Origin of the sequence: Neobacillus sp. NPDC093127 (genome assembly GCF_044754175.1) — a bacterium.
Lineage (GTDB): Bacteria > Bacillota > Bacilli > Bacillales > Cytobacillaceae > Neobacillus.
Genome location: NZ_JBIVOP010000008.1, coordinates 57,672 through 115,342, shown reverse-complemented (window position 1 = coordinate 115,342; position 57,671 = coordinate 57,672). Strand labels below are relative to the sequence as shown.

Annotated in this window: 63 protein-coding genes and 1 pseudogene (2 of these 64 cut by a window edge); 54 read left to right on the top strand and 10 right to left on the bottom strand. The window is 41.0% G+C overall.

Going from position 1 to position 57,671, the window contains the following annotated elements; genetic code table 11:
- From ACIQCO_RS13150 to ACIQCO_RS13065, 18 genes are all read left to right on the top strand, one after another.
- Positions 1-56: the final stretch of a tetratricopeptide repeat protein gene (locus tag ACIQCO_RS13150; protein WP_400429118.1), read on the top strand. Its footprint begins 598 nt before the window's first position; only the last 56 of its 654 coding nucleotides appear in the window; the start codon falls outside the window, past its left edge; it ends in the stop codon at positions 54-56.
- Between the two features lie 34 nt (positions 57-90).
- On the top strand, positions 91-2,535 hold the full coding sequence (gene recD2 / locus ACIQCO_RS13145) for an SF1B family DNA helicase RecD2 (RefSeq protein WP_400429117.1): 2,445 nt from the start codon (positions 91-93) through the stop codon (positions 2,533-2,535).
- A gap of 33 nt (positions 2,536-2,568) precedes the next feature.
- Positions 2,569-3,069: a PRC-barrel domain-containing protein gene (locus ACIQCO_RS13140; protein WP_400429115.1), complete on the top strand. Its 501-nt coding sequence runs from the start codon at positions 2,569-2,571 to the stop codon at positions 3,067-3,069.
- A gap of 88 nt (positions 3,070-3,157) precedes the next feature.
- A complete protein-coding gene (locus tag ACIQCO_RS13135) occupies positions 3,158-3,349 on the top strand; it encodes a hypothetical protein (RefSeq protein WP_024029972.1) in 192 nt (63 codons plus the stop codon).
- A 57-nt stretch (positions 3,350-3,406) separates the two neighbouring features.
- Positions 3,407-3,541, top strand: a complete 135-nt coding sequence (locus tag ACIQCO_RS13130; protein ID WP_400429114.1) for a YrzQ family protein — start codon at positions 3,407-3,409, stop codon at positions 3,539-3,541.
- A gap of 92 nt (positions 3,542-3,633) precedes the next feature.
- Complete coding sequence (locus tag ACIQCO_RS13125) at positions 3,634-4,707, top strand: AI-2E family transporter (RefSeq protein ID WP_400429113.1); 1,074 nt, start codon at positions 3,634-3,636, stop codon at positions 4,705-4,707.
- A gap of 475 nt (positions 4,708-5,182) precedes the next feature.
- Entirely contained in the window at positions 5,183-7,819 is a 2,637-nt protein-coding gene (gene alaS, locus ACIQCO_RS13120) for an alanine--tRNA ligase (RefSeq protein ID WP_400429111.1), read from the top strand.
- Between the two features lie 115 nt (positions 7,820-7,934).
- Complete coding sequence (locus ACIQCO_RS13115; RefSeq protein ID WP_024029968.1) at positions 7,935-8,198, top strand: IreB family regulatory phosphoprotein; 264 nt, start codon at positions 7,935-7,937, stop codon at positions 8,196-8,198.
- A gap of 3 nt (positions 8,199-8,201) precedes the next feature.
- Positions 8,202-8,618 (top strand): Holliday junction resolvase RuvX, encoded by a 417-nt coding sequence (ruvX, locus tag ACIQCO_RS13110; protein WP_400429110.1) that lies wholly within the window; start codon positions 8,202-8,204, stop codon positions 8,616-8,618.
- 12 nt (positions 8,619-8,630) lie between these two features.
- The gene (locus ACIQCO_RS13105; protein WP_400429108.1) at positions 8,631-8,933 is read left to right on the top strand and encodes a DUF1292 domain-containing protein; all 303 of its coding nucleotides are present in this window, start codon (positions 8,631-8,633) and stop codon (positions 8,931-8,933) included.
- Between the two features lie 192 nt (positions 8,934-9,125).
- Positions 9,126-10,262: an endolytic transglycosylase MltG gene (gene mltG / locus ACIQCO_RS13100; protein WP_400429106.1), complete on the top strand. Its 1,137-nt coding sequence runs from the start codon at positions 9,126-9,128 to the stop codon at positions 10,260-10,262.
- A 229-nt stretch (positions 10,263-10,491) separates the two neighbouring features.
- On the top strand, positions 10,492-11,142 hold the full coding sequence (locus ACIQCO_RS13095) for an O-methyltransferase (RefSeq protein WP_400429292.1): 651 nt from the start codon (positions 10,492-10,494) through the stop codon (positions 11,140-11,142).
- Positions 11,139-12,068: a peptidase U32 family protein gene (locus tag ACIQCO_RS13090; RefSeq protein WP_400429103.1), complete on the top strand. Its 930-nt coding sequence runs from the start codon at positions 11,139-11,141 to the stop codon at positions 12,066-12,068. The genes ACIQCO_RS13095 and ACIQCO_RS13090 overlap by 4 nt, the downstream gene beginning before the upstream one ends.
- Before the next feature lie 17 nt (positions 12,069-12,085).
- Complete coding sequence (locus ACIQCO_RS13085) at positions 12,086-13,354, top strand: peptidase U32 family protein (protein ID WP_400429101.1); 1,269 nt, start codon at positions 12,086-12,088, stop codon at positions 13,352-13,354.
- Position 13,355: 1 nt separating this feature from the next.
- Entirely contained in the window at positions 13,356-13,991 is a 636-nt protein-coding gene (udk, locus tag ACIQCO_RS13080) for a uridine kinase (protein WP_400429099.1), read from the top strand.
- 154 nt (positions 13,992-14,145) lie between these two features.
- Positions 14,146-14,622 (top strand): transcription elongation factor GreA, encoded by a 477-nt coding sequence (gene greA, locus ACIQCO_RS13075; protein WP_400429097.1) that lies wholly within the window; start codon positions 14,146-14,148, stop codon positions 14,620-14,622.
- 75 nt (positions 14,623-14,697) lie between these two features.
- The gene (locus tag ACIQCO_RS13070) at positions 14,698-16,461 is read left to right on the top strand and encodes a peptidoglycan D,D-transpeptidase FtsI family protein (protein WP_400429095.1); all 1,764 of its coding nucleotides are present in this window, start codon (positions 14,698-14,700) and stop codon (positions 16,459-16,461) included.
- Positions 16,462-16,534: 73 nt separating this feature from the next.
- A complete protein-coding gene (locus ACIQCO_RS13065; RefSeq protein WP_400429094.1) occupies positions 16,535-17,233 on the top strand; it encodes a YrrS family protein in 699 nt (232 codons plus the stop codon).
- A gap of 27 nt (positions 17,234-17,260) precedes the next feature.
- Here the strand turns inward: ACIQCO_RS13065 and ACIQCO_RS13060 are convergent, their stop codons facing one another.
- A complete protein-coding gene (locus ACIQCO_RS13060) occupies positions 17,261-17,464 on the bottom strand; it encodes a DUF2536 family protein (protein ID WP_400429092.1) in 204 nt (67 codons plus the stop codon).
- Between the two features lie 204 nt (positions 17,465-17,668).
- Here ACIQCO_RS13060 and ACIQCO_RS13055 point away from each other — a divergent pair, with 204 nt between their 5' ends.
- From ACIQCO_RS13055 to ACIQCO_RS13025, 7 genes are all read left to right on the top strand, one after another.
- Positions 17,669-18,307: a class I SAM-dependent DNA methyltransferase gene (locus ACIQCO_RS13055; RefSeq protein ID WP_400429091.1), complete on the top strand. Its 639-nt coding sequence runs from the start codon at positions 17,669-17,671 to the stop codon at positions 18,305-18,307.
- 14 nt (positions 18,308-18,321) lie between these two features.
- Complete coding sequence (mtnN, locus tag ACIQCO_RS13050) at positions 18,322-19,017, top strand: 5'-methylthioadenosine/S-adenosylhomocysteine nucleosidase (protein WP_400429089.1); 696 nt, start codon at positions 18,322-18,324, stop codon at positions 19,015-19,017.
- Between the two features lie 18 nt (positions 19,018-19,035).
- Entirely contained in the window at positions 19,036-19,959 is a 924-nt protein-coding gene (locus ACIQCO_RS13045; protein WP_400429087.1) for a PLP-dependent cysteine synthase family protein, read from the top strand.
- A 1-nt stretch (position 19,960) separates the two neighbouring features.
- Positions 19,961-21,094, top strand: coding sequence for a bifunctional cystathionine gamma-lyase/homocysteine desulfhydrase (locus ACIQCO_RS13040; protein WP_400429085.1), 1,134 nt, complete (start codon positions 19,961-19,963; stop codon positions 21,092-21,094).
- Between the two features lie 660 nt (positions 21,095-21,754).
- On the top strand, positions 21,755-21,895 hold the full coding sequence (locus ACIQCO_RS13035) for a YrzI family small protein (RefSeq protein WP_400429084.1): 141 nt from the start codon (positions 21,755-21,757) through the stop codon (positions 21,893-21,895).
- A 31-nt stretch (positions 21,896-21,926) separates the two neighbouring features.
- On the top strand, positions 21,927-22,070 hold the full coding sequence (locus tag ACIQCO_RS13030) for a YrzI family small protein (protein WP_400429082.1): 144 nt from the start codon (positions 21,927-21,929) through the stop codon (positions 22,068-22,070).
- A 27-nt stretch (positions 22,071-22,097) separates the two neighbouring features.
- Positions 22,098-22,238 carry a YrzI family small protein gene (locus tag ACIQCO_RS13025; protein WP_400429080.1) on the top strand — a complete coding sequence of 47 codons (141 nt, stop codon included), beginning with the start codon at positions 22,098-22,100 and terminating at the stop codon, positions 22,236-22,238.
- Positions 22,239-22,859: 621 nt separating this feature from the next.
- Here ACIQCO_RS13025 and ACIQCO_RS13020 read toward each other — a convergent pair.
- Positions 22,860-24,659: a M3 family oligoendopeptidase gene (locus tag ACIQCO_RS13020; RefSeq protein WP_400429078.1), complete on the bottom strand. Its 1,800-nt coding sequence runs from the start codon at positions 24,657-24,659 to the stop codon at positions 22,860-22,862.
- 117 nt (positions 24,660-24,776) lie between these two features.
- Positions 24,777-24,956, bottom strand: a complete 180-nt coding sequence (locus ACIQCO_RS13015; protein ID WP_400429077.1) for a hypothetical protein — start codon at positions 24,954-24,956, stop codon at positions 24,777-24,779.
- A 181-nt stretch (positions 24,957-25,137) separates the two neighbouring features.
- Here ACIQCO_RS13015 and ACIQCO_RS13010 point away from each other — a divergent pair, with 181 nt between their 5' ends.
- On the top strand, positions 25,138-26,112 hold the full coding sequence (locus ACIQCO_RS13010) for a F510_1955 family glycosylhydrolase (protein ID WP_400429075.1): 975 nt from the start codon (positions 25,138-25,140) through the stop codon (positions 26,110-26,112).
- A 31-nt stretch (positions 26,113-26,143) separates the two neighbouring features.
- Here the strand turns inward: ACIQCO_RS13010 and sigK are convergent, their stop codons facing one another.
- Both sigK and pssA read right to left on the bottom strand, forming a co-directional pair.
- Positions 26,144-26,860 carry an RNA polymerase sporulation sigma factor SigK gene (sigK, locus tag ACIQCO_RS13005; RefSeq protein WP_400429073.1) on the bottom strand — a complete coding sequence of 239 codons (717 nt, stop codon included), beginning with the start codon at positions 26,858-26,860 and terminating at the stop codon, positions 26,144-26,146.
- Between the two features lie 158 nt (positions 26,861-27,018).
- Positions 27,019-27,558 carry a CDP-diacylglycerol--serine O-phosphatidyltransferase gene (gene pssA / locus ACIQCO_RS13000; protein WP_400429071.1) on the bottom strand — a complete coding sequence of 180 codons (540 nt, stop codon included), beginning with the start codon at positions 27,556-27,558 and terminating at the stop codon, positions 27,019-27,021.
- Between the two features lie 230 nt (positions 27,559-27,788).
- Here pssA and ACIQCO_RS12995 point away from each other — a divergent pair, with 230 nt between their 5' ends.
- A complete protein-coding gene (locus tag ACIQCO_RS12995; protein ID WP_400429069.1) occupies positions 27,789-28,571 on the top strand; it encodes a phosphatidylserine decarboxylase in 783 nt (260 codons plus the stop codon).
- Between the two features lie 39 nt (positions 28,572-28,610).
- On the opposite strand, the gene sda is transcribed toward ACIQCO_RS12995, so the two are convergent.
- Positions 28,611-28,751, bottom strand: a complete 141-nt coding sequence (gene sda, locus ACIQCO_RS12990; protein WP_400429068.1) for a sporulation histidine kinase inhibitor Sda — start codon at positions 28,749-28,751, stop codon at positions 28,611-28,613.
- A gap of 391 nt (positions 28,752-29,142) precedes the next feature.
- Between sda and ACIQCO_RS12985 the strand changes: the two genes are divergently transcribed.
- Genes ACIQCO_RS12985 through ACIQCO_RS12950 form a run of 8 tightly spaced genes read left to right on the top strand, consistent with a single transcriptional unit; the run spans position 29,143 to position 34,175 of the window.
- Positions 29,143-29,658 carry a YqeG family HAD IIIA-type phosphatase gene (locus ACIQCO_RS12985; protein WP_400429066.1) on the top strand — a complete coding sequence of 172 codons (516 nt, stop codon included), beginning with the start codon at positions 29,143-29,145 and terminating at the stop codon, positions 29,656-29,658.
- A gap of 3 nt (positions 29,659-29,661) precedes the next feature.
- Positions 29,662-30,768: a ribosome biogenesis GTPase YqeH gene (gene yqeH, locus ACIQCO_RS12980; RefSeq protein ID WP_400429064.1), complete on the top strand. Its 1,107-nt coding sequence runs from the start codon at positions 29,662-29,664 to the stop codon at positions 30,766-30,768.
- 16 nt (positions 30,769-30,784) lie between these two features.
- Complete coding sequence (aroE, locus tag ACIQCO_RS12975; protein WP_400429062.1) at positions 30,785-31,630, top strand: shikimate dehydrogenase; 846 nt, start codon at positions 30,785-30,787, stop codon at positions 31,628-31,630.
- A complete protein-coding gene (gene yhbY / locus ACIQCO_RS12970) occupies positions 31,624-31,914 on the top strand; it encodes a ribosome assembly RNA-binding protein YhbY (RefSeq protein WP_387315718.1) in 291 nt (96 codons plus the stop codon). The genes aroE and yhbY overlap by 7 nt, the downstream gene beginning before the upstream one ends.
- 20 nt (positions 31,915-31,934) lie before the next feature.
- The gene (locus ACIQCO_RS12965; RefSeq protein ID WP_400429060.1) at positions 31,935-32,504 is read left to right on the top strand and encodes a nicotinate-nucleotide adenylyltransferase; all 570 of its coding nucleotides are present in this window, start codon (positions 31,935-31,937) and stop codon (positions 32,502-32,504) included.
- Positions 32,494-33,060 (top strand): bis(5'-nucleosyl)-tetraphosphatase (symmetrical) YqeK, encoded by a 567-nt coding sequence (yqeK, locus tag ACIQCO_RS12960; protein ID WP_400429058.1) that lies wholly within the window; start codon positions 32,494-32,496, stop codon positions 33,058-33,060. The genes ACIQCO_RS12965 and yqeK overlap by 11 nt, the downstream gene beginning before the upstream one ends.
- A gap of 3 nt (positions 33,061-33,063) precedes the next feature.
- Complete coding sequence (gene rsfS / locus ACIQCO_RS12955) at positions 33,064-33,420, top strand: ribosome silencing factor (protein ID WP_400429056.1); 357 nt, start codon at positions 33,064-33,066, stop codon at positions 33,418-33,420.
- Positions 33,417-34,175 (top strand): methyltransferase domain-containing protein, encoded by a 759-nt coding sequence (locus ACIQCO_RS12950; protein ID WP_400429055.1) that lies wholly within the window; start codon positions 33,417-33,419, stop codon positions 34,173-34,175. Before rsfS ends, ACIQCO_RS12950 begins: the two co-directional genes overlap by 4 nt.
- A gap of 66 nt (positions 34,176-34,241) precedes the next feature.
- Here ACIQCO_RS12950 and comER read toward each other — a convergent pair whose 3' ends face one another.
- Positions 34,242-35,066, bottom strand: coding sequence for a late competence protein ComER (comER, locus tag ACIQCO_RS12945; RefSeq protein WP_400429053.1), 825 nt, complete (start codon positions 35,064-35,066; stop codon positions 34,242-34,244).
- 86 nt (positions 35,067-35,152) lie between these two features.
- On the opposite strand from comER, the gene ACIQCO_RS12940 reads away from it, so the two are divergent.
- The 3 genes and pseudogenes from ACIQCO_RS12940 to ACIQCO_RS12930 all read left to right on the top strand — a co-directional run bounded on the left by ACIQCO_RS12940 (position 35,153) and on the right by ACIQCO_RS12930 (position 38,771).
- A complete protein-coding gene (locus tag ACIQCO_RS12940; protein ID WP_400429051.1) occupies positions 35,153-35,788 on the top strand; it encodes a helix-hairpin-helix domain-containing protein in 636 nt (211 codons plus the stop codon).
- Positions 35,789-35,911: 123 nt separating this feature from the next.
- A pseudogene (locus ACIQCO_RS12935) lies at positions 35,912-36,358 on the top strand (ComE operon protein 2); the annotation flags it as partial.
- Between the two features lie 85 nt (positions 36,359-36,443).
- Positions 36,444-38,771 carry a DNA internalization-related competence protein ComEC/Rec2 gene (locus ACIQCO_RS12930; protein ID WP_400429049.1) on the top strand — a complete coding sequence of 776 codons (2,328 nt, stop codon included), beginning with the start codon at positions 36,444-36,446 and terminating at the stop codon, positions 38,769-38,771.
- A gap of 66 nt (positions 38,772-38,837) precedes the next feature.
- Here the strand turns inward: ACIQCO_RS12930 and ACIQCO_RS12925 are convergent, their stop codons facing one another.
- Complete coding sequence (locus ACIQCO_RS12925) at positions 38,838-38,972, bottom strand: YqzM family protein (protein ID WP_400429048.1); 135 nt, start codon at positions 38,970-38,972, stop codon at positions 38,838-38,840.
- 339 nt (positions 38,973-39,311) lie between these two features.
- Between ACIQCO_RS12925 and holA the strand changes: the two genes are divergently transcribed.
- A complete protein-coding gene (gene holA / locus ACIQCO_RS12920; RefSeq protein WP_400429046.1) occupies positions 39,312-40,328 on the top strand; it encodes a DNA polymerase III subunit delta in 1,017 nt (338 codons plus the stop codon).
- Positions 40,329-40,379: 51 nt separating this feature from the next.
- Here holA and rpsT read toward each other — a convergent pair whose 3' ends face one another.
- Complete coding sequence (gene rpsT / locus ACIQCO_RS12915) at positions 40,380-40,640, bottom strand: 30S ribosomal protein S20 (protein WP_400429044.1); 261 nt, start codon at positions 40,638-40,640, stop codon at positions 40,380-40,382.
- A 220-nt stretch (positions 40,641-40,860) separates the two neighbouring features.
- Here rpsT and gpr point away from each other — a divergent pair, with 220 nt between their 5' ends.
- The 13 genes from gpr to deoC all read left to right on the top strand — a co-directional run bounded on the left by gpr (position 40,861) and on the right by deoC (position 56,199).
- Complete coding sequence (gene gpr, locus ACIQCO_RS12910) at positions 40,861-41,985, top strand: GPR endopeptidase (protein WP_400429042.1); 1,125 nt, start codon at positions 40,861-40,863, stop codon at positions 41,983-41,985.
- Between the two features lie 114 nt (positions 41,986-42,099).
- Entirely contained in the window at positions 42,100-43,305 is a 1,206-nt protein-coding gene (gene spoIIP, locus ACIQCO_RS12905; protein WP_400429040.1) for a stage II sporulation protein P, read from the top strand.
- A gap of 30 nt (positions 43,306-43,335) precedes the next feature.
- Positions 43,336-43,650, top strand: a complete 315-nt coding sequence (locus ACIQCO_RS12900) for a DUF3679 domain-containing protein (RefSeq protein ID WP_400429039.1) — start codon at positions 43,336-43,338, stop codon at positions 43,648-43,650.
- 124 nt (positions 43,651-43,774) lie between these two features.
- Positions 43,775-45,610 carry a translation elongation factor 4 gene (gene lepA, locus ACIQCO_RS12895; RefSeq protein WP_400429037.1) on the top strand — a complete coding sequence of 612 codons (1,836 nt, stop codon included), beginning with the start codon at positions 43,775-43,777 and terminating at the stop codon, positions 45,608-45,610.
- Positions 45,611-45,875: 265 nt separating this feature from the next.
- Entirely contained in the window at positions 45,876-47,012 is a 1,137-nt protein-coding gene (gene hemW / locus ACIQCO_RS12890) for a radical SAM family heme chaperone HemW (protein WP_400429035.1), read from the top strand.
- 87 nt (positions 47,013-47,099) lie between these two features.
- Positions 47,100-48,131 (top strand): heat-inducible transcriptional repressor HrcA, encoded by a 1,032-nt coding sequence (hrcA, locus tag ACIQCO_RS12885; protein WP_400429289.1) that lies wholly within the window; start codon positions 47,100-47,102, stop codon positions 48,129-48,131.
- 100 nt (positions 48,132-48,231) lie between these two features.
- On the top strand, positions 48,232-48,831 hold the full coding sequence (gene grpE / locus ACIQCO_RS12880) for a nucleotide exchange factor GrpE (RefSeq protein WP_400429033.1): 600 nt from the start codon (positions 48,232-48,234) through the stop codon (positions 48,829-48,831).
- A gap of 30 nt (positions 48,832-48,861) precedes the next feature.
- Positions 48,862-50,700, top strand: coding sequence for a molecular chaperone DnaK (gene dnaK, locus ACIQCO_RS12875; RefSeq protein WP_400429031.1), 1,839 nt, complete (start codon positions 48,862-48,864; stop codon positions 50,698-50,700).
- A gap of 165 nt (positions 50,701-50,865) precedes the next feature.
- The gene (gene dnaJ, locus ACIQCO_RS12870; RefSeq protein ID WP_400429030.1) at positions 50,866-51,999 is read left to right on the top strand and encodes a molecular chaperone DnaJ; all 1,134 of its coding nucleotides are present in this window, start codon (positions 50,866-50,868) and stop codon (positions 51,997-51,999) included.
- Between the two features lie 17 nt (positions 52,000-52,016).
- Positions 52,017-52,958 (top strand): 50S ribosomal protein L11 methyltransferase, encoded by a 942-nt coding sequence (gene prmA / locus ACIQCO_RS12865; RefSeq protein ID WP_400429028.1) that lies wholly within the window; start codon positions 52,017-52,019, stop codon positions 52,956-52,958.
- Positions 52,959-53,054: 96 nt separating this feature from the next.
- The gene (locus tag ACIQCO_RS12860) at positions 53,055-53,804 is read left to right on the top strand and encodes a 16S rRNA (uracil(1498)-N(3))-methyltransferase (RefSeq protein ID WP_400429027.1); all 750 of its coding nucleotides are present in this window, start codon (positions 53,055-53,057) and stop codon (positions 53,802-53,804) included.
- A gap of 7 nt (positions 53,805-53,811) precedes the next feature.
- Positions 53,812-55,185 carry a tRNA (N(6)-L-threonylcarbamoyladenosine(37)-C(2))-methylthiotransferase MtaB gene (mtaB, locus tag ACIQCO_RS12855; RefSeq protein ID WP_400429025.1) on the top strand — a complete coding sequence of 458 codons (1,374 nt, stop codon included), beginning with the start codon at positions 53,812-53,814 and terminating at the stop codon, positions 55,183-55,185.
- Positions 55,186-55,521: 336 nt separating this feature from the next.
- Positions 55,522-56,199: a deoxyribose-phosphate aldolase gene (deoC, locus tag ACIQCO_RS12850; protein WP_400429023.1), complete on the top strand. Its 678-nt coding sequence runs from the start codon at positions 55,522-55,524 to the stop codon at positions 56,197-56,199.
- Positions 56,200-56,313: 114 nt separating this feature from the next.
- On the opposite strand, the gene ACIQCO_RS12845 is transcribed toward deoC, so the two are convergent.
- A complete protein-coding gene (locus ACIQCO_RS12845; protein WP_400429021.1) occupies positions 56,314-57,255 on the bottom strand; it encodes a Na/Pi symporter in 942 nt (313 codons plus the stop codon).
- Positions 57,256-57,463: 208 nt separating this feature from the next.
- Between ACIQCO_RS12845 and rpsU the strand changes: the two genes are divergently transcribed.
- Both rpsU and ACIQCO_RS12835 read left to right on the top strand, forming a co-directional pair.
- Positions 57,464-57,637: a 30S ribosomal protein S21 gene (rpsU, locus tag ACIQCO_RS12840; protein WP_007087607.1), complete on the top strand. Its 174-nt coding sequence runs from the start codon at positions 57,464-57,466 to the stop codon at positions 57,635-57,637.
- Between the two features lie 15 nt (positions 57,638-57,652).
- Positions 57,653-57,671: the 5' portion of a GatB/YqeY domain-containing protein gene (locus tag ACIQCO_RS12835; RefSeq protein ID WP_066090218.1), read on the top strand. The gene runs 428 nt beyond the window's last position; the window shows 19 of its 447 coding nt (coding positions 1-19); it begins with the start codon at positions 57,653-57,655; the stop codon falls past the right edge of the window.

The following is a 57,671-nucleotide window of genomic DNA, read 5'->3' as shown; positions in this document are numbered from 1 at the left end:
AGCCAGACCATTTACTTGCAGGCCATGCAAAAAAACTGATTGAAAACAACCTTTAATTTTTCAAACGCCACCGAAAGGAGGGAGCACAAAATGGAAAAGCAAGACTCGCTTGATTTATTTCAAGAGCAGGCAAAGTTCGTCAAAGGGCGGCCGATTGTAACAATTTTTCACAATGAACAAAACCTTTATACAGTATTAAGAATTAGGGTCGATGAAACCAATCACCCCTATGAAGACAAAGAGGCAGTAGTTACCGGCTATTTTCCGAAAATCCATGAGCAAGAAACCTATATTTTTTTCGGGGAGTTTAAGGAACATCCAAAGTTTGGAATGCAATTTCATACCAATCATTTCCGAAAGGACATGCCGCAGACAAAACAAGGCGTTGCAGCCTATTTATCGGGGGAAATGTTTAAAGGGATTGGCAAGAAAACAGCCCAAAGTATTGTCGATACATTAGGTGAGGATGCCATCTCGAAAATTCTCAATCAGCCGTCACTGCTGGATTCCATTCCCAAGCTTCCTCCCGAAAAGGCAAAAATGCTTTACGATACACTGATGGAGCATCAAGGACTCGAGCAGGTAATGGTAGCCTTAAACCAATATGGTTTTGGCCCGCAAATTTCAATGCGGATTTATCAAGCCTATAAAGAAGAAACACTTGATATCATTCAAAAAAATCCTTACAAGCTTGTGGAGGATATCGAAGGCATCGGTTTCGGCCGGGCAGATGAGCTTGGCTACCAGCTAGGGATAACGGGTAACCATCCCGATCGAATTAAAGCAGCCTGCCTTTACATACTAGAAAAAGAAAGCATCCAAACAGGACACGTGTTCATGTACGCCGAGGATTTACTTGAACAAGTAAAAGTTCTCCTCGAGGATAACAAGCGTGATCAGATTGAATACGCCGACATATCAACTGAGGTCATTAAGCTTGAAGAAGAAGGGAAAATTAAAGGCGAAGAAAAGCGCGTTTATTTACCATCGTTATATTTCGCTGAAAAAGGACTTGTAACAAGCATCCAGCGCATACTGCAGCAAACGGAATACAAGGACCAATTTCCTGAATCGGAGTTCCTTATGGCACTAGGAAGCTTGGAGGAGCGGCTCAAGGTGCAATATGCGCCCACTCAAAAAGAAGCGATTCAAACAGCGCTCATGTCGCCTATGCTTATCTTAACCGGGGGTCCTGGAACTGGTAAAACAACGGTCATTAAAGGAATTGTTGAGCTATATGCGGAATTGCACGGAGTCTCATTAGAACTGAAGGACTATCAGAAAAAGGATGAGCCTTTCCCGTTTTTGCTTGCAGCACCAACAGGAAGAGCGGCCAAAAGGATGAGCGAATCGACCGGACTTCCTGCCGTAACCATCCACCGGCTGCTTGGGTTTAATGGAATGGAAGCATTTGACCGCGATGACGCAAGCCCGCTAGAGGGGAAAATATTAATTGTCGATGAGACCTCGATGCTTGATATTTGGCTTGCCAATCAATTGTTTAAGGCCTTGCCGGAAAATATTCAAGTCATCCTGGTCGGAGATGAAGATCAGCTTCCATCTGTTGGTCCTGGTCAGGTTTTAAAAGATTTACTTCAATCTGAGCGGATTCCGACTGTTCGATTAACAGATATTTACCGGCAGGCAGAGGGGTCTTCGATTATTGAACTGGCTCATGATATCAAAAAGGGGTATCTTCCTGCTGATGTTACTGCGAAGCAAGCCGACCGGTCCTTCATCAAATGTTCAACCACACAGGTGGCACAAGTGGTTGAGAAAGTGGCACAAAACGCCAAAAATAAAGGGTATTCGGCAAAGGATATTCAAGTATTGGCACCGATGTACAGAGGTCCTGCCGGGATTGACCGGCTAAATATTTTACTCCAGGAAATTTTCAATCCGAATCCTGACGGAAAACGTAAAGAAATTGCTTTTGGTGAGGTGAAATACCGCATTGGTGATAAGGTGCTCCAGCTCGTCAACCAGCCGGAAAGCAATGTGTTTAACGGAGATATAGGCGAAATCATCTCCATCATTTACGCAAAGGAAAACACCGAAAAGCAAGATATGATTTATATTTCTTTTGAAGGTAATGAGGTTGAATATACAAAACAGGATTTAAACCAGATTACTCATGCTTACTGCTGTTCGGTACATAAATCACAGGGAAGCGAGTTCCCGATTGTTATTCTCCCGATAACAAGAAGCTATTATCGGATGCTGCGGAGAAATTTAATTTATACGGCGATTACAAGAAGCAAACAATCATTGATTTTATGCGGCGAAGAGGATGCACTGCGGATGGGTGTCGAAAGAGCGGATGAGCTCTCGAGGCAAACGACCCTTTGCCAAAAGCTTCAAGAAGCCATTCACGTTAAAAATGAAAATACATTGGCTGAAGACAAAGAAAAACCAGCAGCCAATGGCGACCAAAAACCGGCAAAAGGAATGTCCTACGAAGAAGAATTAATGCAGGTGAATCCATTGGTAGGAATGGAAAACGTTTCACCTTATGATTTTATGGTAAATGACTGAAACTATAAATGTTCACAGGAGGTGGGATACTCTTTGCGGACATTTTCATTATTGAAAGGGCAGCCTGTATTTGAAACGAGAACCGGGACCAAAATTGGTGAGATAAGTGATCTCTGTATCTCAAGCGGCGGCACGGTGAAAGGTCTACTGATTAAAAAAGGCGTTTTCTTCAAACAATCCTTTTTTCTGGATATTCAAAAGGTGACTTCCTTCGGCTGGGATGGCGTTATGATTGAGGAGCCCGAGCATTTAGAAAAGCTAAAAGATAGACCTGATTATACCTTAAACCATCAACATTCTTTAGACGGGATGATGATGCTCTCTAAGGGCGGGAAAACGCTCGGATTGTTAAAAGATGTATATTTTCAAGAAGAAGTGGGCACAATCGTAGGGTACGAAATCACGGATGGCTTCTTTTCGGATATCACGGAAGGGAAACAAGTCATTCAATCCGGGAAGCCCTTAGCAATCGGAAAGGATGCCATTATCGTAGATGTAAATGAAAACTCGCCAACTAGCCATGAGACCCTATAGGGCAGGCACTAGGCGCAGTTGAATTTATGCGTATCAGAATTTATCAAGTAAATTCTGCCTAGCTAAATGATACGTGAGGTGTCCTTTCATGTTTAAGTGTCCCAATTGTCAAAGCAAGGATATCGGCAAAATTGGTATTAACCAATATTATTGCTGGAACTGTTTTATTGAGCTCTCGGTTTCTGAGGGTATAATCAACACCCATCAAGTCGAAGAAGACGGGTCACTTAGTTCCTTAGATGATTTGTTTGAAGAAGAAGAGCGTCGTTACACCCTTTAGAATAGAAAAGCGGATGCGCGAGCTTTCGCTGGACAATTAAAATAAGAGGTGAGACGGATGAACAAAATGATAACGTCGATGATTGTTTTTGGTGCAGGGATGGCAGCCTATAATCTTGCTCAGCGAACTAATATGATGTCGCCCCGCAATATGAAAAAAATGCAACGAAAAGTAAAACGTGCGATATTTTAAACGTATCTGAATCCCCCTAGAGTTCCTAGGGGGATTTTTTGTTGAATATTTACACAGGTTGTCTCGAAAACTAAGCACAAGGAGGCATATACGTGGATATTCGCATGAAATGGTATTACCGAATCGGTTTTTTGCTCCTTTTATTAATTGCCATTTATCTTTTTCTAAAAATTAGTTTTGTATGGATGCCGATCCTCCGAGTGGCCGTTATCATTATTCTTCCATTTATTATTGGCGGATTTATTACCTATTTGCTTCATCCGCTTGTTGAGAAATTACATGAAAAAGGGCTTCATCGCGGGCTCGCGATTATCCTCATTTATATTATTTTTTTTGGCGGAATTGGCTTTGCCGTTTATAAGGGGATACCGGCAATGATTGACCAATTAAAAGATCTAACTGAAAGTGCGCCTGTTTTTGCCGAGCAATACCGCGGATGGATTGCAATGCTTCAGTCCCACACCAGGGCGTGGCCGGATGGACTTCAAGCAAGATTAGATGAAGGCATTGACATTTTTGAAGAAAAGCTGGACTCACTATTAACGGTTCTCGTGAACATCTTAATGAAATTTTTAAATTCAGCGTTAATCCTGATGCTTATCCCGTTTATTGCCTTTTATATGTTAAAGGATTTTCAACTAATTAAACAGGCTTGCTGGTATATGACTCCTAAAAAATGGCGGAAAAAGGGGACGCTTTTTCTCAAAGATATTGATGAATCCCTCGGAAGCTATATCAGGGGGCAGCTGTTAATATGTATAATAATCGGCAGTATATCAGCCTTGTTATTTTGGATTTTTCATTTAAGATATCCATTAATATTGGGATTGATTGTTGGAGCCACAAATGTAATCCCCTATTTTGGGCCGATTATCGGGGCAGTGCCAGCCGTTATCATTGCGGCAACCTCATCTGTCAAACTGGTCATCATTACGGTAGTAATTGTTTTTGGCCTGCAATTCCTTGAGGGGAATATATTATCCCCTTATATTGTCGGAAAGAGTCTTCATATGCACCCATTAATCATTATGATTGCGTTAACAGCGGGCGGAGAAATTGGCGGAATTTTAGGGCTAATATTGGCAGTGCCGGTCCTTGTCGTTCTTAAAGTCGCGATTCTTCATGCAAAAAATCATTTCATAAACGGGAAATCGAATGAATCTTAAACATAAGAAATTGACAAACGTTTTCTTGGTCGCTATAATTCCTCATATAGAATATATGGATCATGTAGAAGGATCAAGTATGTTGTAGTCCATCTGTACCGCATAATGCGTTGAAGAGAGGAGCTTCCCTGGCTGAAAGAGGCTCTAGATGAAGGACGACAGAAAGCTAATCCGGAGTGCAGCTAATCACTGCCGTAAACTCGCGTTAAGAGTATTTTTGAGAGATGGATACCGTTTTTTTGTATCCATAATCAGGGTGGTACCGCGAGAAAAGCTCTCGTCCCTGTTTTAGGGATGAGGGCTTTTTTGTATGCTTTTTTTAAGGAAAAGGGGCGGAGCGCCGCAAAAATGAATCAAACTAGATAAATTTGGTTAGTATTATATATATTTTTGCAGCGAATAGGTTGGTTCAGCTTTGCTCACACCACCTTTGCTCTTTTAATAATGTTTTGATAAAAAAAGGAGGCCAATTTTTATGAAAAACTTAACTGGATCACAAATTCGCTCGATGTTTTTACAGTTTTTTAACGAAGAAAAAGGACACACGATTGAGCCAAGTGCATCACTTGTCCCGCATGATGACCCATCATTATTGTGGATTAACAGCGGTGTCGCCACGTTAAAAAAATATTTTGACGGCCGTGTTGTTCCTGAGAATCCAAGAATTACAAATGCACAAAAGTCAATCAGAACAAATGACATTGAAAATGTTGGAAAAACAGCACGTCACCATACGTTCTTTGAAATGCTTGGTAATTTTTCCATTGGTGAATATTTCAAGCAAGAAGCGATTGAATGGGCATGGGAGTTCTTAACGAATGAAAAATGGATTGGCTGGGATCCAGAACTTCTATCTGTTACAATCCACCCTGAGGACCATGAGGCATATGAAATTTGGCGCCAAACAATTGGAGTGCCTGAAGAACGGATTATTCGTCTTGAAGGAAACTTCTGGGATATCGGTGAAGGTCCAAGCGGCCCAAATACTGAGATTTTCTATGACCGCGGCCCTGAATACGGGAATGACCCAAGCGACCCCGAGTTATATCCAGGCGGTGAAAACGAGCGCTACCTTGAGGTTTGGAACCTTGTGTTTTCACAATTTAATCATAACCCTGATGGTACATATACACCGCTGCCAAAGAAAAATATTGATACCGGGATGGGATTAGAACGAATGGCATCTGTCGTGCAAAATGTCCCAACAAATTTTGATACCGATTTATTTATCCCGATTATTCGTGCCACAGAGGAAATATCGGGCGAAAAGTATGGTGTTGATAAAGACCGCGATGTGGCGTTTAAAGTCATCGCCGACCATATCCGTACCGTTGCCTTTGCTGTTGGCGACGGGGCATTGCCATCAAACGAAGGCCGCGGCTATGTATTGCGCCGTCTGCTCCGCCGTGCTGTCCGCTACGCAAAACAAATCAATATCAATCGTCCGTTTATGTCTGAACTCGTTCCAGTTGTCGGCGAAATCATGGCTGACTTTTATCCGGAAGTTAAAGACAAAACTGAATTCATTCAAAAGGTGATTAAGAATGAAGAAGAACGTTTCCATGAAACCCTTCATGAAGGCTTAGCTATTTTAGCAAGCGTCATTAAAAAGGAGAAAGAAAAGGGCAGCGATACGATTACTGGTGCTGATGTATTCCGTCTCTATGATACTTATGGTTTCCCTGTAGAATTAACCGAAGAATATGCCGAAGAAGAAGGCATGAAGGTAGATCATGCAGGTTTCGAAGTGGAAATGGAGCAGCAGCGCGAACGGGCCCGCGCCGCACGTCATGATGTCGATTCGATGAAGGTCCAAGGCGGAGTGCTTCGCGATGTAACCGTGGAAAGTAAGTTTGCCGGCTACGATCAGCTTGAGACAAGCTCCACTGTGGCAGCGATTATTAAAAACGGCGAGCTACTCGATGAAGCTCAGGCAGGTGAAGAGGTTCAATTAATTCTGGATGTGACCCCATTTTATGCAGAAAGCGGCGGTCAAATTGCTGACCGTGGTTTGATTGAGGGTGAAGGAGTAAGCATTGTTGTAAAGGATGTCCAAAAAGCACCGAATGGCCAGAATCTTCATCAGGTAGTTATCAACAGCGGCACGATAAAAACGAACCAACAGGTAGCGGCAAAGGTCGACGCTGAAAATCGAGTGAAGATTATCAAAAACCATACGGCTACCCATTTGCTTCATCAGGCACTAAAGGATACACTTGGTGAGCACGTTAACCAAGCAGGATCCCTTGTTGAACCGGATCGCCTTCGTTTTGATTTTTCGCATTTTGGTCAAATTAAACCGGAAGAACTTGACCAAATCGAAAGAATCGTAAACGAAAAAATCTGGAGAAACATCGAAGTGGATATCAGCTTAAAACCGATTGCTGAAGCCAAAGCATTGGGAGCAATGGCGCTATTTGGTGAAAAATATGGTGACATTGTCCGCGTCGTCAGGGTCGGGGATTACAGTCTTGAGCTTTGCGGCGGCTGCCATGTTCCGAATACATCGGTGATTGGTTTATTTAAAATAGTTTCTGAGAGCGGAATCGGTGCTGGAACGAGAAGAATTGAAGCCGTCACAGGTGAAGCAGCATATAAATCCTTACATGACCAAGTAGGCTTGTTAAAGGAAGCGGCTGAAAAGCTTAAAACGAATCCAAAAGATATCGTCAACCGCATTGATAGTCTGACTGTTGAAATCAAACAGCTGCAGCGGGAAAATGAGTCGCTTGCAGCGAAGCTTGGTAATATTGAAGCAGGAAGTCTCGTTTCAAAGGCAAAAGAAATTGATGGCGTCACCGTGTTAGCAGCCAAGGTTCAAGCCGCTGATATGAATAACTTACGAAATATGGCAGATGATTTGAAGCAAAAGCTTGGTTCTGTTGTACTTGTACTAGGCAGCTCACATGAAGGAAAAGTGAATTTAATTGCGGCTGTGACGAAGGATTTAATTGAACAAGGTTACCATGCCGGGAAACTGATTAAAGAGGTAGCAACAAGGTGCGGCGGTGGCGGCGGCGGTCGTCCTGATATGGCACAAGCTGGCGGTAAAGATCCGGAAAAATTGGATTCTGCCCTTCAATTCGTTGATGAATGGGTAAAATCGGTTTGATAATAGGACAAAGTAGTGTAAAATGTAGGTAACAATACTAGAAAGAGGAAGCGCCTTGGCGCTGGTGCTGGACAATTACAATTTTCTCCCCTATTAGAAAGGTGAGGTGCATGAAATGAACTTTGACAAAACGATGCGATTTAATTTTCCTGAAGAGCCGTTTGAACACGATGTAAATGATGTTCTTCTTCAAGTTTATGAAGCATTGCAAGAAAAAGGATACAATCCGATCAATCAAATAGTCGGCTACCTATTATCCGGGGATCCTGCCTATATTCCGCGTCATCGGGATGCCCGCAATATTATTCGTAAGCTTGAACGGGACGAAATTATTGAAGAATTGGTCAAATCCTATTTAAAACAGCAGCGAGAGGGTTAAGGAATGCGCGTATTGGGTTTAGATGTGGGCTCAAAGACTGTCGGTGTTGCCGTTAGTGATGAACTAGGGTGGACAGCTCAGGGCCTTAAAACCCTCAAAATCAACGAAGAAAAGCAGGAGTTTGGTTTTGAGGAAATTGGTCAATTAATAAAAGAGTATCAGGCAGACACGGTTGTCATCGGCCTTCCCAAAAACATGAACGGGACGATTGGCCCGCGAGGTGAAGCGAGTCAGCAATATGCTGCTGAAATTGAAAGTAAATTCGCTGTCCCTACTGTTCTATGGGACGAGCGCCTGACCACGATGGCAGCAGAACGTGTTTTACTTGAAGCAGATGTTAGCCGAAAGAAGCGTAAGAAGGTTATTGATAAAATGGCCGCAGTCATGATTCTTCAAGGCTATCTTGACAGTAAAAATTAATGAGGTGAAGAAATGGACCACAAACACGAACACGAACATGATGAGGATCGCTATATTACACTTATTGATGAAAATGGCGATGAACAGTTATTTGAAATTCTTTTTACATTTGACTCAGACGAATTTGAAAAGTCCTATGTATTCTTTTATCCAGTTGGAGCTAATGAAGAAGAGGAAATTGACATTCTTACTTATGCCTATATTCCAACAGATGATGGCGGCTTCGGAGAGTTAATGGAAATCGAAACCGACGAAGAATGGGACATGGTTGAAGAAGTTTTTAATACCTTCAATGAGGAACAAGAGGAAGAATAAATCATGATCGAACCGGCTATTTACTAGCCGGTTTTTTCATGGGGTAATTAGACAATTTCATTGTAAAATTGACATTTTTCTCACTATATGCTGAAATAATTACGATGTCTTATTTCGCTAAGGAATTAATATTTTGCAAAAACAAGTGCAAAATCTTTTGTTACATTGGTCAAAGGGGAAAGGGGGAAAACAATGACAACAGACGAAAAGAACGCAAAAAAAGCTTCAATCCGAGAAAAAATGCTCGAACATCAAAAAGAAGCAAGAGTTGTCAGAAAGATTGTTTTGATTATATCTATTTTATTGCTATTATTCATCGTCTTTATTGGCGGCGGAGGTTATCTGTACATACAATCAGCGCTTAAACCAGTCGATTCCAAAAGCAAGAGTCAGAAAACAGTTGAAATCCCAATTGGCTCATCGGTGACTGGAATTGCACAAACATTAGAAAAAAATGGTGTCATAAAAAACGCAAAAGTATTTAAGTACTATGTAAAATTGAAAAATGAAGGCGGATTTATGGCTGGGGATTACCAGCTTAGTCCATCAATGGATGTACCTGAAATCGTCAGCCGCTTGAAAACAGGAAAGGTCCTCGCGAAGGCCAGTTTTAAAATCACGATTCCAGAAGGGAAGCAGCTGAAGGAAATTGCTGCCATCATGGCCACTGCTACTAAGCAAAATGAGGATGATGTCTTTAATAAATTAAATGATAAAGAGTTTATTAAAGAGCTAATGGTCAAGTATCCTGATGTTTTATCCGACGAAATCATGAATGGATCGATAAAATATAAGCTTGAAGGCTACCTCTTTCCGGCAACTTATCCATTCTATAAGCCGAACCCTTCAGTCGAAGAAATGGTCACGGCCATGCTAGATAAAACACGGACTGTGTTAGCGGATTACGCTGAAGAAAGCAATGATAAAAAGCTGTCAGTTCATCAATTGTTAACAATGGCCTCTTTAGTGGAGGAGGAGGCAACTGGGAATGCCGATCGTAAAAAGATTGCCAGCGTATTCTATAATCGGATGAAGAAGGGAATGCCGTTGCAAACGGATCCAACCGTCCTATACGCACAAGGAAAGCATAAAGAAAAGGTTTTATATAAGGATTTAGAGGTGAGTTCACCTTATAATACTTATCAACATACCGGTCTGCCTCCAGGGCCAATTGCCAACGCCGGAAAGGTTTCCATTGAAGCCGCACTGGAGCCGGAGGAAACGGATTTTTATTACTTCTTGGCAACCGCTGAGGGTGAAGTTATTTTCACCAAAACATTAGAAGAACATAATAAGGAAAAAGCCAAGCATATTTCCAATAAAAAATAACTAATAATTTTTTGGGGGAAGTTCGCATCCCCCTTAAATTTATGATAAAATAGTACAAGTGTTTTAAAAGTAATCTATAGCGTAACTCACAGTAAGGTACATTTGCGGCATGACTGCCCGAAACGCACCCGAGTTTGAATTCGTTCAGCTCGTGATGTCCGCACCTGTGAACGCTATTTTTTCATGTCTAAAGAGCATTAGTTTGTATAGAGATCGAGGTGATGGCAGCTTGTTAAATGAGAAGCTGCATTTTTATATTGAAGGTCTAATAGCTGAGCGGAATCCATTGTTTACGGAAATGGAGAGCTATGCGAAAGAGCATCATGTCCCGATTATGGAGCTTGCTGGAATTGAAACAATGCTGCAATTATTGCGGATTCACCGTTCGAAAAAAATTCTTGAGGTTGGAACCGCGATTGGTTATTCGGCCTTAAGGATGGCGGGGGCCATGCAAGGTGCGCATATCGTTACTATTGAGCGCGACGAGGAGCGAATAAAGGTTGCTCATGAATTTATCCATCGATCAGGGATTGGTGAGCAAATTACCTTAATCGAAGGTGATGCGCTGGAGGTTGAAGACGAAGTTAGTAGATTTGCCCCATACGATGCGATATTTATTGATGCAGCAAAGGGCCAATATAAGAAGTTCTTTGAAATATATGCTAACTATCTTACCGAAGATGGAATGATTATTACTGACAATGTCTTGTTTAAAGGACTTGTTGCTGAATCAGAAATTGAATCTAAGAGAACGCGTAATCTCGTGAAGAAAATTGATGATTTTAACCGCTGGTTAATGAATCACCCGAATTATGATTCGGTGATTCTTCCTGTTGGGGACGGCGTCGCTATCAGCAAAAGAAGAGGTGAGAGGAAATGAAAAAAACAGAATTGCTTGTTACCCCATTAACCGTCGGCGATATCGTGCCATTAGCTGAGGCGGGAGCGGATGCGTTTGTTGTCGGTGAACAGCGATATGGATTACGGCTTGCCGGTGAGTTCAACCGTAAGGATGTCGAAAAGGCGATAGAACTTGCTCATTCCAAAGGGAAAAAAGTCTATATCGCGATGAATGCGATTTTTCACAATGAAAAAATTGAAGAACTCGGTGATTATATTCAATTTGCCGCAGCGGCTAAGGCGGATGCCATTATTTTCGGTGATCCTGCAGTGTTAATGACAGCGAAAGAAGTTGCTCCGGAAATGAAGCTTCACTGGAATACAGAGACAACCGGGACGAACTGGTTTACTTGCAACTATTGGGGCAAAAAAGGTGCGGGAAGAGCGGTCTTGGCACGTGAGATTAACATGGACGCGATTGTCGAAACGAAAGAAAACGCAGAAGTGGAAATCGAAGTATTAGTGCATGGTATGAGCTGCATGTTTCAATCAAAGCGCTCGCTCCTTGGCAACTATTATGAATACCAAGGAAAAGTTCTGGAGATTGAAAATCGCAAGATGGAAAAAAATATGTTCCTGCACGATAAAGAACGTGCTAATAAATATCCGATTTTTGAAGATGAAAATGGTACCCATATTATGAGTCCGAATGATATTTGTATCATTGACGAGCTTCAAGACATGTTAGAAGCTGGAGTAGACTCGTTTAAGATTGACGGGATATTAAAGAGCCCAGAGTATATCTTGGCTGTGACCAAACTATATCGTGATGCCATTGATTTATTTTTCGAGGACCCGGATGCTTATGATGATAAAAAGGACGAGCTTCTTGAGGCAATCGAAGAAATACAGCCTGCAAATCGTTCATTGGATACAGGATTCTATTTTAAAGAGACAGTTTATTAAAAGGGAGGGGTTCGTTCATGAATATTGTAAAAGATAAGATTTCTGAAATAATTGACGGGAAACGTGTCATTGTGAAGAAGCCGGAACTCCTTGCCCCAGCAGGCAATCTTGAAAAATTGAAAATTGCTGTTCAATACGGTGCAGATGCCGTATTTATTGGCGGCCAAGAATATGGGCTTCGTTCAAACGCCGATAACTTCACATTTGAAGAAATGAAAGAAGGCGTCGAGTTTGCCAAAAATTTTGGTGCAAAGATTTACGTAACGACAAATATTTTTGCTCATAACGAAAATATTGCCGGTTTAGAGGAATATATACTTGGCCTAAAGGAGACCGGAATTGCCGGGATTATTGTCGCCGATCCGCTCATTATTGAAACGTGCAAGCGGCTTGCCCCGGAGATTGAAATCCATATTAGTACACAGCAATCACTTTCCAACTGGAAAGCTGCCCAGTTTTGGAAAGAGGCAGGGGCAGAACGTGTTGTCTTAGCACGAGAAGTAAGTGCGGAAGAAATCAGAGAAATGAAGGAAAAGGTTGATGTTGAAATTGAAACCTTTATTCATGGAGCAATGTGCATTGCCTATTCAGGCCGCTGTACATTGAGCAATCATATGACAGCTCGGGATTCCAACCGTGGCGGCTGCTGCCAGTCATGCCGCTGGGATTATGATCTATATCAACTAGAAGGCGATAACGAAAATGCACTTTATGCAGAGGGTGACGCACCGTTTGCGATGAGCCCGAAGGATCTTAATCTCATTCAGGCGATTCCACAGATGATTGAATTGGGAATTGACAGTTTAAAAATCGAAGGCCGGATGAAATCGATTCATTATATTGCAACTGTTGTCAGCGTTTATCGCAAAGTGATTGACGCGTATTGTGCCGACCCTGAGAATTTTGTGATTCAGCGCGAATGGCTACAAGAGCTCGATAAATGTGCAAACCGTGAAACCGCTCCGGCGTTTTTTGAAGGCGTTCCAGGGTATAAAGAGCAAATGTTTGGTAATCATAGCAAGAAGACTAGTTTCGAATTTGTCGGTCTTGTCTTGGATTACAACGAGGAAACGCAAATGGTAACCTTGCAGCAGCGGAACCATTTTAAACCAGGGGAAGAAGTGGAATTCTTCGGACCAGAAATTCAAAACTTTACTCATGTAGTAGATAAAATATGGGATGAAAAAGGTAATGAGCTGGATGCAGCCAGACACCCGCTTCAGATTGTGCAATTTAAATTGGACAAACCGGTATACCCTAACAACATGATGCGAAAGGAGAACTAGCATGATGCCTAGACCAGTTGTTATCGGTGTCACCGGCGGCTCGGGCTCCGGAAAAACCAGTGTAACAAAAGCGATTTACGAAAGTTTGAAGGATCATTCTATTTTAGTATTGGAACAGGATTATTATTATAAGGATCAAAGCGATTTACCCTTTGAAGAACGTTTACAAACAAATTATGATCATCCGCTAGCGTTTGATAATGATTTACTAATCGAACATATTGAGAAGCTGTTGCGATATGAGGCAATTGAAAAACCGGTCTATGATTATTCGATTCATACCCGTTCTGAAAATGTTATTCCGGTTGAGCCCCAGGATGTTATTATTTTAGAGGGGATTTTAGTGCTTGAGGACGAGCGCCTCCGCGATTTAATGGACATTAAATTGTACGTTGATACCGATGCTGATTTACGAATTATTCGCCGCTTGACCCGTGATATTAAAGAACGCGGGCGGAGCTTTGATTCCGTTATCGATCAATATTTAAATGTGGTCCGGCCGATGCATAATCAATTTATCGAACCTACGAAGCGATATGCAGACGTAATTATTCCAGAAGGCGGGCAAAACCATGTTGCTATCGATATAATGGTCACAAAAATTCAAACAATTCTTGAACAAAAATCATTTTTGTGACACAATAGCAAAAGAAAAGGATTAAATATTTAGTTGCGCGCCCTTATATGAAAAGGACGCGCTGCTATATATTATGCGTAATCTGAATAATACCTACATACACTACATACACAATTCTAATGGGGATTTGTGAAGACTAGAAGGAGTGAGGATTTTGGCTGCTGAGAAAGTATTTCCAATGACACAAGCAGGAAAAGACAAGTTAAACCAGGAACTCGAGTATTTAAAATCAGTGAAGCGTAAAGAAGTGGTGGAAAGAATTAAAATCGCGCGAAGCTTTGGTGATTTATCAGAAAACTCCGAGTATGATTCCGCGAAAGAGGAGCAGGCTTTTGTTGAGGGCCGAATTACCACCCTGGAAAATATGATTCGCAATGCTAAGATTATTGCAGAAGGCGATATTACAGGCGATTCCGTTGCATTAGGCAGATCGGTAACCTTTGTTGAGCTTCCAGATGGTGATGAAGAAACGTATTCCATTGTCGGCAGTGCTGAGGCGGATCCTTTTGAAGGGAAAATCTCTAACGATTCACCAATTGCGAAAAGCTTGTTAGGCAAGAAGGTTGGCGATCAAGTTTCCGTTCAAACGCCAGGCGGCGAAATGAGCGTCCGCATCGTTAGCATTAAATAATTGAAATAATATTATTCATTTGAACATTGTTTGAAATGTACAAACCTCGTCAAAACTTTTGACGAGGTGTTTTTTATGTCGAGAAAACGGGCACTTGGATGGCTGTTCATTTGTATAGCTGGTTTGCTGTTGCTTTTAATTCGTTTAATGCAAATCCAATTAATTGAGACCGAAACTTTTTCAAAACATAATGTGAATTTACTTGAGGAAAGTGTCAAACAAAGAACCCAAGAACTGGTAATCGATAATGGCAGAGGGAACTTCCTAGATCGCAATGGGAATATGCTGACGCATAAAAAGGTATCCGTTCTTGTCCTATTTCCTTTTTTGAAAAAAACAGATTGGGACATTGAGAAGGTATCTGATATTTCCGGAATACCGGTTCATGTGCTGCGAACGGCAGTAGAAGCGGCAAAAAAGCCGTTTGCATTTGGCGATCCGGAACCGCGTGCGCTGACAGCATCACAAATGGAACGAATCAATGACTTGAAAATCCCTGGTGTGTTTGCCATCGAAAAAAAGTTTGAACGTTCCGATGTGCCTGCGGAGCAGTTACTTGGTTTGACAGGTGAAAATCCGCAAGAATTAAAGAAGCGTTACCCGAATAAAGAATTGTCGGAGAAAACGCTCTTGGGCGTCGCTGGGCTTGAAGAAAGCTTTGATGAATTCCTGCTTCCTGAAGGGAAATCAAAGCTTGTTTACCATGTAGATGGCGGCGGTGCGCCGCTGTTCGGCATCAATGTCAAGTATGTTGACCCGGCGAACCCATTTTATCCGGTAAACGTAAGGACAACAATTGATAAAAGCCTCCAGCAAAAAGCGGAGGATTTAGTGGATCAGTATCAGATTAAAAAAGGCGGTCTAGTTCTCCTTAATATTGAGGACAACAGTGTGCTAGCGATGGTGTCACGGCCAATGATGAATAAAAAGGACCCTTATAGCGGCGCAGGAATTACCAATCGGATGTTAAAACAGCAGATTATCGGTTCAGTGTTTAAAACCGTTGTTGCCGCAGCGGCCATCGATCATAATCTTGACGACCCTGCCCGGTTTTTTGACTGCAGTAAAAAAATCAATGGGAAGCCGGAACTAACATACAATTATGGAATGCTGGACTTTACCAATAGCTTTGCAAGGAGCTGTAATCGGACGTTTGGTGAGCTGGCAAGAGAGCTGCAAACAACAGACTCTCACATGTTAGAGGATTATGCGGCTAGATTGTCACTGACAGGCATTAACGGCTGGCAGGGGGATGTTTATCATACAAGCAATTTCAAGCAGCTTGCTGACGAAGATAAGGGCAGAGTGTTTTTGTCTGATGAAGACCGGAAAGATGCTAATTTTGTGGCGATGTCTGGAATTGGTCAGAATGAAGTACGCGCGACTCCTTTAGCCGTCGCCAATATGATGGCAACCATTTCCAGAGGCGGTAAAAAGGAAATGGTCAGGGCGGTATCGAAAATTGAATATAAGAACGGGACAACAATGGTTGATTTCCCCGAGCAAAACTTAAAAGGAGAAACGATTTCTCCTTATACGGCCATGAAGCTGCAGAAGCTATTGCGTGAAGTCGTGCTTAATCCCAATGGCACGGGGAGATGGTTTAAGGATTTGCCATACGAAGTGGCAGGGAAATCGGGTACTGCAGAAACGGGTAAATATGAAGCTGGCAAACAATTGCATAATAAATGGTTTGCCGGCTATTTTCCTTACCAGCATCCTAAATATGCGTTGGTGGCTGTTAATTTGGACGTGCTGGATTCGGAAGGTGGGGTTAATTTGTTGTTTGCCGATATGGTCAAGATGCTGTATGAAAATGATCATGGGAAGGGACAGTGAAAAAGGTTTTTCCTTCAAGTTCTCTGCAAATCATGTTAGAATATTGAGAGCCTTATTTTTAGGAGTGATTTAGTTGAGTAATGATTTTAATTCTAATTCGCGTTCTGGTTACCGTGCGAAAAGAAAAAAGACGAATATCGTATTAAATGGTTTAATTATCGTTGTGCTCCTGTTAATTATTTTTGTCGCATACAATATTTTTGCATCAGGGAATGACAAGGCAGTACCAAAGAAGGAAAGCCCAAAAACAGCGCAAAAGGATACGGAACATAAAGAGGTTAAGGATAAGAAAAAAGATGAAAACGTCAAAAAAGATGAGGACGTCAAAAAAGATGAGGACTCTAAAAAGGATGACAGCTCATCTGATGATACTGCGGCGGGCAACCAACCGGGTGAGGAAGCATCAACACCGGAAAAGCCGGATGATTCACAGGCTGTCGTATCTAATGGGGGCACAAGTTCCAATGTGCTTAAAACCATCGAAAATCCGAGCTGGAAGCCTGTTGGAACATCACAATCAGGCAATCATACCCCAGTTTATAGCGGAACAGATTGGGATGAGATGCTGAATGCTATTTCCTATGCAACCGGATTAGACCCAAGCAACATGACGGTTTTTTGGCTGGGCAGTGACAAATCAACAACCAACGCATCAATCGGAACCGTCCACTCCAAGGATAAAACACAAAAATATAAAGTTTATATAAAATGGGTCGACGGTCAAGGCTGGATGCCAACCAAAGTAGAAGAACTAGCAGAATTGCAAAAATAAAGGGACATGGGGACAGACCCCAGGTCCCTATTTCTTTTTAAAATGTACGACAGCCGTAAAGTAGGTTTGTCCGTTTTCGTTAACGTGCATTTGGTGGGAAACAGAATGTACCCCAAGCAAGATTGCTCTGTTCTCATCAATTTGTGCTTCAATCTTTTTCTGCAAGGTTTTAAGATTATTGGCTTCATAAAATTCCACTTTATCCTCAATTAAGTCAAATTGAAAATTCATCTAAAATCATCCTTTCCATAATTCCATTTTAGTTATTTCCTTCAATACTGGCAACGGGAATTGTTTAAAAGTTCTGGGCCAAGGTGCCTGTCCCCTAGTCCCGCGTTGGGAATTGAATAAATGTGTGAAGTGTGTTAACATGGTTTTTAATTAATTCATAGTATACTCATAGGATTTATGCGTTTATATTTGGAGGCTGATTTTATGGGCAGAGAATTTTTAGACATTTTTGAGCAATGGGCTGATTCGTACGATGATACGGTTATTGGTCATGATATAGAATATAAAGAAGTATTTTCAAAGTATGAGCAAATATTAGCTGCCGTGGCAGACCGTTCGGTTGGTCATGTTGTGGAATTTGGCGTAGGAACAGGCAATTTGACCCAAAAGCTGTTGGCAAAAGGGCTTAGAGTGACAGGAATTGAACCTTCTCCTCCAATGAGGAAGATTGCTGAAGCAAAGCTTGGCAATAAAGCAGTCCTTCTCGATGGCGATTTTCTTCAGTTTCCAAAGGTAAACAATATTGATACCTTTGTCTGCACGTATGCCTTCCACCATCTCACCGATGCCGAAAAAGCAAGCGCTATTACTTACTATGGCAGCCTGCTTTCAAAAGGTGGTAAAATAGTGTTTGCGGATACGATGTTTGAATCCGCGGAAGATTATCATCATACGATCGTAAAAGCAAAGCATCAAGGCTATCTTAACCTGGCAAAAGATTTGGAAACTGAATATTATACAACGATTCCGTTTTTAAATGATATCTTAGAAGAAAACAATTTTAGCGTTACCTTTAAACAATTCAACGATTTTGTCTGGTTATTGGAAGCTGTAAAACAGTAGAAAGAGGTCAAATTATGAAAATCGCCATCATCGGAGCAATGGAAGAAGAAGTGAAATTACTAAGAGACAATATTGACAATCAAACACAAGAAACAGTAGCAGGCTGCGAATTTACATTTGGAACCATGCATGGAGCAGATGTAATTCTCCTTCGTTCAGGGATTGGCAAAGTCAATGCCGCTATGTCGACGACGATTCTGCTTGAAAAATTTAAGCCAGATTGCATTATCAATACCGGTTCAGCAGGGGGATTCAATCCAAACCTTAATGTCGGGGATGCTGTTATTTCAACGGAGGTTCGCCATCATGACGTCGATGTAACGGCATTTGGCTATGAATATGGTCAAGTTCCACAGCTTCCTGCTGCCTTTATTGCTGATGAAAAATTAATGGCAGTTGCAGAAGCTGCGGCAGATGAATTAGAAAATTTCCAAATCGCAAAGGGCTTGATTGTTACTGGGGATTCTTTCATGGAGGATCCAGTCCGTGTCGAATTTGTCCGCTCCAAATTTACGGAGTTACAAGCGGTTGAAATGGAGGCTGCTGCCATCGCGCAAGTAGCTCATCGCTTCGGTGTTCCTTTCGTGATTATTCGTTCGCTTTCTGATATTGCGGGAAAAGAATCGGAACTTTCGTTTGATCAGTTTATTGATAAAGCAGCAACTAATTCTGCTACATTGGTTATGAAAATGGTGGCAGCCTTACGTTAGGTTAACAGGGGTGGAGAAATGAAGGTCTTTAAAAATGTTCATGAATTAATTGGCCACACACCAATCGTTGAAATTACTCAGTTTTCATTACCTCAAGGTGTACGAATTTTTGCTAAATTGGAGTTCATGAATCCAGGGGGAAGTGTCAAAGACAGGCTCGGAATTGAACTGTTACGTGAGGCCTTTTCGAGCGGGAAACTTCGTACGGGCGGGACGGTAATTGAGCCGACTGCCGGAAATACCGGGATTGGCTTGGCGCTTGCCGCCATCAATAAAGGAATAAAGGTTATTTTTTGCATACCGGAAAAATTCAGCATGGAAAAGCAGGAAATCATGAAAGCGCTTGGGGCGAAAATCGTTCATACACCAACCGAAAAGGGAATCAAAGGGGCGATTGCTAAAGCAGAGGAGCTGCTTAACGAAATTCCGAAATCCTATTGTCCACAGCAATTCGCCAACCCAGCTAACCCTGCGACCTATTATAAAACATTAGGACCGGAACTCTGGGATCAGCTCGATGGTGAGCTAGATGTTTTTGTTTCAGGAGCAGGTTCAGGTGGTACATTCATGGGAACTGCCCGTTTTTTGAAAGAACAACAGAAACAAATAAAAACGGTCATTGTCGAGCCAGAAGGTTCGATCTTAAATGGCGGCCAACCTGGCCCGCATAAAACAGAGGGAATTGGCATGGAGTTTTTGCCTCCGTTTATGGAGCCTGCTTATTTTGATGCGATTCACACTGTTACCGACGAGAATGCCTTTCACCTCGTTAAAGAGTTAGCGGCTAAAGAGGGGCTGCTTGTCGGCAGTTCTTCTGGAGCAGCGTTTTATGCGGCGATCAAAGAGGCTGAAATAGCCAAGGCTGGCACTAACATCGTCGTTATTTTTCCAGACGGCAGTGAACGATATTTAAGCAAAAAAATCTTTGAGGGGGGAATTTAGGATGAGAAGAAAAACGAAATTGATTCATGGCGGCATTAGTGAGGATCCAGCAACAGGAGCGGTTTCTTTTCCGATTTATCAAGTAAGTACGTATAAGCAGGAGGGTGTCGGCGGCCATAAGGGTTTCGAATATTCTCGTACCGGCAATCCGACGAGAAACGCACTGGAAGAACTGATCAAAGATCTTGAGGGCGGTGAAGCCGGATTTGCCTTTGGCTCCGGGATGGCTGCGATGACGGCCGTTATGATGCTATTTAACAGCGGTGATCACGTTATTTTGACAGATGATGTTTACGGCGGTTCATTTCGTGTCATGACAAAGGTTTTGAATCGCTTAGGAATTGACTCTACCTTTGTTGATACGACCGACTTAGAGAATATTAAAAATGAAATTAGACCAAATACGAAGGCAATTCATTTAGAAACACCAACAAACCCGTTATTAAAGATTACTGATATTAAGGCAGTCGCCAAGCTTGCGAAAGAGCATAATCTGCTGACAATCGTAGATAACACTTTTTCTACTCCATATTGGCAAAATCCAATTGAGCTTGGTGCTGATGTTGTCCTTCATAGTGCAACAAAATACCTTGGGGGCCACAGCGATGTTGTTGCGGGGTTAGCGGTTGTAAATAGCAAGGAACTGGCTGAAGACCTTCATTTTATTCAAAATTCCACTGGGGGTATCCTGGGACCGCAAGATTCATGGTTATTAATTCGTGGAATGCGGACACTGGGGATTCGCTTGGAAGAAATGGAATCCAATACAGCGGCGATTGTGGCATTCTTACAAGGCCATTCGGCAGTGAAAAAGGTTTTCTATCCAGGTCTGGAAACACATCCAAATCATGCGTTAGCTAAGCAGCAGACAAGAGGCTTCGGGGGCATGGTTTCGTTCGATGTCGGCAGTGCAGAAAATGCAGACCGATTGTTAAGTAAAGTGAAATATTTTACGTTAGCTGAAAGCCTCGGTGCAGTCGAAAGCTTGATTTCAGTTCCGGCAAGAATGACCCATGCCTCGATACCGGCAGAGCGGCGTGCTGAATTAGGCATCACAGACGGCTTAGTGCGGATCTCCGTTGGCCTTGAAGATATTGAAGATTTACTGGAGGATTTAACCCAGGCATTAGAATAGCATAAAAAGGGTGTCAGGCACCATGTGAAAAATTCACAATGTGCCTGACACCTTTTATGTTTTGGCTGTGTTAAAGAATAATGTTGATTTTGAACACAATGTTGATTGGAGTGGAAGGCGCGAGACTCCTGCGGGAGCAGCGGGACAGGTGAGACCCCGCAGGCGCTTTAGCGCCGAGGAGGCTCACCGACCGCCCCGCGGAAAGCGAAGCGCCTGGAACGGAAATCAACATTCACTTTTAACAAGCTTATGTTTTAAGGGCTTTTGAATTATTTTTTTAAAAAATGGTGGAAAAAGGTTTACAAAGTATGGATGTGTGGATATAATTACCCTTGTAAGTAAAAAATTCCAAAAGGAGGTCGAAGAAAATGATTTTGTTATCAATTGCATCTGGCACTGGCATGAAAACTGTATATTTGAATATCACGCATTCGACCAGATTGGAATGGATTGCTTAACTTAACGTTACAATACATATCCATGCCGCAGGGAGAATGACGCCTTGCGGTATTTTTGTGCCCAAAAATTGGCCGGCCGCAAGGGGACTCTTTTCTTCTTGCGGCCTTTTTGTGCCCTTTTTACAAGCAAAATGGATATGGCTTGCATAAATTGTAAATGTTGCTGAATCGGATTACTAAATTTTTAAGGAGGTGGGCAGGTATGACCCTAAATATATTCTTTTTCTCAATTACCATTAAAAAACGTCAAGCAAGACTTGTAGATGCCGTTCAAAATGAACTTGCTGAAAATCTTTATGAGCAAAACAAAGACCGTCAAATTTCCGTACATCATTTCATGTAATCGGAGCTTAATCGAAAGGAAGTGAATCAAAATGACTTTAAATATATTCTTTTTCTCGATCACCTTTAAAAAACGAGAAGTAAGCCTTCAAGAGGCAGCACAACAGGAAATGGTTGAAAAATTGTATGAAGAAAACAAAGACCGCCAAATTTCCATGCAGCATTTCATGTATTAATGCTTTAAATAAAGGAAGTGAAACAAAATGACTCTCAATATATTCTTTTTAACGATAACGATTAATAAACGTAAAATGAATATTCAAGAAGCTGCACACCAAGAAATGGTTGAAAAGCTTTATGAAAAAAACAAAGATCGTCAAGTCTCCATGTACCGTTTCATGTAAGGATTAAAAAATTGGCTAAAAAGAAAGGTGGTTTTTAATATGTTGTTTTTTCTATTGCAAGGTCGGGGTGCTAGCCTCTGGGATTCGAAGGATACCACCTAGCAAAGGAAGATTTAAATAGGAGGTAAAAAAACATGCCGCTGCATATTTTATTTTTATCGCTTATCTTTAAAGCAAAAACTAAAAAATAGGCTGTGTTAAAGAACATTGTTGATTTTGAGCACAATGTTGATTGGAGTGGAAGGTGCGAGACTCCTGCGGGAGCAGCGGGACAGGTGAGACCCCGCAGGCGCTTTAGCGCCGAGGAGGCTCACCGCCCGCCCCGCGGAAAGCGAAGCGCCTGGAACGGAAATCAACATTCACTTTTAACACAGCCAAAAAATAAAAATATTTGTTAACAAAATGTTCAATTTTCCCTAAGGTTGTTACTGTGAAAATATGATAAATTCAAATTAGAAGTAGCAGGAACAATCTAAGGGGTGGAGAATATGTTCATGGTTGCGATGGCTTTGATTATCACTGGGGCGATTGGCTGCGTAATAATTTCTGAAATAACAGTAGAATAAACAAAAATAAGAAAAGCATCGGCCATTTAACGGAGCCGATGCTTTTATGTTTTTATTATTTGCTTTTCGTTAATTCTAAGAATTCATCAATATCATCAAGGCAGATGTGAACAGCTTTTTCCCAGAAGTCTTTTTGGGTTAGATCCACTTGTAAGTGTTTCTCTGCCAGATTCTCTACTGTCATTGATGCCGTATCCCGCAACAAGGCCATGTACTTTTCTTCATAGCCTTTACCTTCCTCTAATGCCTTGGCATAAATACCAAGGGAGAAGAGATAGCCGAAGGTATATGGGAAGTTATAGAATGGAACACCGGTAATAAAGAAATGCAGCTTCGATGCCCAGAATAATGGATGGTACTCCTCTAAAGCATCACAGTAAGCTTCCTTTTGTGCCTCAAGCATCAATTCATTCAATTTTTCTACAGTCACAGTACCATGCTTTCTTTCCTCATAAAAACGTGTTTCAAACAAGAACCGGGCGTGAATATTCATTAAAAGGGCGACTGTTCTTTGGATTTTGTCATCTAATAGAACGAGTTTTTCTTCTTCATCCTTAGCATTTTTTACAGCAGCATCAGCGACAATCATTTCCGCAAAGGTCGAAGCGGTTTCGGCGACGTTCATCGCATAATTACAGTTAAGGAACGGAACATCTCTCATGGCAAAAGAATGAAACGCATGCCCCAGCTCATGTGCCAGTGTAGATACATTAGATGGTGTCCCGGAGTAGGTCATAAAGATACGGGATTGTTTACTCTCAGGTAAACCGGTACAGAACCCTCCTGGTGCCTTTCCAGGGCGATCCTCAGCTTCAATCCACTGATCTTCAAAGGCATTCTTCGCAAAAGCAGCCATCTTATCGCCGAAGTGAGCAAAGTTCTGTTCGATAAATTCGGCGCCTTCTTGATAAGACACCTTTGATTCTGTATTACCATATGGTGCATCTAAATCAAACCAGCTCATCTTTTCAAGACCCAAGAGCTTTGCTTTCCGCTCTAAATATTGAACGAGCTTCTGCTTATTTTCAGAAATGACAGCCCACATTGTTTCAAGGGTTTCCTTTTCCATCCGGTTAATGCTGAGCGCCTCCTTCAAGACGTCCTCCCAGCCTCTTTTTTTATAGACATTCAACCGGAATCCAGACAGATGGTTTAACGTTTTCGCTAGGAAATCTGTCTGTTCGCCCCAGGCCTTTTCCCAATTTTTAAAAACAGCAGAACGGACGCCGCGGTCAGAGCTGGAGAATTTGTTGGAGGCTTGACCGACAGAAAGTTGCTTTTCCTCACCATTTTCATTAAAAGAAACTTTGATTTTACTAACAATTAAATCATATAACTGTCCCCAGCTGTGATAGCCGTCCACTTCAAGGGCGCTGATTAAGGCTTCTTCCTCTTTAGACAGCTTTTCCTTCGCTTTTTCACGGCTTTCCGTTAACACGAAGGCGAACTCGTTTAAGGTTTGCCCGGCCACTAGCTGCTGCCAGACGACATCATCAATCGATGTCAGCAGATTATCTAATGATCCTAGTGCGGTTTGGAAAGAAGCACCTAAACTGGTTATTTTCGCATCAAGCGAATAGGCCTTTTTATCCTCGGTATTTTGCGCCAATAAACAGCCAACAAAGGCCCCGGCCTGAAACAGTTTTTTTGCGGAAACTTCTAAATCAGCTAGTAACTCTTGCAAGTAATTGGCGTCCTCAAGTGAATTAATGGGTGTCCAGTTGTTCACTTTTGCTTCAAAATTTTGCATCAGTTCTTCCGTTTGAATAAGGTGTTCCTGTAACTCAGGAGAATCGCTTCCCCCTTTAAAAAAAACGTCAAGATCCCAAACTTCTGAGTATGTAGTGGCTGTCATTCTTTGTACCCCCTTTTTTATGTACTATTTTATTATAATGGAACCTTTCGAAAAATTCTATATTTTACGGTTTCCGAAATAGTAGGCTTATGCAGAAGTGCATAAGCCGTAAAGTTCTTAATAAAAACTGCAATACCACCACCAGGCTCCGAAGATAAACAATAGAATAAAGAGAACGATTATGACTGCAATCCATACACCGGCACCGCCGGCATAGGGAGCAGAATATGCAGGATAAGCAGGATATGCTGGATAGGGTGCTGGACAACCGAAAGAATTTGGATAACCGTAAGTCATCAGGATTCCCTCCTTTATCCGTTTATTACAGGGTATGTGCCTGTTAAATTACTTGTATAGGCGGATGTGTTTATTCAGTGCAATTATTTGACAACAGTATCTGGACTGCGGTATAAGTGGATGGATAAGGATTCATAAGCGAATACCTCATAGATTAAGATTTTTTTCAGGAGGCACACAAGTGAAGGTTCAAATGAAAGTGATCATGGCTATTCTCACCGGAATATTATTAATCGCCTCAGGGTGCGCAAATAAAAGCGAGAATACTAAAAAAACTAATCAAGAAAAAAAGGCAGAAACAAATGCGAATTTTGAACTTGTCGAGACAAAATCGTTTAAGGTAAAAAATTTACGTGGAATTGGCTATCCAGGCAATGATAATGCTCTTTATCTGGCGGCAAATGACGGATTGAAAATGTACAGCGATGGAAAGTGGACGAGAACAACAACGAATCAACATGATTATATCGGTTTCCAAGCAATTGAATCCGGTTTTCTATCGAGCGGACATCCGCAAAAAGGGACAGGTTTTTCAGACCCGTTAGGTTTGGTCCAAAGTGCTGATAAAGGGAAGACACTAAAAAAATTAGCCTTCTATGGCAAAACGAATTTTCATTTCATCGCGGACAGTTTTTCTGGTGATGGGCTGTATGTAATCAGTGAACAGCCGGATGATGCCTTAAGCTTAGGCGTGAATTACTCAACCGATAACGGCGGTACATGGAAAAAGAGTGCCTTCAAGGATTTCAATGCGGATTCACTGGGAATGATCGCCGTGCACCCGAACAATGGTGCGATAATGGCGATGTCTACAAGATCCGGGATTTATTATTCCAGCGATAACGGAAACACAATGAAGCTTATAACCGAGCCATTTATGGTTACCGCGCTCACGTTTATTGGAGATTCCATTCTATTTTCCAGTGTGGAAAACGATAAAATCTTATTGAGTACTGTAAATCCTGAATCGGGAGAAAAGAAGAGCATCACTTTTCCCTATTTGGATTATGATAATCCGATTACTTACTTAACAGTGAATCCAAAAAACACGAATCAAATGGCATTCACAACCTATAAAAATGATCTATATGAATCCATTGATGGCGGCAAAAATTGGCGCAATCTCATTAAAGACGGCAAAACAGAGCAGGAATAGTTTACTGCTCTGTTTTCTATCCATATTTAGATTAGCCTTTTTTCTTCCGTTCCTTCTCGGCACGATAAAATTCGTGGAACATTTTCATCAGGGCGCGTTTCTCAATTCTTGAAACATAGCTTCTTGATATCCCGAGTTCTTTGGCAATTTCCCGTTGTGTTTTTTCTTTTTGCAAATCAAGGCCGAAGCGGCCAATTATGACTTCCTTTTCCCGATTATCAAGTACTTCGATATATTTTTTAATTTTCTCCAGTTCCATGTTAAGCTGGATCGTATCAATGACATCTTCGGATTCTGATTTAAGGACATCAATAAGCGATATTTCATTCCCCTCTTTATCCTGGCCTATCGGGTCATGCAGGGAAACATCCTTTTTCGTTTTCTTAAGCGCACGTAAATGCATCAGGATTTCGTTCTCGATACATCGAGCGGCATAGGTAGCGAGCTTCGTTCCCTTTCCTTCTGAGTAGCTCTCAATCGCTTTGATTAAACCGATGGTTCCAATTGAGATTAAATCCTCGGAATCCTCGCCGGTATTTTCGAATTTTTTCACGATATGTGCGACGAGGCGCAGATTGTGTTCAATTAACATATTACGGGCATGCGAATCCCCTTCTGCCATTAACCGTAAATACTTTCTTTCTTCTGCAGCAGATAGGGGTTGCGGAAAGGCATTATTCTTTACGTAGGAAACAAGGAAAAGGAATTCTTTCACTAAATAACCGAGAGCTGTTAAAATTCCAGACATATAAACCCACCCCCGTCTTTTTTTCTTTAGGACTATTGCCTATTAATAATTCCTATGAAGAAAACGGTAAATTGTGTCTGTCCAGAAAATTTTATTTAAGGAATGCAAAAAAAATGACCGCCGTTATCTTACATAAGCAGGTCATTTTTTCTTATCGTTTATACTTTTTTTAGTTTAAAGGAACTAACCATTAGGAATGATAGAATGATGATAATGAATAAGAACGTTTGGGATGGAACGTAAGGAATGGCCAAGAAGCTTAGGGTTGCCAAACACCCGGCAGCGGTAATCGGTAACCCGGTGAAATATCCATTGCTTTCGGTAATATTGAACCTCGCTAATCTGAATGCACCGCATCCGATGTAGAAAACAGTGAAAAATGATCCAGGTCCGCCAAATTCATTTAAAATTCCTTGGTATAGTAATAGTGCGGGTGCCACTCCAAATGATATAATATCACTCATGGAATCTAATTGCTTTCCAAGTTCTGATTCGATATTAAACTTTCGGGCAATCATACCGTCAAACCGGTCTGCTAAGGCAGCAATAAAAATGAGCAGCAGGCTTAGTCTTAAATTTCCATTTAGTCCGAACACAATCGCAAATCCACCTAAAGATAAATTTACTAAGGTTATCACATTGGCTGTTTGCGATTTAAGTTTTTTAATGGTTTGATCGAGTACGTTTAATAAATACATTCTCCACACCACTCCTTTTTTGGCTAATAGGAAAGTATAAATTTTTTCAAAATTTACACTTTCCTATGTCGCATAAGTGCAACTACGCCTCTGTCTTTGCCCTAACGGGCTTGCCAATCGGCGAGTTTTCTTTATATCAGGGAATAATTTTCCTTATTGTATATTATTTAATTCTAAGGCTTTTATGTCATTTCGTAAAGAGTATTTTTACACTATTTGGGGGTCTTTCAATGTTACAAACTGTTTATCGTCTTTTGATTGAGTTAACAAATGGAAGGTGGACATCCGTTGTTCTAAAGGGATTTGCTCGTTCACGGCTCAGTCGATTCATCGTACCATCTTTTGCAAAAGTTTATCATTTGAACCAAGAAGAAATGGAGAAGGGCTTGTCTGAATATCCCACCCTTCACGATTTATTTATTAGGACCTTAAAAAAAGAAGCACGCGAAATCGATCAAACGGATCATGCTGTTGTTAGTCCGGTAGATGCGGTTATCGAAGATGTGGGTCAAATAAGAGAAACAAGTGAAATCGTTGTAAAAGAAAAGACCTATTCTATTGAAGAAATGCTTGGAAATCAGGAGCTGTTAACAAAGTATTTAAATGGTACCTACATGATTCTTTATTTAAGTCCAAGTCATTATCATCGAATTCATAGTCCCGTAGATGGGCATGTCACGAAACAGTGGACGCGGGGAAAGAAATCGTATCCAGTTAATAAATGGGGGGTAAAGTACGGAGTTAGAACGCTGGCAAAGAATTACCGTGTCATGACGGAAGTGAAAACGGAGTTTGGACATGTAACCATTGTCAAGGTTGGCGCCATGTTTGTTAATTCCATCGAAACAACACATAAGGGGACAGAATTGGAAAAGGGCAGTGAAATCGCCTATTTTAGTTTTGGGTCTACTGTCGTTTTATTATTCGAAAAAGATATTTTCCAAATAGATCCATCCATTAAAACCCCGAAAGAAATTAAAGTTGGAGAAAAGATTGGGTTTTTAAAGAAATAAGAGGACAAAAAGAAAAGCCCTTAAAGGGCGCTTAGAAGATTATGAAGACCGCTTAATTTTATTGAATAAAGCACGCCGCTCTATTTCGGATTCAATGAGACCAATAAAATCTGGGCATAAGTTAAGCTCTCTTGCTTTAAAATAGGACTCAATTAATAATTCATCTGATAGTTTCCGCATGTCAGAATCCACCTCCAATTTGAATTTAATGGTTCTATTGTCTGAAATAGTAACATATAGTAGTATGTTCAATTCGTGTACCCTAAATCTACCAAATTTAAACGTAGAGAACAATCGTTCCAATTATCCACAGGTTCTAGTGGATAACTTGTGATTAAATTGTTTGTAAAGTTCGAAAATGTAAATGATTCAATGGGTATAATGTTAATAAGGTTATCCACAGGGCTTGAAGAAGTAGATGTTTGTCGAAAAATATTTTTTACTTTTCATAAAACAGTCATCTCCATTTCGCTTTTCTTTGAAACAATAGGTGAAATTGGTTATGATGTTACAAGTAAGAGACTCCTTTCTAAGAGTCGATTTTATTTAGAAGTAATGAGGTGTTAGCATAGTGTTAAAACAATTTTTACCGAATGAACATGTAAAAAGCATTCTGGATATATCTCCTGCGGAATTACAACGTAGAGGCATTAAAGGGATCATTACCGATTTGGATAATACGTTAGTAGAATGGGACCGCCCCAATGCCACTCCTGCATTGATAGAGTGGTTCGATGAAATAAAAAAACATAATATTCTCGTCACGATTGTTTCTAATAATAATGAAGAAAGAGTAAAGGCTTTTTCTGACCCTCTTCAAATCCCATTTATTTTTCGGGCACGAAAGCCGATGGCGGTTGCTTTTCACAAAGCAATTTCAAAAATGGGAATTAACAAAGAAGAGGCAGTTGTCATAGGGGACCAATTATTAACTGATGTACTAGGTGGAAACCGGGGTGGTTTTCATACCATTCTTGTTGTCCCTGTAGCGCAAACAGATGGTTTCTGGACAAAATTTAATCGCTTTGCGGAACGAAGAATCTTAAACTGGTTCCGCAAAAAAGGCATGCTGCAATGGGAGGATTAAGCTATGAGTGAACAACTAGATATTTGCATGGGCTGCGGTGTAAAAGTCCAAACTGAAAACCCGGAAATGATTGGTTATGCTCCTGCTTCGGCATTAGCGAAGGAAATGATTATTTGCCAACGGTGTTTTCGTTTAAAGCACTACAACGAAGTTCAAGATGTTAATTTAACCGATGATGATTTTTTGAAAATATTAAATGGGATTGGCAGGACTGACGCCCTTGTCGTAATGATTGTTGACATTTTCGATTTTAATGGGAGCTGGCTTCCAGGTTTGCACCGCTTTGTCGGTCAAAACAAAGTCTTACTGGTTGGCAATAAGGTTGATTTATTGCCGAAGTCTGTTAAGCATAACAAGTTAATTAACTGGATGAAGCATGAGGCAAAACAACTGGGGTTAAAGCCAGAAGAGGTGTTTCTTGTCAGTGCGGCTAGAGGGGTAAATGTGAAAGAAACAGCAGCAGCCATTGACGAAATGCGTAATGGCAAAGACGTTTATGTTGTCGGCTGTACCAATGTCGGGAAGTCTACATTTATTAATAGAATCATTAAGGAAGTAACCGGCGAAGCGGATGTGATTACGACCTCCCATTTTCCTGGGACGACCCTGGATATTATCAAAATTCCGCTTGATGATGAGAAATCATTGATTGATTCTCCAGGGATTATCAACCATCACCAAATGGCGCATTTTGTCGATAAGCAGGATTTGAAAATTATTACCCCTAAAAAGGAAATTAAGCCAAAAGTATTCCAATTAAATGAAGGACAAACCTTGTTCTTTGGCGGTTTAGCCCGGTTCGATTATATCAGCGGCGGCAGACGATCGTTTGTTTGTTATGTTTCTAATGAAATAAATATTCACCGGACAAAAACCGAAAATGCGGAAGAACTATATGATAAGCATGTTGGAGAAATGTTGACACCGCCGCGCCCGGAACAATTGGACTCGTTTCCGGAGCTGGTGAAACAAGAATTTTTCGTAAAAGAAGCGAAAACGGATATTGTTTTCTCAGGGCTTGGCTGGATTACTGTAAATGAGCCCGGGGCAAAAGTGGCGGCTTACGTACCAAAAGGTGTCCAATCGTTAATTCGAAAATCATTAATATAATGGTGGGGAGAACCAAGTGAAGAAGCTATTCGCGGTCTTAGGAGATCCAATCGGGCATTCGATGTCTCCAATCATGCACAATGATTTATTTTCTTTTTATCAGATAGATGCCCATTATCTTCCCTTTCAAGTAAATGGAGCGAATTTACACGATGCCGTCAAAGGCTTGAAAGCGATTGGGGCGGCAGGATTTAATGTCACCGTGCCGCATAAGAGTAAAATTATTCCCCTGCTGGATGGGGTAGATGAATTAGCCGCCAGTATTGGAGCGGTAAATACGGTGGTTAATGAAGGCGGCAAGTTGATTGGTTATAACACGGATGGCCCAGGTTTCTTAAAAGGATTACAGGCATACGGATCCAGTGCAGCAGGTCAAAAGATATTAGTGGTTGGCGCTGGCGGTGCTGCCCGGGCGATTTATTTCACTTTGGCTAAGGAGAACCCGATAGCGGTTGATATAGCCAACCGTACATTGGCAACCGCCTCGGAACTTATTAATGATTGTCCATATGGAAATTTCTCGAAGGCATTGACATTAGATGTGGCGGGCATTAATTTAGCGGAATATGATTTAATTATTCAAACGACGACGATAGGCATGTCGCCAAATACCGCCGAACAGCCGCTGAATTTGAACAATTTAAGTCAGCAGTCAATGGTTTGTGATATAATTTATAATCCGTTAGAAACGCAATTTTTACATGATGCACGTATAAAGGGAGCAAGAATTCAAAACGGAATCGACATGTTCGTTTATCAGGGGGCGCTCGCTTTTGAGAAATGGACCGGGATTTTCCCTGATGTTGAAAGAATGAGAGAAAATGTTTTGCAACAACTAGGAGGTAAGAAAAAAACATGTTAACAGGAAAACAAAAAGGATTTTTACGCTCAAAGGCGCATCACTTAGATCCGATTTTTCAAGTAGGAAAAGGCGGCGTAAACGAGAATATGATTAAACAAATAGCAGATGCGCTAGAAGCAAGAGAGCTTTTTAAAGTAAGCATTTTGCAAAACTGTGAAGAAGATAAGACCGTCGTTGCCGAGCAGTTAGCAGAAGGTACTGGTGCGGATATTGTGCAAATTATTGGAAATACCATTGTTCTCTACAAAGAGTCTGTGGAAAAGAAAACAATCAAACTTCCATAAGAGCAAAGGATGGCGAACGCATGAAGAAAGTTGGGATCTTGGGGGGAACGTTCGATCCTCCGCATTACGGACATCTTTTGATTGCAAATGAAGTTCTTGCTGCACTGAAGCTGGATGAAATTTGGTTCATGCCAAATGGCGAGCCGCCGCATAAGCAGAAAACAGGGTCGGTTACTAATGACCAGCGTGTGCACATGCTGAAGCTGGCGATTCAGGGGAATTCAGCTTTTAAAATTGAAACAATCGAGCTCAATCGTGAAGGTCTATCCTACACTGTTGATACAATAAAAATGATGAATACCGAATATACGGACCATCAATTTTTCTTTATCATTGGGGCGGATATGATTGAGTATTTGCCTAAATGGCACAAAATCGATGAGCTAGTAAAACTTGTCCAATTTGTTGGTGTGGAAAGACCCGCCTACAGCCATCAAACCGACTATCCAATCCTTTATGTGGACGTACCGGCAATCGACGTATCATCCAGTATGATTAGAGAGCGGTTGACAAGCGGTATGACGGTCCGGTATTTACTGCCAGATTCGGTTATCCACTATATCGAGGAGAATCAATTATATGGAACGTGAAGAGGCGTTAAAGCTCGTAAAGGAACAATTAACAGAGCATCGGTATCAGCATACGTTAGGGGTAATGGAAACAGCCGTCTCATTGGCTAGAATGTATGGTGCAGACGAGCAGAAAGCGGAATTGGCGGCGATATTTCACGACTATGCGAAATTTCGTCCGAAAGATGAAATGAGAGCAATTATTGCTAACCAAGGGTTTCCTCAGGATTTGCTCGAGTTTAATGCTGAATTATGGCATGCGCCAGTTGGAGCTTACCTGGTAGAAAAGGAAGCAGGCATCACTGACGGAGAAATTTTAGCTGCTATCCGTTATCATACATCGGGAAGAATTGGGATGACTCTGCTTGAGAAAATCATCTACTTAGCTGATTATATTGAACCGGGCAGGCATTTTCCCGGAGTTGATGAAGTTAGAGCGATGGCGAAGGTAAATTTAGATCAAGCATTAATAAAAGCAATGCAAAATACGATTCTATTTTTATTGAAGAAGAATCAAACGGTATATCCGGATACGTTTTACACCTACAATGACCTTATTAATAAACTGGAGGCTTGATGAATGAATAATCAAGAATTATTAAAAATTGCTGTTAAAGCAGCGGACGATAAACGGGCGGAAGACATCCTTGCTCTAAACATGCAGGGGATTTCTTTAATTGCCGATTACTTTATTATTTGTCATGGGAATTCCGATAAACAAGTGCAGGCAATAGCACGGGAAATGAAGGAGAAAGCACAAGAAAAGGGCTACGATGTGAAAAGAATGGAAGGCTTTGATGAAGCAAGATGGATATTAATTGATATGGGCGATGTGGTTGCCCATGTATTCCATCGTGATGAAAGAAGCTATTACAATTTGGAACGGCTTTGGGGCGATGCGCCGCTAGAAGATATTTTTAGTGAGCTGAATTCATGAGTTATCAGCAATTCGCTTACCTTTATGATGAGCTGATGAAAGATGCTCCATATGATGAGTGGGTGCGATTTGTTAAAGATATCCTCCAAAAATATCAGGTGGAGGGAGGACCTCGGCCACGGCTGCTTGATGTAGCATGTGGGACCGGGGAGCTTTCCGTCCGCTTTGCTACAGATGGTTTTCAAGTGACCGGTGTCGACCTATCTGAAGATATGCTGGCAGTAGCACAGGCGAAAGCGGAGGAATCAGGCGTTAGGATTCCCTTTTTTCAGCAAAACATGGCTGAAATGGAAGGCCCCGGAAATTTTGATGTGATCGGTATCTTTTGTGATTCTTTAAATTACCTGGAAACCGAAGCAGAGGTTATCGCTACTTTTTCAAATGTACAGCAGCAATTAAATGATGGTGGGATTTTCGTAGTCGATGTCCATTCTCTCTATAAAATCAATGAGGGTTTCATTAATCAAACTTTTGCCTTAAACGAAGAAAAGGTTTCCTATATCTGGAATAGCTTCCCTGGCGAAGCACCGAATAGTGTCGAGCATGAGTTAAGTTTTTTTGTTTTGGATGAACGTCTGGGAAAATATGACCGCTTCGATGAACTGCATTATCAACGTACATATCCAGTCCAGCAATATGAAACCTGGTTACTAGAAGCCGGATTTGAAGTACTTGAGGTTTGCGCTGATTTCGAACATACACAGCCAAAGCCCAGTTCAGAAAGAATCTTTTTTGTTGCCAGGAAAAATAAATGAGCCATCTTTTAAAAAAAGATGGCTTTTTTTTAAAATTCATGAAGGAATTTGTCAAATAAACACGAATTAATGATTAGAGAACTGTAACTCTACTTTATCCAGATCTTCTTTAAATTTTGCGTGTGTCGCCTGAAACAGGTGCTCAAATACGTCTCCAAGTTCGTTCTCCAGTACTTTTATACCTTCACCGGTTATTCCGCCTTTTACACACACTTTTTCTTGTAGTGATGGTAACGTATAATGCCCTTGCTTTAATAATTCACCAAGTCCAACAATCATTTCACTGGCAAATAACGTGGCAGTTTTTTCATCAATTTCTGTCTCCTTTACGGCTGCTCGGATGAACCTCTGAAGGAGATAGCTGAAAAAAGCCGGTCCGCAGCTAACGATATCTGAGGCAACCCTCGTTACCTTTTCATCAATATAAACCGGAACAGAAATCTTCGTGATTAATTGCTCTACTCTCACTTTCCACAGGTCGCTGCAATTTTCTCCATAAGTAATCAATGACACCCCGGATAACGCACGATTGGTGATGCTTGGAATCACACGGACAGTAGAACAGGATACCTTTTGTTCAAGTTGGCCTGTACTGATAGGACTCGTTATCGAAATAAGACATTTTTCTCGACCTAATTGGGGGTGTATTTCATCGAGGATTTTAAATACATCTAATGGTTTTACACATAAAAATAACAAATCGGATTGTGCCGCTACTTCTTCTGCATTTGCCCCAACCCTAATTTCTTTATATTTATTTTTCAGCTGCATGGCTTTTGAAATGGTTCTATTCGTGATCATCATGGAAGAAGGGGAAATGGCTTTTCCGTCAATTAAGGCTTCCACCACAATACTCCCCATATTACCGGTACCGATAATACCTATATTCATTTTCCGACCCTCCTTCACAAGCAATATTCTTTAATAACCATATGAAAACGAGTAATAAAATATACCTTTAGAAAGGATGGATTCATATGAAAGACTGGGTAATTGAACACAAATTTTATCTAATCATTGCTGTTTTACTTATTTTTGGGAGCTTTTATTATTTCTATGTTTATGTTGATGAAGAACTTCCACTCAATTCCTCCATTAGTCAAGTAGACAATAAGCAGCTGTCCGACGCTAAGAATGCTGAAAAGAAAGAGCTGCCGGAAAAGATTATGGTTGATGTTAAGGGGCAGATCAAACTGCCAGGGGTTTATCTATCCAATTCGGGTGAACGGGTTATCGATGTGATTAACCGCGCAGGGGGATTAAAGGACCAGGCAGACCAAAGTCAGGTGAATTTTGCCGAGCATGTGCATGATGAAATGTTGATATATATACCAGCCATCGGCGAGGAGGGGATTTCGGCACCTGTCACATCAGGGGGAGCCCCGATGACATCATCGGGCGGCGCAGGTAAAACCCAAGGAAAAATTAATATCAATAAAGCGACTGAAAGTGAATTACAAACCCTGCCCGGAATCGGTCCGGCAAAAGCGGCAGCCATCATCGAGTATCGGAATACAAGCGGTCCATTTAAAGCGGTGGAAGATATTAAGAATATAAGTGGCATTGGAGATAAAACGTTTGAAAAATTAAAGGATTCGATTGCCGTTCATTGATTCTTGATTGTCTAGCCCCAGGCACGTCGTGAGCTGAGCAAGGCGCTTGGGCTTTTCTTATTGACCGGATCATCCAAGCCAGCTTACACTTAAATCAGAAAATTTTTTAAGGAGTGGGAGAATGTGAACCGGATTTCATGGGATCAATATTTTATGGCACAAAGTCATTTACTCGCTTTAAGAAGCACATGTACAAGACTGACGGTTGGGGCGACGATTGTCAGGGATAAACGAATCATTGCTGGCGGCTACAATGGGTCGATAGCCGGAGGAGACCATTGTATTGATAAAGGATGCTATGTTATCGACAATCACTGTGTACGGACAATTCATGCGGAAATAAATGCGCTCTTACAATGTGCAAAATTTGGTGTGCCAACATCCGAAGCGGAAATTTATGTGACTCATTTTCCTTGCCTCCCATGCTGTAAGGCACTTATCCAAGCAGGGATTAAAACGGTTTATTATGCGATGGATTATAAAAATCACCCGTTTGCCATCGAACTATTTGAACAAGCAAATGTGAAAACAGAAAAGGTTGAGCTAATAGAACAGGTTATCGATTTTCGAAAGATTAATCAGTAATTCCTCTAGAATGACGCCGGATATTCCGGCGTTCCACCCTCGTTAAAAAAACTACTAATGGAGAATAATCATGAATGGAAAATACTTTTATTTCGCTCTTGCTGCCATTTTGGGTGTCCTGTGTTCTCTAGTTACGTTTCTTCCTTTTTTTCTGCTGTCTATCCTTTATCTTTATCTGCTAAATAAATTCAAACGATTTGAAAATAAACACCTATTCGTAGTAATAATTATTTTTGTGACATTTTTGTTTTTGGCAGGGCGGACAGAATTAGATAATAAATCCGTAATTCCCGAAACTACCACTGATTTCTATATCGAATTTAACGACAATCCAAAAATTGATGGCGACCTCCTGCAGATACAGGCAACCGAAAAACAGTTCAAGGAAAAGCTAATCATCCGTTACAAAATAAAATCGGAAGCAGAACAAGAGTCGTTAAAGAGTAAAAGCTTCTACAATTGTTCGTGCCAGGTGTCAGGCACCATGAAAAAACCAGCCGTCGCAAAAAATCCAAATGGCTTTAATTACCGTCAATATTTAGCTTCGAAGGATATTTATTGGATTGTTGAAATCCCGGGAAATCCGCTTCAAAATTGTTCCCCGATGAAACCCTCTCCAATGACCATGATGAAACAACTTCGCTTTTTAGGAATTCGTTATCTTGAGGCTAATTTTCCAATCGAAATTGCTTCACTTTCTGCAGCCTTAATTTTTGGTGACCGCAGTATGCTTGACCCTGTTTTATTGGGAGATTTTCAAAAAACAGGTATCGTCCATTTGTTAGCGATTTCAGGCCTTCATGTTTCGCTGTTAGTGGGAATGGTTTTTTATTTGGGAATTCGAATCGGATTGACGAGACAGTTGATGATGAATTTCCTGCTGCTGATTTTACCTGTCTATGTCATTCTTACCGGTGCCTCTCCATCGGTAATCAGGGCGGTCTTAATGATTTATCTTGTTTTACTAACCGTTAAGTGGAGAAGCAAACGAAAGCTCTTACCGATTGATGCAATAAGTTTAGCGTTCATGATTTTTTTGTTTTTTTCCCAAAAGGTTATTTTTGATATTGGCTTTCAACTTTCCTTTTCGGTAAGTCTGGTGATTATTTTCTCTGCGCCGATTATTTTGCGCCGTTTTCAAAACAATGGCGCGCGAATACTAGCTACCTCAGTAACGGCTCAATTAGCAGCCCTTCCATTTTTGTTCTATCATTTCTTTGAAATGTCGATGATAGGGATTGCAGCTAATATGTTATACATTCCGCTTTTTTCGTTTGTTTATCTCCCAGGCTTATACCTCTTGTTTATCGTTCAAATGCTATTTGGAAACACACCACTATTTCTTTTAACTATTTTCAAAAAAATAATATACCTTTCCGATTATCTTATTGGCTATTTAGCCCATTTTTCATTCGCTTCTTTTGTTCCTGGTAGACCGAACATCATTCAGCTAATCATCTACATCGTTATCATCATTGCTATTTTTTACATCTGGGAAGCTAACGCGTATCCAAAAAGGAAAACCCATTTGATTTATTTAGTCGTTTTCCTCTTTTCCTTTCAACCTGTCTGGAATTGGCTGAACCCCTTTGGTGAAGTGACGATAATTGATGTCGGACAAGGGGACAGCAGTTTGATATATCTTCCCCACGGGAGGGGAACCTATCTCATCGATACAGGGGGAACGATGACGTTTGGCGAAGAAGAATGGAAACACCGCTCTAAACCGTTTGAAGTCGGCAGGGATGTCGTTGTTCCTTTGTTGAAAGGAAAGGGAATCACGAAAATCGACAAACTCATCCTTTCCCATGGGGATATGGACCACATCGGCGGGACCTTTTCGATTTTAAAGGAGCTTCGTGTCAAACAAATCCTGATGCCTTCTGTCGTTGCTCCATCAGAAACGGAAATAAGAATTATTCAGGAGGCGGAAAGGAGAAAAATCCCAGTCATAAAAGTATCGGCGGGGGATCAATGGAAAAGTGCAGGAAGTAATTTTAATATCCTATCACCTGAAAAAAATTTTAGTGGAGAACGAAACAGCGGTTCAATCGCTTTAGTTGCGCAAGTAGGGGGAGTTACCTGGTTTTTTGGCGGCGACCTTGACCAAGAAGGAGAAATGAAAATCAGCAAACAATATCCTAATTTATCGATTGATGTATTAAAAGCCGGTCACCATGGAAGTAAAACCTCAAGTGCAGAAGCTTTCATCAAGCAAATAAAACCGAGTACAGCGTTAATTTCGGCGGGTGAAAGCAATCGGTACGGTCATCCACATCAAGAGGTCTTAGAGCGTTTGAGAGAAACGAACACGACAATTTACCGGACGGACCTTCAGGGGGCAATCACCTTCCGTTTTTATCGAAAGAATGGAACCTTTTCGACCTATCTGCCATAAGATGTATTCAAAGTAAAAAAGGCCGCCAAATGCAGCCTCTTAGATTACACATATGTAGCCAATTATTTAAGAACCGATTAGCTTAACGACTGTTGCAATAATAAACATTAAAGCAAAAAAACCAAAGGAAACCCCAAATCCTACTCCAGAATCAATTGCATCGTTCCGTTTACTTACAGGATTTTTTTCAAATTCGTTCACAGTCTACCCCTCCTATTTCATCATATAGTATAAGCCATTTGATTGAAAAAATCCAGCCTGCCTGTGGAAAACGCAGAGAGTCACAAACCGGCCTTTTAGATGCTTTCCTATACTGACAAGAGTTGTCAAAATAGTTTGACTCGAGGCAGGCTACACTATGGTTACAAAGGAAGGAACTCCGCTCGGCAGCTTAGAACCTAGGTCTAAAAATTGCCGGGCGTTCATTATAAATCGGGAATTGGCACTTTTTTGAAAAGTTGCTAATTCCCTTTAAGTACTTGTCAAATTGTCCAAGCTTCTTTACGATAGATGTGAGTGAAATGAAGGGGAGCGCGGACAATGGTATTAGATATTTGGCGGAAAATTAAACAAAGGGATTTTGCTCCTATTTATTTATTATATGGAACAGAGGCATACTTAATCAACGAAACGAAACAATTACTGCTGAACGAGGTATTAACCGAAGAAGAGAAGGATTTTAATTTTTCCGTTTATGATTTAGCGGATACACCCATCGATGTAGCGTTAGAGGATGCTGAAACCTTTCCATTTTTCGGCGAAAGAAAAGTAATCTTTTTACATAATCCGGCCTTTTTAACGGCAGAAAAATCAAAAGAGAAGATTGAACATAATTTAGCGAAATTTGAAGCCTACTTGAAAGAGCCAGCGCCCTATACGGTAATGGTTATTTCTGCTCCATATGAAAAGTTAGACGAACGAAAAAAAATTACGAAAGAATTGAAACGAAATGCAGAATTAGTTGAAGCGAAAAAATTAAAAGAACACGAATTAATCAATTGGGTAAAGAATCGGGCGAAGAGCAGCGGGATCGAATTTGAACCCAACGCGATTGAGCACTTAGTGGCGCTTGTCGGAACAAACATGTTTATGATTACAAGTGAAGTCGATAAATTAGCTTTATATGCCGCAGACCAAAAAAAAATTGATGTGAATTTGGTGGAAAAGTTAGTTTCCCGCTCGCTTGAGCAAAATATTTTTACCTTAATTGAAAAAGTGGTTCAGCGTAAACTTGATGAGGCATTACGAATTTATTATGATTTATTAAAACAAAATGAAGAACCCATCAAAATTTTGGCGCTGCTTGCAGGCCAGTTCCGGTTAATTTATCAAGTGAAGGAGCTTTCAAGGAGAGGGTACGGGCAGCAGCAAATTGCAGGTTACCTGAAAACACACCCGTTCCGCGTCAAGCTTGCACTCGGCCAGGCGGGTAAATTCAGCGATGAAGAATTAACCCGCCTAATGGAGATGCTTGCTGAGGCGGATTATCAAATGAAAACTGGCGGTATGAATAAATCTTTACTGATTGAGATGTTATTGTTTCGGTTAAAGAAGTAAAAAAAAACGATTCCTGTTAAGGAATCGTTTTTTTTCGTCAACGCATTTTAATTATAGTGCGTTCGCTTTTTTCATAAGACGTGATTTTTTACGAGCAGCAGCATTTTTGTGGATTAGACCTTTTCCAGCAGCCTTGTCCAATTTACTAGCAGCAGTTACTAATGCTTCCTTCGCAGCAGCAGCGTCGTTAGTAGTAACAGCAGCTTCTACTTTCTTAACAGCCGTACGCATTGCGGATTTAGCAGTTGTATTTTGAGCATTTTTCGCTTCATTTGTTTGTACACGCTTAATAGCAGATTTAATGTTAGGCATTCCATTCACCTCCTACAAAGAATCGAGACTATATGAACTCGACTATACATTCATCAATAATAATAATTCAGAACAAGAAGTATTTTATCAAACAGGAGCCTATATTGCAATACACAATTATTAAGGATAACAATTTTCCTCTGCATGTTTTGGAATGAGAAGGGGAAAAATAGGAAATAGTTTCTATTTATAGGAGATTTCATAATAGGAGTGAATCGTAATGGGTGAAGCAATTGATTTAAGTCAGTATTCGGTGCGAACTGATTTGGCGATTGAAGCAAGGGAAATGGTCCTTGCTGGCAGAGGCGGAACAGTCGGGCAGGAGGAAAACCTTTCGCAAATCGAAGGTGTCATCATCAAGGAAAAAGATGTTGATGATATAAAAATTTCATTAGTTGAAGTTACCAAGCAGGGCGAGCAGCAGCTTGGAAAAAAGGCAGGCAGATATTTAACCGTAGAGGTCCAAGGAATCCGCCAGCAAAATACGGAGGTTCAGCAAAAGGTTGGCGAAGTTTTTGCAAGTGAATTTTCTCATTTTTTAGAAGGGAGCGGAATTAAAAAAACTGATTCCTGTCTGGTTGTCGGTCTTGGGAATTGGAATGTAACCCCAGATGCACTTGGACCGATGGTTTGTGAAAACTTGCTTGTCACTCGTCATTTATTCCAGCTTCAGCCGGAAAATGTCGAGGAAGGATATCGCTCCGTTAGTGCCCTTTCACCGGGTGTAATGGGACTGACCGGGATTGAGACCAGCGATATTATTTTTGGCGTAGTTGAAAAAACAAAACCGGATTTCGTGATTGCGATTGATGCGCTCGCATCAAGATCAATTGAGAGAGTAAACTCGACGATCCAAATATCCGATACCGGTATTCACCCTGGTTCCGGTGTCGGCAATAAAAGGAAAGAATTAAGTAAAGAAACATTAGGTATTCCCGTCATCGCCATCGGTGTTCCCACAGTGGTCGACGCTGTTTCGATTACAAGTGATACGATCGATTTCATTTTAAAGCATTTCGGAAAAGAGCTTAGGGAAGGAAATCGTCCTTCAAGGGCACTTGCCCCAGCTGGAATGAGCTTTGGCGAAAAGCGCAAGTTAACGGAAGAGGATTTGCCTGAAGAAAAGCACCGGAAAACCTTTCTTGGCATGATTGGCACATTATCGGAGGATGAAAAAAGGAAGTTAATCTATGAGGTCTTGTCGCCCATTGGCCATAATTTAATGGTTACTCCAAAGGAAGTCGACGTTTTCATCGAGGACATGGCTAACCTGATTGCCAACGGTTTAAACGCTTCACTCCACAGCGCAGTTGACCAAGAAAACGCAGGGTATTATACAAGATAGTCCAATTTAATAAGGGACCAGAATTCGTAAGGTCCCTATTATATCGCAATTTAATGGTTCTATCGATTCTAGTAATGTCATAAGATTTACTAGAATTCGAAGCGGGGTGGAACCATGAAAAATACTAGAACATCAGGCACGTTTATGATTGTCCAAGGGACAAGCATTCTGAAAATTTTCGCTGCTCTTTCATTATTTTTGATATTGGTCTTTTCGATAAGCGGGCTGTTAACCTCGTTAAAGCCGCAATTTCGACCTATGTCTTCTTCAGTCAATCAGGCTGCTACAAATGTCAACGGTGAACTGCTATATCAATTAATGGGCTGGGAAAATCATCATTTTTTGAAGGCGGAAAACAATTGGAACCCGACGCCTAAGCTAAGCAGTTTGGTATTTAAGCTAGCAAGCAATATTAATCTAAATGATCCGCGAAGTCTTCTTGGCAGGGAGCTGCCCGGATTCTTTCAATTCGATGGAAAAATTGTTGTTGCAGGTGAAGGGACGAATTATACGAATATGCCGATTGAATCGGCACCTCCAATAGAAATTATGAAAGCCGAACGAGAGGCGTCCTTGGTGAATTTAGAGGGATTAGATAAGCCTGCAGAAGAGAAGCCTCCAATCGCATCTGGGCAGACAACAGGAAAACATAAAGTGGTTTATCTTTACTTTACACATAATCGCGAATCCTATATCCCATATCTAAAAGATGTTAACGATCCTGACAACGCTTACCATTCACAAATTAACGTGACAAAAGTTGGCGACCAATTAAAAACAAGTTTAGAGGACAGAGGAATCGGTACTTTTGTTGATAAAACGGATGTCCAGGCGAATTTAAATAAAAAAGGGTTAAATTATGCAAAATCATACCAGGAATCACGCTTAGTTGTTCAAGCCGCCATGACTTCGAATCGTGATTTACAATACTTTATCGACATCCATCGAGATTCAAGCCGGAGAGAAACGACAACCGTTTCGTTAAACGGAAAATCCTATGCCAAACTTGCCTTTGTTATCGGAGGTAAAAATCCGAATTATGAAAAGAATCAACAACTTGCAACTGAACTCCATAACCTTTTACAAAAAAAATATAAGGGCTTAAGCAGGGGAGTCATTGTGAAGCCTGCTGGTACAGGAAACGCAATCTATAACCAAAATCTATCTAAAAATGCCATATTGATTGAATTCGGCGGCGTCGATAACACATTTGAAGAATTAAACCGTTCGGCTGAAGCACTCGCTGATGTGTTTAGTGAATATTACTGGCAGGCAGAAAAAGTGAATCAAAATGTTGACCAATCGACTGACAAACAATAGTAGTAAGGGAGAATTCCTATGAGGATGTTTATGGTAAAAAGCTTATGCATCGCCGCGCTGATGTTAATCTCTGTTTTAACAGGAATGCAATTAGCCAATGATGGGATTCATAAAATGAAGGGCTATGATGATGCTAACTTTCAAAATGCGGTTTCTATCCAAGAATCCGGAGATCATATAAGTGCCTCCATTCTTGGAAATGATATCTCCAGTCATGACATTGCTGCGAAAAAGAAAAGATTAGAGGAAATCAGTGCGTTTAACTTCTTCTCATCGATGGGGAAGAAACTGTCAGACGGGATTTCCGGCGCCTCGGAAAAACTGATTCAGCTGATAACAGATTAATAATAAAAGCGGCTCCATAATGGTGTCGCTCCTTTTCTGCTTTTAAAATTTATTGAATCTTGATTTCTCTGCTGATATAATCAAAAATAGTGTAAATGTGCGAGTATAGTAGGAGTGAACTACCATGAACAGAGAAGATAGACTCAAACGACAAGCAAAAATAAGAAATTTCTCGATTATTGCCCATATCGATCACGGGAAATCAACATTGGCGGATCGAATTTTAGAAAAAACGAATGCCTTAACTTCCCGTGAAATGAAAGACCAGCTCTTAGATTCAATGGATCTTGAAAGAGAACGCGGGATTACCATCAAGTTAAATGCCGTCCAGTTAAAATATAAAGCAAAAGATGGAGAAGACTATATTTTCCATTTAATTGACACACCGGGACATGTCGATTTTACGTACGAGGTATCGAGGAGCCTTGCTGCCTGCGAAGGGGCTATTTTAGTCGTTGACGCTGCACAGGGAATTGAAGCACAGACACTAGCGAACGTGTACCTTGCCCTTGATAATGACCTTGAAATCCTACCGGTTATCAATAAAATCGACTTGCCAAGTGCGGACCCGGAGCGGGTGCGTAATGAAATTGAGGATGTTATTGGTTTAGATGCCTCTGAAGCTGTTTTAGCCTCTGCAAAAGCAGGAATCGGCATCGAAGAAATCCTTGAACAAGTCGTTAAAACAGTCCCTGCACCAACAGGAGACCCTGAAGCCCCATTAAAAGCGTTGATTTTCGATTCCTTATATGACCCTTACCGCGGCGTAGTCGCTTATATTCGGGTTGTCGATGGATCCGTTAAAGTCGGTGACAAAATAAAAATGATGGCGACTGGAAAAGAGTTTGAAGTAAATGAAGTAGGTGTTTTTTCACCGAAAGCGACAATGCTTGATGAATTAACCGTCGGTGACGTGGGTTTTTTAACAGCAGCGATTAAAAATGTCGGCGACACTCGTGTCGGTGATACGATTACAAATGCGAAAAATGGAACAACTGAACCGCTTCCAGGCTATCGAAAGCTTAATCCAATGGTCTACTGTGGACTTTATCCAATTGACACGGCGAGATTTAATGACCTGCGTGAAGCGCTTGAGAAGCTTCAATTGAATGATTCGGCGCTTCAATTCGAACCAGAAACATCCCAGGCCCTTGGATTTGGATTTCGCTGCGGCTTTTTAGGACTTCTTCATATGGAAATTATCCAGGAACGGATTGAGCGGGAATTCAAGATTGATTTAATTACCACAGCGCCAAGCGTTATCTATCATGTCCACATGACTGATGGATCAGAAATCAAGGTGGATAACCCATCCAACCTGCCAGATCCTCAGAAAATTGACCGTGTTGAAGAGCCATATGTAAAAGCAACCATGATGGCGCCTAATGATTATGTCGGGGCAATCATGGAGCTTTGTCAGTTAAAGCGCGGAATCTTTATAGATATGCAATACCAGGGGGAAAACCGGGTAAGTATTATCTATGAAATCCCATTAGCAGAAATCGTGTATGATTTCTTTGATCAATTGAAATCAAGTACAAGAGGTTATGCCTCTTTTGATTACGAACTGATTGGTTATAAACCGTCGAAGCTGGTAAAAATGGATATATTGCTAAACACTGAAAAGGTTGATGCCTTAAGCTTTATCGTTCATAATGATTTTGCTTATGAACGCGGGAAAATAATCGTCGAAAAGCTAAAGGACTTAATTCCAAGGCAGCAATTTGAGGTTCCGATTCAAGCAGCGATTGGACAAAAAATTGTCGCCCGTTCAACGATTAAAGCAATGCGGAAAAACGTATTAGCGAAATGTTATGGCGGGGACATCTCCCGTAAACGTAAATTGCTTGAGAAACAAAAAGAAGGTAAGAAACGGATGAAACAAGTTGGCTCCGTTGAAGTACCACAAGAGGCATTTATGGCCGTCTTAAAAATGGACGATAACAATACTAAGAAATAAGCTGTGTTAAAGAATATTGTTGATTTTGATCACAATGTTGATTGGAGTGGAAGGCGCGAGACTCCTGCGGGAGCAGCGGGACAGGTGAGACCCCGCAGGCGCTTTAGCGCCGAGGAGGCTCACCGCCCGCCCCGCGGACCGCTCGCGCCTGGAACGGAAATCAACATTCACTTTTAACACAGCCAAGAAATAAAAAGCGAGAGGTTGGGACAAGTCTTTTGACAGACAAAATCCAGCCTCTTTTAATTAGTAAGAGGTGAAAAAAATGATAAAAGCTGCCTACCTTCATATTCCATTTTGTGAACATATTTGCCATTATTGCGATTTTAATAAAGTATTTCTAAAAGGCCAGCCTGTAGATGACTATTTACAAGCGCTAGACCAGGAAATGAAGATGACTCTCAGCCACTATCCAACAAATCAGCTTGAAACCATATTTGTCGGCGGCGGTACACCGACTTCTTTAAATGAGCAGCAGCTTGAGCGGTTTTGTGAAAGCATTAACCGAAATTTACCTAAATCTGAGAACCTGGAATTCACTTTTGAAGCAAATCCTGGTGATTTATCAACGGATAAATTGCAAATATTAAAAGATGCAGGTGTAAACCGAATCAGCCTCGGGGTCCAAACTTTTAACGACGAATTATTAAAAAAAATCGGCCGGGTCCATCGGGCAAAGGATGTCTATCAAACAATTGAACGAGCAAAAGCGATAGGCTTTGAAAATATAAGTATTGACCTCATTTTTAGTTTGCCGACGCAAACGGTAACCGACTTCAAGGAATCATTAGCTGAGGCGTTTACATTAGATATTACGCATTATTCTGCCTACTCGTTAATCATCGAACCAAAGACAGTTTTTTATAACTTGCTAAAGAAAGGCAAACTGCCGACACCTGGTGAGGATATAGAAGCGCAAATGTATGAAATGTTAATGGGAGAAATGGAAAAAAACAGCTTCAGTCAGTATGAAATAAGCAATTTTTCCAAGCCGGGATTTGAGAGCAGGCATAACTTAACATACTGGAATAACGAATACTATTATGGTTTCGGCGCAGGTGCCCATAGTTATGTGAATGGCAATAGACGATCAAATTCAGGACCATTGAAAAAATATATCGACCAAATTAAAGGCGGGGTGCTCCCTGTTTTTGAAGATCATCAGGTAACGAAAGCGGAACAAATGGAAGAAGAAATGTTCCTTGGCTTACGTAAAACAGAAGGGGTTTCAATTTCTCATTTCACTGAAAAATTTGATGTCGACCCACTCAAATTATTTGAAAAAGAAATCGCCGATTTAGTTGCTAAACAATGGATAGATGTAAAGAGCAATCATATATTTTTAACGAAAAAGGGCCGTTTTTTAGGCAATGAAGTTTTTCAATCCTTTTTAGTAGGATGAAATTATTGACACCATCCCCCCTTTTTTGATAATTTATTAGTATAATTAGCACTCGGCAACTAGGAGTGCTAACAGAGGTGATGAATGTTGTTAACAGATCGTCAATTGTTAATTCTTCAGGTAATTGTTGATGACTTTATTCGATCTGCCCAACCAGTCGGCTCAAGAAGCTTGTCGAAAAAGGAGGAAATCTCCTTCAGTTCAGCAACAATTCGCAATGAAATGTCCGACCTTGAAGAATTGGGGTTTATTGAAAAGACGCATACCTCTTCAGGGCGTGTTCCATCTGAAAAAGGGTATAGGTATTATGTGGATCATTTATTATCGCCTCAGGTTTTAAATCAGAAGGATGTTTCCATCATTCAATCCATTTTTGCTGAGAAAATTTTTGAGTTCGAAAAAATTATTCAAAGGTCAGCGAAGATTTTATCCGATTTAACTAATTATACTTCGATCGTCCTAGGACCGGCCGTAAGTATTAATAAGTTAAAAAGAATCCAAATTATTCCGTTAAACAAAGAAACCGCAGTAGCCATTTTTGTTACGGACACAGGTCATGTCGAAAATCGAACGTTTTCGATACCTGCTTCGGTGGATGCCGGTGATTTGGAAAAGACGGTCAATATTTTAAATGACCGTTTAGCAGGAGTACCTCTCGATGATTTAAACGATAAGATTTACAAGGAAGTCGCGATGCTCTTAAGGCAGCATATCCATAATTATGATTTAATGCTCCATACGATTGCCGATTCCTTGAAAATGCCAATCCATGAAAAGCTCTTTTTTGGCGGAAAAACTAATATGTTAAGTCAGCCGGAATTTCATGACATTTCAAAAATTCGCAGTCTATTAATGATGATTGACCAAGAAGATTGGATTTATAATTTAATTAGAAAAAATTCAGCAGGCATTCATGTGAAAATTGGCCGGGAAAATAATAATAGTGCGATGGAAAATTGCAGCTTAATTACCGCTACGTATTCGGCTGGTCAAGAAAAATTGGGTACGATAGCCATCCTTGGGCCAATAAGAATGGAATATTCACGTGTCATCAGCTTGCTGCAATTCTTAAGCAAGGATTTAACAGAAGTGTTAACCAAGCTGTATCAAAATAATTAACACGGGTAATATTGAGTAAGGGTGAAATACTTGCTTAATTTACCCCCTTTTCCATGGGAATCTTAATATTAAACCTAACGCTTTGAGGGAGGTGAGTAAGTTGACAATTGAGAAAAATAATACCATTAATGAAGATGTAGAAACTGAAAGTACTGAGAATGTTGAACTTACTGAAGAAAAAACAGCTGAGCCTGTTTTTGACGAGAATGAAACAACAGCACAGACTATTGTTGATCCCGTCGAAGAACAGCTCAAAGAAATTCAACAGCTGCAGGGGAAGTTAGAGGAAGCAGAAAATCGTTACCTAAGACTTCAAGCAGATTTTGATAATTTCCGTCGCCGAACTAGATTGGATCAAGAGGCTGGCGAAAAATATAGAGCTCAAAACCTAATAACGGATTTATTGCCTGCATTAGACAATTTTGAAAGGGCAATGAATTTGGAAGCAGACAATGAACAAACAAAGTCAGTGCTGCAAGGCATGGACATGGTTTACCGCAATTTGTTAGATGCCCTAAAAAAAGAAGGCGTAGAGCAGATTGAAGCGGTTGGAAAAGAGTTTGATCCTCATCAGCACCAAGCCGTGATGCAAGGAGAAGATGAGAATTTTGGCTCCAACATTGTCACTGATGAATTTCAAAAAGGGTATATATTAAAGGATCGGGTCATTCGCCCATCCATGGTTAAAGTAAATCAATAATTCTACATATTTTTTTAGGAGGTAAAGGCTATGAGTAAAATAATCGGTATTGACTTAGGTACAACAAACTCATGTGTGTCAGTGCTTGAGGGCGGAGAACCAAAAGTAATTCCTAATCCAGAAGGCAATCGCACAACTCCGTCGGTTATTGCGTTTAAAAATGGGGAGCGTCAAGTTGGGGAAGTGGCAAAACGCCAAGCCATTACAAACCCGAATACAATCATGTCCATCAAACGTCATATGGGCACAAGTTTTAAACAAGAAATTGAAGGCAAGAACTATACACCACAGGAATTATCTGCCATCATTCTTCAATATTTAAAATCATATGCTGAAGATTATCTCGGTGAGCCAGTAACAAAGGCTGTTATTACGGTACCAGCTTATTTTAATGATGCAGAACGTCAAGCTACAAAAGACGCTGGAAAAATTGCCGGTCTTGAAGTAGAGCGGATTATCAATGAACCAACTGCTGCAGCACTTGCATACGGTTTAGATAAAACCGATCAAGACCACACGATTCTGGTTTATGACCTTGGCGGCGGTACATTTGACGTATCGATCCTTGAACTAGGGGACGGCGTTTTCCAAGTAAAATCAACTGCCGGTGATAATCGTCTTGGCGGCGATGATTTTGACCAAGTCATCATTGATTACTTAGTGGAACAATTTAAAAAAGAAAATGGGATTGACCTTTCTAAAGATAAAATGGCGTTACAACGTCTCAAGGATGCCGCTGAAAAGGCGAAAAAAGATTTGTCCGGTGTGTCATCAACCCAAATTTCGCTTCCATTTATCACAGCGGGAGCAGCTGGACCGCTTCATCTTGAAGTTTCCTTGTCTAGAGCAAAATTTGATGAAATTTCCGCTCATTTAGTCGAACGGACGATGGGCCCGACTCGTCAAGCTCTTAGCGATGCCGGCATGTCACCATCACAAATTGATAAGGTTATCCTTGTTGGTGGATCAACACGAATCCCTGCTGTCCAAGAAGCAATCAAAAAAGCAACTGGACAAGAGCCTCACCGCGGTGTAAACCCGGACGAAGTAGTGGCAATGGGTGCTGCGATTCAAGGCGGCGTTATCACAGGTGATGTTAAGGATGTTGTTTTACTTGACGTTACACCGCTTTCCCTTGGAATTGAAACAATGGGCGGCGTATTTACGAAGTTAATTGACCGTAATACAACAATCCCTACATCAAAATCACAAGTATTCTCAACGGCTGCAGACAGTCAAACTGCTGTTGACATCCATGTGCTTCAAGGGGAACGTCCAATGGCGGCCAACAACAAAACTTTAGGTCGTTTCCAATTATCTGATATTCCACCAGCACCACGGGGAATTCCGCAAATCGAAGTTAACTTTGATATTGATAAAAACGGTATTGTCAACGTCCGTGCTAAAGATTTAGGTACGAATAAAGAGCAGCAAATTACAATTAAGTCTTCTACCGGTCTTTCTGATGAAGAGATTCAAAAAATGGTCAGAGAAGCGGAAGAAAATGCTGAAGCTGACAAGAAGCATAAAGAAGAAGTAGAGCTGCGTAATGAAGCGGATCAGCTTGTGTTTACAACTGAAAAAACATTAAAAGACCTTGAAGGTAAGGTTGACGCAGACGAAGTTGCAAAGGCAAATGAAGCAAAAGATGCATTAAAAGAAGCCATTGAGAAAAATGATCTTGAAGAAATCCGCGCTAAAAAGGATGCATTGCAAGAAATCGTTCAAGCTTTGACTGTTAAGCTATATGAGCAAGCGGCACAGCAGGCACAAGCACAGCAAGGCGGCCAAGAGGGCGGCGCTAATGCTGGTGCCCAAGATGACAATGTTGTTGATGCGGAATTTGAGGAAGTAAAAGACGACAAATAAGACATAAAAGCGGGCGCGCTTCGGCGTTGAAGCTAGACAGTTATCGATGTTAAAAGTCAACGGAAAAGTCAAAGTCAGAACTAAGGGCTTTGGCTTTTTTGTTGCTTTACCCTTCTAATGGGTGTTAAAATAATCTTTATGTGACAGATTCGGGAGTGGGTAATCATGAGTAAACGTGACTACTATGAGGTGCTTGGGATTACTAAGAGCGCTTCAAAGGATGAAATAAAAAAAGCCTATCGAAAACTTTCTAAACAATATCATCCAGATATTAATAAAGAGCCAGATGCGGCAGATAAATTCAAGGAAATTACAGAAGCATATGAAGTGTTAAGCGATGATCAAAAGAAGGCCCATTATGACCAATTTGGCCATACCGATCCAAACCAAGGCTTTGGCGGCGGCGGAGATTTTGGCGGCGGCTTTAGTGGTTTTGAGGATATCTTTAATACCTTTTTTGGCGGTGGCGGCGGCGGTTCGAGACGACGTGATCCAAATGCGCCAAGGCAGGGTGCAGACCTTCAATACACGATGACAGTTTCATTTGAAGAAGCAGCGTTTGGCAAAGAAACAGATATTGAAATTCCACGCGAAGAAACATGCGAAACCTGCAGCGGATCTGGAGCCAAGCCAGGAACAAAACCAGAGACTTGTCAGCACTGCCATGGAACCGGACAATTAAACGTAGAACAAAATACCCCATTTGGCAGGATTGTTAATCGTCGTACTTGTCATCACTGTAATGGTACGGGGAAAGAAATTAAACAAAAATGTTCCACTTGCGGCGGCGCTGGTAAAGTGAAAAAGCGCAAGAAGATACACGTCAAGATTCCTGCTGGGATTGATGATGGGCAGCAGCTTCGCATGGCAGGTCAAGGAGAAGCGGGAACAAACGGCGGTCCAGCTGGTGACCTTTATGTTGTTTTCCAAGTACGTTCTCATGAGTTTTTTGAACGAGATGGCGATGATATTTATTGTGAAATGCCTATCACATTTGTTCAAGCATCCTTGGGTGACGAAATCGAAGTGCCGACACTTCATGGAAAAGTGAAGCTAAAAATCCCAGCCGGAACACAAACGGGTAAAAAGTTCCGTTTGAAAGGGAAAGGTGTTCCTAATGTCCGCGGATATGGTGTGGGTGATCAGTATATTCTCGTTCGCATTATTACCCCCACAAAGCTTTCAGATAAACAAAAGCAGCTTCTAAAAGAATTCGCAGAGCTAAGCGGATCTTCGCCAATTGGTGACCATGAAGAAAGTTTTTTCTCAAAAGTAAAACGTGCCTTTAAAAGCGAGTAAGGATTGGAGTTGGTAAGATGAAATGGTCCGAAATCAGTATTCACACAACAAATGAGGCAATTGAACCAATTTCTCATATTTTGCATGAAGCTGGAGCGAGCGGTGTAGTTATTGAAGATCCTTTTGAGCTGACAAAGGAAAGGGAAGATCAATTCGGAGAAATTTACCAACTTAATCCAGATGATTACCCGCAAGAAGGAGTTATTGTTAAAGCCTACCTGCAAGTCAACAGCTTCCTGGGTGAAACGGTAGATGCCATAAAGGAGTCCATCAATAATTTAATTATTTATGATATTGATATCGGCAAAAACCAAGTAACCATCAGCGAAGTAAACGAAGAAGAGTGGGCAACAGCTTGGAAGAAATACTATAATCCTGTGAAAATTTCTGAAAAATTCACGATTGTACCGACTTGGGAGATTTATGAGCCTGTCAGCAGCGATGAATTAATTATCGAATTAGACCCTGGTATGGCGTTTGGAACGGGAACACACCCAACAACAGTGATGTGTATTCAAGCCCTGGAAAGAACTGTCCGTCCGGGTGACAGGGTTATTGATGTCGGTACGGGGTCCGGCGTATTGAGCATTGCTGCAGCACAGCTTGGTGCAGAAGATGTTAGGGCCTATGACCTTGATGAGGTTGCGGTAACCACGGCGAAACTCAATATCAAGCTTAATAAAGTAAGTGATAATGTTTCGATTTCCCAGAACAACCTTTTAGATGGTGTCGAGGAAAACTCTGCCGATGTGGTAGTTGCTAATATACTTGCCGAAGTTATTTTACGGTTTACGGACGATGTTGCCCGAGTTGTGAAGCCAGATGGTTCTTTCATTGCGTCGGGAATTATCCAGCAGAAGAAAGACCAGGTTAAAGATGCACTTGTTACTGCTGGTTTTAATATAACCGAAACGATTTTAATGGAAGACTGGGTTGCCATTATTGCCAAAAGGAAATAATGATGGAATAAAGGGGGAGAATCCCCTTTTTTTCATTCCAATATAATATTTTTTTTAGTAAAATAAAGAGTAAAATGTTAGAGAGGGTGCAAAAGTGTGCAACGCTACTTTGTTAAACACCGAGCAAATGATGATAGTTTTTTCATTGATGAAGAAGACCGTCATCATATCGTCAAGGTTATGCGGATGCAAATTGGCGATCAAATCATTTGTGTTGACCCAGAAGGGAAACAGGCCATATGCAGGCTTGCAGAAATTACCGATGAAAGTGTCGTTGCAGACGTTGTACAATGGAAAGAAGAGGTTTCAGAACTTCCAATTTCAATTACAATTGCCAGCGGGCTGCCTAAAGGGGACAAGCTCGAATGGATTATCCAAAAAGGATCGGAACTTGGGGCACATCAGTTTCTTCCCTTTTCTGCAGCTCGCTCAGTCGTAAAATGGGATGAAAAAAAGGCAGCGAAGAAAATAGAGAGATGGCAAAAAATTGCTAAAGAAGCTGCTGAACAATCCCATCGGACTATGATGCCAGAAATCATGAGCCCGATGAATTTTAAAGCTTTAATGGGGAAAAGTAGTGATTTTGATTTTAAATTAGCTGCCTTTGAGGATGAGAGTAGAAATGGAGAAATATCCGTTTTTTCTTCGACCCTCAAACAAATGAAGAAAGGTCAGTCATTGCTTTTGGTTTTTGGGCCTGAAGGCGGCTTAGCGGACGAAGAGGTCAAGCTATTAAAGGAAAATGGTTTTGATCTATGCGGGTTAGGCCCGCGGATTTTAAGAACGGAAACGGCCCCGCTCTATGCACTTTCGGCCATTTCCTATCATTTTGAACTTTTGAGGTGAGGATACAATGGCAACAGTTGCGTTTCATACTCTTGGATGCAAAGTGAATCATTATGAAACTGAAGCTATCTGGCAGTTGTTTAAACAAGAAGGCTACGATCGGGTTGAGTTTGAGACAATTTCCGACGTTTATATTATTAATACCTGTACAGTAACAAATACTGGCGATAAAAAAAGCCGTCAGGTTATCCGGCGTGCAGTCAGGAAGAATCCCGATGCGGTCATCTGTGTTACTGGCTGTTATGCGCAAACATCGCCTGCCGAAATCATGGCAATTCCTGGTGTTGATATTGTTGTCGGTACACAGGACCGTGTGAAAATGCTTGACTATATCGAACAATATAAGCTTGAGCGCCAGCCAATCAATGGTGTCGGCAATATCATGAAAAATCGTGTTTATGAGGAGCTTGATGTTCCCTCGTTTACAGACAGAACACGTGCGTCATTAAAAATCCAAGAAGGATGTAACAATTTTTGTACCTTCTGCATCATTCCATGGGCCCGCGGTTTAATGAGATCCCGTGATCCGAAGGAAGTAATTCGCCAAGCCCAGCAGCTTGTGGATGCTGGCTACAAAGAAATCGTGTTAACAGGTATTCATACCGGCGGTTACGGTGAAGACATGAAGGATTATAATCTTGCCATGCTCCTTCGTGATTTAGAAGCAGGTGTAAACGGGCTTGAACGTCTCCGGATTTCATCGATTGAAGCGAGTCAGATTTCCGATGAAGTGATTGAAGTTATTAGACATTCGAATATTGTTGTCCGTCACTTGCATATCCCATTGCAATCCGGTTCCAATACCGTTTTAAAAAGAATGCGCCGTAAATATACGATGGAATTCTTCGGGGAGAGACTAGAGCGTCTGAAAGAAGTGCTTCCAGGTCTTGCTGTTACTTCCGATGTGATAGTTGGATTCCCTGGCGAAACCGAAGAAGAATTTATGGAAACGTATAATTTTATTAAAGAACATAAATTCTCTGAGCTCCATGTTTTCCCGTATTCAAAGCGTACAGGCACACCAGCTGCCCGGATGGAAGATCAAGTAGATGAAGAAGTGAAAAATGAACGGGTTCACCGTTTAATTTCCCTTTCTGATCAGCTGGCAAAGGAATACGCTTCACTTTTTGAAGACGAAGTATTAGAAGTAATTCCAGAAGAGTCATTTAACGAAGAAGGAAAATCTGGTTTGTTTGTCGGATATACAGATAATTACTTGAAAGTAGTTTTCCCAGCAACGGAAGAGATGATTGGTAAAATTGTTAAAGTGAAAATTACCAAGGCCGGTTACCCATACAATGAAGGCCAATTTGTTCGTGTTGTTGAAGATACATCATTGGTTAAAGAAGAAGTTTTTAATAAAGAGGAAGCGGCTATTTAAGGAAAGAGGACCTATCATGGGTCCTCTTTTTTGTATTAGGGTTGGTTTAATTGTGGGAAAAATTGTCTAATTAGCCAAAACACCTAAAAAAATAGCCAAATGCCTTGGGAAAGTAGCCAAAACACTCAAGAAAGTAGCCAAAACACATGAAAAAATAGCCAAAACACCTCGAAAAATAGCCAAAACCTTTTCAGCTCCTAAAAACCTAGGATAATTTGGTCAAACCACATGAATTTACTATAGGTTTCTAATGTATTTCAGGGAAACTTAAAGTAAGTGGCAACAATCGATCCAAAAATTCAAATTCACCTTATGATCGAAGGGAGCATGAAATAGATGGCTACTAAAACAAATGTTGCTGCAATGATTGATCACACATTACTAAAGCCGGAGTCAACAAAAGAACAAATCGAAACTCTCTGTCAAGAAGCAAGGGAGAATAAATTCTTTTCCGTATGTATTAACCCAACTTGGGTCAGAACGGCAAAGGAATTATTACAGGGCAGCGATGTCAAGGTTTGTACGGTAATTGGCTTCCCTTTAGGTGCGACAACTTCTGAAACAAAAGCATTTGAAACGACAAATGCAATTGAACATGGTGCTGATGAAGTTGACATGGTCATTAATATTGGGGCACTTAAGGATCACAATGATGAATTGGTGGAGCGCGATATCCGGGCTGTAGTCGAAGCAGCCAAGGGAAAGGCATTAACGAAGGTGATTATTGAAACAAGTCTTTTGACGAAGGAAGAAAAAATTCGCGCCTGTGAGCTTTCTGTTAAAGCAGGTGCAGATTATGTAAAAACTTCTACCGGGTTTTCAACAGGAGGGGCAACTTTTGAAGACATTGCCCTCATGAGGAAAACGGTTGGACCTGATATCGGTGTCAAAGCTTCCGGTGGCGTACGAAGCACAGAAGACGCTCAAAAAATGATTGAGGCAGGAGCGACGAGGATTGGAGCAAGTTCAAGTGTCGCAATCATAAATGGGATGCTAGTGACTTCAGATTACTAAAAAGGATTTAGTGTGATAGTATCCGTAAAGTTAGAAAAATCCATTCCCGCACACCCTGGAAAGGCCTCAGTACCGATTAACAAAGAAAAGACAGCAATCAATTTTGCTGTCTTTTTACGATACAGGCCGTTTAGGCCGCCGATCGTGAAAAAATAAAATCATCTCACCAAACCTTGTCGCAAACGGTAAAACAAGCAGGGAAGTGGCAACATTAAAGATCACACTAATATGCGCTAATTGTACATCCCTTTTACTCGCAAGTAATGCCGCGTTTTCAGTGAGCATCGGGATCAGTGGAATAAACAGCAAGACTCCGAATACATTTAACCAAACGTGGGCAAAGGCTGCCAGGCGGGATTCCTTGCCGCCGCCAATCGATGCGATAACCGCCGTAATACAGGTGCCGATATTAGCTCCAAGCACAATCGCGATGCCGGCATCCAGCTGCAGCAGCCCGGCAGTTAGAAAACCCATCGCAATCCCAGTCATCGCCGTGCTTGATTGAATGATCGCCGTAATCACTGTCCCTGTTAATAAGCTTAATAAAATATTATCATTAATCGATAAAATAAATTTATGGATAAAGTCCATTGTGGTTAACGGCTCCGCTAATAATTCGAAACCTTTCATCGCCGTGAAAACAGAGGCGATTCCAAACAAAAGCATGCCAATACTTCTAGCCTTTTTATTTTTAAATAAAATAAGAAATGCGCCACTAATGGCAAGGGGAACTAGCACCGCATCCAAATCGAAGGTAATTAGTTCTGTTTTAAAAGTAGTGCCAATATTGGTGCCGAGAATAATGCCGATTGACTGAGGAAAGGTCATAATTCTAGCGGAAATTAAGCCAATGGTAATGACCATGACAGCAGTGCTGCTTTGCAGGAGAGCAGTGATAAACGTTCCGGTTAGCATACCTTTTAATGGTGTACGAGTTAGTTTAATCAGCCATGACTTCAATTTATTCGCAGACAAATTGAATAACCCAAACCTGATAATCGTCATCCCAAAAATAAATAATAAAATACAAAGAAGAAATAATAGTATGTATAGCATGTCTTAGGCCCCCTCCCCTTCATTCTATGGTCAAATGGTGCAGGGCATGCCACTTTTTCAGACAAGCTCTTCTAAAATTTGCATAAAAAAATGAAAAGCTCGTTCTAACACAGAGAATTTCAGTTGACCTTGTTTCAAGGTTATATTATAATTGCAAGGTACATGGATTGAATGTTAGTGTGTTGTGTTTCGGAGGGAGGGAAAGAGAATGTCTAAAACCGTCGTTCGTAAAAACGAATCGCTTGAAGATGCTCTTCGTCGCTTCAAACGTACAGTATCAAAAACTGGTACTTTGCAAGAGGCAAGAAAGCGCGAATTCTATGAAAAGCCAAGTGTAAAACGTAAGAAAAAGTCTGAAGCTGCTAGAAAACGTAAGTTTTAAGAGAGGGTGTAATATATGAGTCTTCTCGAGCGTT

Coding starts and splice junctions, on each gene's coding strand:
- recD2 (WP_400429117.1), top strand. CDS start 91: ATGGAAAAGCAAGACTCGCTTGATTTATTTCAAGAGCAGGCAAAGTTC.
- ACIQCO_RS13135 (WP_024029972.1), top strand. CDS start 3,158: ATGTTTAAGTGTCCCAATTGTCAAAGCAAGGATATCGGCAAAATTGGT.
- ACIQCO_RS13130 (WP_400429114.1), top strand. CDS start 3,407: ATGAACAAAATGATAACGTCGATGATTGTTTTTGGTGCAGGGATGGCA.
- alaS (WP_400429111.1), top strand. CDS start 5,183: ATGAAAAACTTAACTGGATCACAAATTCGCTCGATGTTTTTACAGTTT.
- ACIQCO_RS13115 (WP_024029968.1), top strand. CDS start 7,935: ATGAACTTTGACAAAACGATGCGATTTAATTTTCCTGAAGAGCCGTTT.
- ruvX (WP_400429110.1), top strand. CDS start 8,202: ATGCGCGTATTGGGTTTAGATGTGGGCTCAAAGACTGTCGGTGTTGCC.
- ACIQCO_RS13105 (WP_400429108.1), top strand. CDS start 8,631: ATGGACCACAAACACGAACACGAACATGATGAGGATCGCTATATTACA.
- mltG (WP_400429106.1), top strand. CDS start 9,126: ATGACAACAGACGAAAAGAACGCAAAAAAAGCTTCAATCCGAGAAAAA.
- ACIQCO_RS13090 (WP_400429103.1), top strand. CDS start 11,139: ATGAAAAAAACAGAATTGCTTGTTACCCCATTAACCGTCGGCGATATC.
- ACIQCO_RS13085 (WP_400429101.1), top strand. CDS start 12,086: ATGAATATTGTAAAAGATAAGATTTCTGAAATAATTGACGGGAAACGT.
- udk (WP_400429099.1), top strand. CDS start 13,356: ATGATGCCTAGACCAGTTGTTATCGGTGTCACCGGCGGCTCGGGCTCC.
- ACIQCO_RS13070 (WP_400429095.1), top strand. CDS start 14,698: ATGTCGAGAAAACGGGCACTTGGATGGCTGTTCATTTGTATAGCTGGT.
- ACIQCO_RS13060 (WP_400429092.1), bottom strand. CDS start 17,464: ATGAATTTTCAATTTGACTTAATTGAGGATAAAGTGGAATTTTATGAA.
- ACIQCO_RS13055 (WP_400429091.1), top strand. CDS start 17,669: ATGGGCAGAGAATTTTTAGACATTTTTGAGCAATGGGCTGATTCGTAC.
- mtnN (WP_400429089.1), top strand. CDS start 18,322: ATGAAAATCGCCATCATCGGAGCAATGGAAGAAGAAGTGAAATTACTA.
- ACIQCO_RS13045 (WP_400429087.1), top strand. CDS start 19,036: ATGAAGGTCTTTAAAAATGTTCATGAATTAATTGGCCACACACCAATC.
- ACIQCO_RS13040 (WP_400429085.1), top strand. CDS start 19,961: ATGAGAAGAAAAACGAAATTGATTCATGGCGGCATTAGTGAGGATCCA.
- ACIQCO_RS13035 (WP_400429084.1), top strand. CDS start 21,755: ATGACCCTAAATATATTCTTTTTCTCAATTACCATTAAAAAACGTCAA.
- ACIQCO_RS13030 (WP_400429082.1), top strand. CDS start 21,927: ATGACTTTAAATATATTCTTTTTCTCGATCACCTTTAAAAAACGAGAA.
- ACIQCO_RS13025 (WP_400429080.1), top strand. CDS start 22,098: ATGACTCTCAATATATTCTTTTTAACGATAACGATTAATAAACGTAAA.
- ACIQCO_RS13020 (WP_400429078.1), bottom strand. CDS start 24,659: ATGACAGCCACTACATACTCAGAAGTTTGGGATCTTGACGTTTTTTTT.
- ACIQCO_RS13015 (WP_400429077.1), bottom strand. CDS start 24,956: ATGACTTACGGTTATCCAAATTCTTTCGGTTGTCCAGCACCCTATCCA.
- sigK (WP_400429073.1), bottom strand. CDS start 26,860: ATGTCTGGAATTTTAACAGCTCTCGGTTATTTAGTGAAAGAATTCCTT.
- pssA (WP_400429071.1), bottom strand. CDS start 27,558: ATGTATTTATTAAACGTACTCGATCAAACCATTAAAAAACTTAAATCG.
- ACIQCO_RS12995 (WP_400429069.1), top strand. CDS start 27,789: ATGTTACAAACTGTTTATCGTCTTTTGATTGAGTTAACAAATGGAAGG.
- sda (WP_400429068.1), bottom strand. CDS start 28,751: ATGCGGAAACTATCAGATGAATTATTAATTGAGTCCTATTTTAAAGCA.
- yqeH (WP_400429064.1), top strand. CDS start 29,662: ATGAGTGAACAACTAGATATTTGCATGGGCTGCGGTGTAAAAGTCCAA.
- yhbY (WP_387315718.1), top strand. CDS start 31,624: ATGTTAACAGGAAAACAAAAAGGATTTTTACGCTCAAAGGCGCATCAC.
- ACIQCO_RS12965 (WP_400429060.1), top strand. CDS start 31,935: ATGAAGAAAGTTGGGATCTTGGGGGGAACGTTCGATCCTCCGCATTAC.
- yqeK (WP_400429058.1), top strand. CDS start 32,494: ATGGAACGTGAAGAGGCGTTAAAGCTCGTAAAGGAACAATTAACAGAG.
- rsfS (WP_400429056.1), top strand. CDS start 33,064: ATGAATAATCAAGAATTATTAAAAATTGCTGTTAAAGCAGCGGACGAT.
- ACIQCO_RS12950 (WP_400429055.1), top strand. CDS start 33,417: ATGAGTTATCAGCAATTCGCTTACCTTTATGATGAGCTGATGAAAGAT.
- comER (WP_400429053.1), bottom strand. CDS start 35,066: ATGAATATAGGTATTATCGGTACCGGTAATATGGGGAGTATTGTGGTG.
- ACIQCO_RS12940 (WP_400429051.1), top strand. CDS start 35,153: ATGAAAGACTGGGTAATTGAACACAAATTTTATCTAATCATTGCTGTT.
- ACIQCO_RS12930 (WP_400429049.1), top strand. CDS start 36,444: ATGAATGGAAAATACTTTTATTTCGCTCTTGCTGCCATTTTGGGTGTC.
- holA (WP_400429046.1), top strand. CDS start 39,312: ATGGTATTAGATATTTGGCGGAAAATTAAACAAAGGGATTTTGCTCCT.
- rpsT (WP_400429044.1), bottom strand. CDS start 40,640: ATGCCTAACATTAAATCTGCTATTAAGCGTGTACAAACAAATGAAGCG.
- gpr (WP_400429042.1), top strand. CDS start 40,861: ATGGGTGAAGCAATTGATTTAAGTCAGTATTCGGTGCGAACTGATTTG.
- spoIIP (WP_400429040.1), top strand. CDS start 42,100: ATGAAAAATACTAGAACATCAGGCACGTTTATGATTGTCCAAGGGACA.
- ACIQCO_RS12900 (WP_400429039.1), top strand. CDS start 43,336: ATGGTAAAAAGCTTATGCATCGCCGCGCTGATGTTAATCTCTGTTTTA.
- lepA (WP_400429037.1), top strand. CDS start 43,775: ATGAACAGAGAAGATAGACTCAAACGACAAGCAAAAATAAGAAATTTC.
- hemW (WP_400429035.1), top strand. CDS start 45,876: ATGATAAAAGCTGCCTACCTTCATATTCCATTTTGTGAACATATTTGC.
- dnaK (WP_400429031.1), top strand. CDS start 48,862: ATGAGTAAAATAATCGGTATTGACTTAGGTACAACAAACTCATGTGTG.
- dnaJ (WP_400429030.1), top strand. CDS start 50,866: ATGAGTAAACGTGACTACTATGAGGTGCTTGGGATTACTAAGAGCGCT.
- prmA (WP_400429028.1), top strand. CDS start 52,017: ATGAAATGGTCCGAAATCAGTATTCACACAACAAATGAGGCAATTGAA.
- mtaB (WP_400429025.1), top strand. CDS start 53,812: ATGGCAACAGTTGCGTTTCATACTCTTGGATGCAAAGTGAATCATTAT.
- deoC (WP_400429023.1), top strand. CDS start 55,522: ATGGCTACTAAAACAAATGTTGCTGCAATGATTGATCACACATTACTA.
- ACIQCO_RS12845 (WP_400429021.1), bottom strand. CDS start 57,255: ATGCTATACATACTATTATTTCTTCTTTGTATTTTATTATTTATTTTT.
- rpsU (WP_007087607.1), top strand. CDS start 57,464: ATGTCTAAAACCGTCGTTCGTAAAAACGAATCGCTTGAAGATGCTCTT.